Annotated in this window: 51 protein-coding genes and 2 tRNA genes; 17 read left to right on the top strand and 36 right to left on the bottom strand. The window is 58.4% G+C overall.

Going from position 1 to position 57,671, the window contains the following annotated elements; translation table 11 throughout:
• Positions 1-18: 18 nt before the first annotated feature.
• The 4 genes from GOB93_RS15010 to GOB93_RS14995 all read right to left on the bottom strand — a co-directional run bounded on the left by GOB93_RS15010 (position 19) and on the right by GOB93_RS14995 (position 4,672).
• Entirely contained in the window at positions 19-369 is a 351-nt protein-coding gene (locus tag GOB93_RS15010; protein ID WP_173584333.1) for a hypothetical protein, read from the bottom strand.
• A gap of 275 nt (positions 370-644) precedes the next feature.
• Positions 645-1,544: a lysophospholipid acyltransferase family protein gene (locus GOB93_RS15005; RefSeq protein ID WP_173584332.1), complete on the bottom strand. Its 900-nt coding sequence runs from the start codon at positions 1,542-1,544 to the stop codon at positions 645-647.
• Positions 1,545-1,579: 35 nt separating this feature from the next.
• Positions 1,580-2,593 (bottom strand): tetraacyldisaccharide 4'-kinase, encoded by a 1,014-nt coding sequence (lpxK, locus tag GOB93_RS15000; RefSeq protein WP_173584318.1) that lies wholly within the window; start codon positions 2,591-2,593, stop codon positions 1,580-1,582.
• A 12-nt stretch (positions 2,594-2,605) separates the two neighbouring features.
• Complete coding sequence (locus tag GOB93_RS14995) at positions 2,606-4,672, bottom strand: glycosyltransferase N-terminal domain-containing protein (protein WP_173584317.1); 2,067 nt, start codon at positions 4,670-4,672, stop codon at positions 2,606-2,608.
• A gap of 374 nt (positions 4,673-5,046) precedes the next feature.
• On the opposite strand from GOB93_RS14995, the gene GOB93_RS14990 reads away from it, so the two are divergent.
• On the top strand, positions 5,047-5,262 hold the full coding sequence (locus GOB93_RS14990; RefSeq protein ID WP_173584316.1) for a hypothetical protein: 216 nt from the start codon (positions 5,047-5,049) through the stop codon (positions 5,260-5,262).
• A gap of 77 nt (positions 5,263-5,339) precedes the next feature.
• Here the strand turns inward: GOB93_RS14990 and GOB93_RS14985 are convergent, their stop codons facing one another.
• Together GOB93_RS14985 and GOB93_RS14980 are read right to left on the bottom strand one after the other, a co-directional pair.
• Positions 5,340-7,784: a TonB-dependent receptor gene (locus GOB93_RS14985; RefSeq protein WP_173584315.1), complete on the bottom strand. Its 2,445-nt coding sequence runs from the start codon at positions 7,782-7,784 to the stop codon at positions 5,340-5,342.
• Positions 7,785-8,106: 322 nt separating this feature from the next.
• Positions 8,107-9,483: a penicillin-binding protein activator gene (locus GOB93_RS14980; protein WP_338422391.1), complete on the bottom strand. Its 1,377-nt coding sequence runs from the start codon at positions 9,481-9,483 to the stop codon at positions 8,107-8,109.
• Positions 9,484-9,560: 77 nt separating this feature from the next.
• Here GOB93_RS14980 and rsmI point away from each other — a divergent pair, with 77 nt between their 5' ends.
• Both rsmI and GOB93_RS14970 read left to right on the top strand, forming a co-directional pair.
• Positions 9,561-10,598: a 16S rRNA (cytidine(1402)-2'-O)-methyltransferase gene (gene rsmI / locus GOB93_RS14975; RefSeq protein ID WP_173584313.1), complete on the top strand. Its 1,038-nt coding sequence runs from the start codon at positions 9,561-9,563 to the stop codon at positions 10,596-10,598.
• Positions 10,595-11,521, top strand: coding sequence for a S1/P1 nuclease (locus tag GOB93_RS14970; RefSeq protein ID WP_173584312.1), 927 nt, complete (start codon positions 10,595-10,597; stop codon positions 11,519-11,521). Before rsmI ends, GOB93_RS14970 begins: the two co-directional genes overlap by 4 nt.
• Before the next feature lie 413 nt (positions 11,522-11,934).
• Here GOB93_RS14970 and GOB93_RS14965 read toward each other — a convergent pair whose 3' ends face one another.
• Complete coding sequence (locus tag GOB93_RS14965) at positions 11,935-14,208, bottom strand: TonB-dependent receptor (protein WP_242010816.1); 2,274 nt, start codon at positions 14,206-14,208, stop codon at positions 11,935-11,937.
• 989 nt (positions 14,209-15,197) lie between these two features.
• Here GOB93_RS14965 and GOB93_RS14960 point away from each other — a divergent pair.
• The 6 genes from GOB93_RS14960 to GOB93_RS14935 all read left to right on the top strand — a co-directional run bounded on the left by GOB93_RS14960 (position 15,198) and on the right by GOB93_RS14935 (position 23,222).
• Positions 15,198-17,336, top strand: a complete 2,139-nt coding sequence (locus GOB93_RS14960; protein WP_173584310.1) for an AsmA family protein — start codon at positions 15,198-15,200, stop codon at positions 17,334-17,336.
• Between the two features lie 102 nt (positions 17,337-17,438).
• Complete coding sequence (locus GOB93_RS14955; protein ID WP_173584309.1) at positions 17,439-18,824, top strand: replication-associated recombination protein A; 1,386 nt, start codon at positions 17,439-17,441, stop codon at positions 18,822-18,824.
• Positions 18,825-18,834: 10 nt separating this feature from the next.
• Complete coding sequence (locus GOB93_RS14950; protein ID WP_173584308.1) at positions 18,835-19,809, top strand: RluA family pseudouridine synthase; 975 nt, start codon at positions 18,835-18,837, stop codon at positions 19,807-19,809.
• Position 19,810: 1 nt separating this feature from the next.
• Entirely contained in the window at positions 19,811-21,976 is a 2,166-nt protein-coding gene (locus tag GOB93_RS14945) for an AsmA family protein (protein ID WP_173584307.1), read from the top strand.
• A complete protein-coding gene (locus tag GOB93_RS14940; RefSeq protein WP_173584306.1) occupies positions 21,973-22,734 on the top strand; it encodes an ATP12 family protein in 762 nt (253 codons plus the stop codon). The genes GOB93_RS14945 and GOB93_RS14940 overlap by 4 nt, the downstream gene beginning before the upstream one ends.
• 311 nt (positions 22,735-23,045) lie before the next feature.
• Entirely contained in the window at positions 23,046-23,222 is a 177-nt protein-coding gene (locus GOB93_RS14935) for a hypothetical protein (protein ID WP_173584305.1), read from the top strand.
• Between the two features lie 46 nt (positions 23,223-23,268).
• On the opposite strand, the gene uvrB is transcribed toward GOB93_RS14935, so the two are convergent.
• Both uvrB and GOB93_RS14925 read right to left on the bottom strand, forming a co-directional pair.
• Complete coding sequence (gene uvrB / locus GOB93_RS14930) at positions 23,269-25,503, bottom strand: excinuclease ABC subunit UvrB (RefSeq protein ID WP_173584331.1); 2,235 nt, start codon at positions 25,501-25,503, stop codon at positions 23,269-23,271.
• A 189-nt stretch (positions 25,504-25,692) separates the two neighbouring features.
• Positions 25,693-28,494 (bottom strand): Rne/Rng family ribonuclease, encoded by a 2,802-nt coding sequence (locus GOB93_RS14925; protein WP_173584304.1) that lies wholly within the window; start codon positions 28,492-28,494, stop codon positions 25,693-25,695.
• A gap of 539 nt (positions 28,495-29,033) precedes the next feature.
• On the opposite strand from GOB93_RS14925, the gene GOB93_RS14920 reads away from it, so the two are divergent.
• From GOB93_RS14920 to GOB93_RS14910, 3 genes are all read left to right on the top strand, one after another.
• The gene (locus tag GOB93_RS14920; RefSeq protein WP_173584303.1) at positions 29,034-30,020 is read left to right on the top strand and encodes an N-acetylmuramoyl-L-alanine amidase family protein; all 987 of its coding nucleotides are present in this window, start codon (positions 29,034-29,036) and stop codon (positions 30,018-30,020) included.
• A gap of 253 nt (positions 30,021-30,273) precedes the next feature.
• Positions 30,274-30,696 carry a hypothetical protein gene (locus GOB93_RS14915; protein ID WP_242010813.1) on the top strand — a complete coding sequence of 141 codons (423 nt, stop codon included), beginning with the start codon at positions 30,274-30,276 and terminating at the stop codon, positions 30,694-30,696.
• 152 nt (positions 30,697-30,848) lie between these two features.
• Positions 30,849-31,037 carry a hypothetical protein gene (locus GOB93_RS14910; protein ID WP_173584301.1) on the top strand — a complete coding sequence of 63 codons (189 nt, stop codon included), beginning with the start codon at positions 30,849-30,851 and terminating at the stop codon, positions 31,035-31,037.
• A 15-nt stretch (positions 31,038-31,052) separates the two neighbouring features.
• Here GOB93_RS14910 and GOB93_RS14905 read toward each other — a convergent pair whose 3' ends face one another.
• The 12 genes from GOB93_RS14905 to GOB93_RS14850 all read right to left on the bottom strand — a co-directional run bounded on the left by GOB93_RS14905 (position 31,053) and on the right by GOB93_RS14850 (position 43,776).
• Positions 31,053-31,550, bottom strand: coding sequence for a DUF2721 domain-containing protein (locus GOB93_RS14905; protein WP_173584300.1), 498 nt, complete (start codon positions 31,548-31,550; stop codon positions 31,053-31,055).
• 341 nt (positions 31,551-31,891) lie between these two features.
• Positions 31,892-31,983: transfer RNA gene (locus GOB93_RS14900), tRNA-Ser, on the bottom strand.
• A 418-nt stretch (positions 31,984-32,401) separates the two neighbouring features.
• Positions 32,402-32,752: a hypothetical protein gene (locus GOB93_RS14895; protein ID WP_173584299.1), complete on the bottom strand. Its 351-nt coding sequence runs from the start codon at positions 32,750-32,752 to the stop codon at positions 32,402-32,404.
• Between the two features lie 121 nt (positions 32,753-32,873).
• Complete coding sequence (locus tag GOB93_RS14890) at positions 32,874-33,869, bottom strand: ribonucleotide-diphosphate reductase subunit beta (protein ID WP_173584298.1); 996 nt, start codon at positions 33,867-33,869, stop codon at positions 32,874-32,876.
• 187 nt (positions 33,870-34,056) lie between these two features.
• On the bottom strand, positions 34,057-35,955 hold the full coding sequence (locus tag GOB93_RS14885) for a ribonucleoside-diphosphate reductase subunit alpha (RefSeq protein ID WP_242010812.1): 1,899 nt from the start codon (positions 35,953-35,955) through the stop codon (positions 34,057-34,059).
• Positions 35,956-36,140: 185 nt separating this feature from the next.
• A complete protein-coding gene (locus tag GOB93_RS14880; protein WP_173584296.1) occupies positions 36,141-37,175 on the bottom strand; it encodes a Gfo/Idh/MocA family protein in 1,035 nt (344 codons plus the stop codon).
• A gap of 145 nt (positions 37,176-37,320) precedes the next feature.
• Entirely contained in the window at positions 37,321-38,232 is a 912-nt protein-coding gene (locus tag GOB93_RS14875; RefSeq protein WP_173584295.1) for an aromatic ring-hydroxylating dioxygenase subunit alpha, read from the bottom strand.
• Positions 38,233-38,257: 25 nt separating this feature from the next.
• Positions 38,258-39,196, bottom strand: a complete 939-nt coding sequence (locus tag GOB93_RS14870; protein ID WP_173584294.1) for an ABC transporter permease — start codon at positions 39,194-39,196, stop codon at positions 38,258-38,260.
• On the bottom strand, positions 39,193-40,275 hold the full coding sequence (locus GOB93_RS14865; protein ID WP_173584293.1) for an ABC transporter permease: 1,083 nt from the start codon (positions 40,273-40,275) through the stop codon (positions 39,193-39,195). The genes GOB93_RS14870 and GOB93_RS14865 overlap by 4 nt, the downstream gene beginning before the upstream one ends.
• Positions 40,276-40,291: 16 nt before the next feature.
• Positions 40,292-41,866, bottom strand: a complete 1,575-nt coding sequence (locus GOB93_RS14860) for an ABC transporter ATP-binding protein (protein ID WP_173584292.1) — start codon at positions 41,864-41,866, stop codon at positions 40,292-40,294.
• A gap of 19 nt (positions 41,867-41,885) precedes the next feature.
• Positions 41,886-43,058 (bottom strand): BMP family ABC transporter substrate-binding protein, encoded by a 1,173-nt coding sequence (locus tag GOB93_RS14855; RefSeq protein WP_173584330.1) that lies wholly within the window; start codon positions 43,056-43,058, stop codon positions 41,886-41,888.
• Positions 43,059-43,200: 142 nt separating this feature from the next.
• A complete protein-coding gene (locus GOB93_RS14850; protein WP_173584291.1) occupies positions 43,201-43,776 on the bottom strand; it encodes a nicotinamidase in 576 nt (191 codons plus the stop codon).
• A gap of 86 nt (positions 43,777-43,862) precedes the next feature.
• Between GOB93_RS14850 and GOB93_RS14845 the strand changes: the two genes are divergently transcribed.
• From GOB93_RS14845 to GOB93_RS14830, 4 genes are read left to right on the top strand one after another with little or no spacing between them, the layout of a single operon-like run.
• Positions 43,863-44,561 carry a Rieske (2Fe-2S) protein gene (locus GOB93_RS14845; protein ID WP_173584329.1) on the top strand — a complete coding sequence of 233 codons (699 nt, stop codon included), beginning with the start codon at positions 43,863-43,865 and terminating at the stop codon, positions 44,559-44,561.
• Entirely contained in the window at positions 44,554-45,201 is a 648-nt protein-coding gene (locus GOB93_RS14840; RefSeq protein ID WP_173584290.1) for a glutathione S-transferase family protein, read from the top strand. Before GOB93_RS14845 ends, GOB93_RS14840 begins: the two co-directional genes overlap by 8 nt.
• Positions 45,202-45,243: 42 nt before the next feature.
• Entirely contained in the window at positions 45,244-46,035 is a 792-nt protein-coding gene (locus GOB93_RS14835; protein WP_173584289.1) for a YdcF family protein, read from the top strand.
• Between the two features lie 17 nt (positions 46,036-46,052).
• Positions 46,053-47,294 (top strand): DUF2075 domain-containing protein, encoded by a 1,242-nt coding sequence (locus GOB93_RS14830; protein ID WP_173584288.1) that lies wholly within the window; start codon positions 46,053-46,055, stop codon positions 47,292-47,294.
• Between the two features lie 21 nt (positions 47,295-47,315).
• Here the strand turns inward: GOB93_RS14830 and GOB93_RS14825 are convergent, their stop codons facing one another.
• Positions 47,316-48,350, bottom strand: coding sequence for an ABC transporter substrate-binding protein (locus tag GOB93_RS14825; protein WP_173584287.1), 1,035 nt, complete (start codon positions 48,348-48,350; stop codon positions 47,316-47,318).
• A 134-nt stretch (positions 48,351-48,484) separates the two neighbouring features.
• Between GOB93_RS14825 and GOB93_RS14820 the strand changes: the two genes are divergently transcribed.
• Positions 48,485-48,560, top strand: a tRNA-Asn gene (locus GOB93_RS14820).
• Positions 48,561-48,690: 130 nt separating this feature from the next.
• On the opposite strand, the gene GOB93_RS14815 is transcribed toward GOB93_RS14820, so the two are convergent.
• From GOB93_RS14815 to GOB93_RS14750, 14 genes are all read right to left on the bottom strand, one after another.
• Entirely contained in the window at positions 48,691-50,859 is a 2,169-nt protein-coding gene (locus GOB93_RS14815; protein WP_173584286.1) for a hypothetical protein, read from the bottom strand.
• Positions 50,849-50,995 carry a hypothetical protein gene (locus GOB93_RS14810; RefSeq protein WP_173584285.1) on the bottom strand — a complete coding sequence of 49 codons (147 nt, stop codon included), beginning with the start codon at positions 50,993-50,995 and terminating at the stop codon, positions 50,849-50,851. The genes GOB93_RS14815 and GOB93_RS14810 overlap by 11 nt, the downstream gene beginning before the upstream one ends.
• A 29-nt stretch (positions 50,996-51,024) precedes the next feature.
• Positions 51,025-51,342, bottom strand: coding sequence for a hypothetical protein (locus tag GOB93_RS14805; protein ID WP_173584284.1), 318 nt, complete (start codon positions 51,340-51,342; stop codon positions 51,025-51,027).
• Positions 51,343-51,365: 23 nt separating this feature from the next.
• Positions 51,366-51,782, bottom strand: a complete 417-nt coding sequence (locus GOB93_RS14800) for a hypothetical protein (RefSeq protein ID WP_173584283.1) — start codon at positions 51,780-51,782, stop codon at positions 51,366-51,368.
• Positions 51,783-51,793: 11 nt separating this feature from the next.
• Entirely contained in the window at positions 51,794-51,946 is a 153-nt protein-coding gene (locus GOB93_RS14795; protein ID WP_173584282.1) for a hypothetical protein, read from the bottom strand.
• Positions 51,936-52,439: a RuvC family protein gene (locus GOB93_RS14790; RefSeq protein ID WP_173584281.1), complete on the bottom strand. Its 504-nt coding sequence runs from the start codon at positions 52,437-52,439 to the stop codon at positions 51,936-51,938. The genes GOB93_RS14795 and GOB93_RS14790 overlap by 11 nt, the downstream gene beginning before the upstream one ends.
• On the bottom strand, positions 52,436-53,155 hold the full coding sequence (locus GOB93_RS14785) for a hypothetical protein (RefSeq protein WP_173584328.1): 720 nt from the start codon (positions 53,153-53,155) through the stop codon (positions 52,436-52,438). Before GOB93_RS14785 ends, GOB93_RS14790 begins: the two co-directional genes overlap by 4 nt.
• The gene (locus GOB93_RS14780) at positions 53,152-53,568 is read right to left on the bottom strand and encodes a hypothetical protein (RefSeq protein WP_173584280.1); all 417 of its coding nucleotides are present in this window, start codon (positions 53,566-53,568) and stop codon (positions 53,152-53,154) included. The genes GOB93_RS14785 and GOB93_RS14780 overlap by 4 nt, the downstream gene beginning before the upstream one ends.
• Positions 53,569-53,576: 8 nt before the next feature.
• Positions 53,577-54,350, bottom strand: coding sequence for a terminase large subunit domain-containing protein (locus GOB93_RS14775; RefSeq protein WP_173584279.1), 774 nt, complete (start codon positions 54,348-54,350; stop codon positions 53,577-53,579).
• Positions 54,343-54,951, bottom strand: coding sequence for a hypothetical protein (locus tag GOB93_RS14770; RefSeq protein ID WP_338422390.1), 609 nt, complete (start codon positions 54,949-54,951; stop codon positions 54,343-54,345). The genes GOB93_RS14775 and GOB93_RS14770 overlap by 8 nt, the downstream gene beginning before the upstream one ends.
• Entirely contained in the window at positions 54,936-55,457 is a 522-nt protein-coding gene (locus GOB93_RS14765) for a hypothetical protein (RefSeq protein WP_173584278.1), read from the bottom strand. Before GOB93_RS14765 ends, GOB93_RS14770 begins: the two co-directional genes overlap by 16 nt.
• Entirely contained in the window at positions 55,457-55,678 is a 222-nt protein-coding gene (locus tag GOB93_RS14760; protein ID WP_173584277.1) for a hypothetical protein, read from the bottom strand. Before GOB93_RS14760 ends, GOB93_RS14765 begins: the two co-directional genes overlap by 1 nt.
• Positions 55,665-55,883, bottom strand: coding sequence for a helix-turn-helix transcriptional regulator (locus GOB93_RS14755; RefSeq protein WP_173584276.1), 219 nt, complete (start codon positions 55,881-55,883; stop codon positions 55,665-55,667). The genes GOB93_RS14760 and GOB93_RS14755 overlap by 14 nt, the downstream gene beginning before the upstream one ends.
• A gap of 809 nt (positions 55,884-56,692) precedes the next feature.
• The gene (locus tag GOB93_RS14750; RefSeq protein ID WP_198912706.1) at positions 56,693-57,544 is read right to left on the bottom strand and encodes a virulence-associated E family protein; all 852 of its coding nucleotides are present in this window, start codon (positions 57,542-57,544) and stop codon (positions 56,693-56,695) included.
• Positions 57,545-57,671 lie beyond the last annotated feature (127 nt).

Below are 57,671 nucleotides of genomic sequence, written 5' to 3'. Positions count from 1 at the left end.
AGGACTTCCATATAATCATCAGGCAGCGACGACATTTCCCCGGAGAGGCAGAACCGGACGGATAAAGTGCAGCGCCAGTTCAAACGAAGCCTGCTGACTGAGGATATTGCTCCGGAGCGCATCCACAACGACCCAGCGGGAGCCCATCGGACGGATAATGTAGGCCGGATCGGCACTTTCGCGTACCCAGATCAGAATCTGTTCGGCATTACAGTAACCAGCCTCGTCATCCACACAAACATCTGCGTCACACAGCCCCATACAGAGGCCGGCATTAAGCCAGCGCGCAAGATGTTCGCGATGACGCTGGAGAACGCTCATACGAAACGGCACAACGTTTGAAGTGGCGCCTGTGATATCGGCCTGCATCAATCCCTGTCTCCTGCTGCACCTGACAGGCAGACGGTATTGTCATCACGTTTTACATGCCAACGGAATTATAGCCCGTTGACCTTACGGGAAAGGTCCCGCTGACAAGCTGTGACGAAAAAACAACAGAGGATTGTATCTGCGCCAGAAAAATAAGCATATCAGGCATGACCTGCACAAAATATATGCCCAATTGTTAATCACACCTTACTGCGCTCGTGAGAAAACGTCTCAAACCGCTACCGAAATGAGCAGTTTACACCGATTCTTCTCCATCACTTACGCTGCCTGGCTTCACGTGTGACTTCTTTAGGCCAGCGCCGGTGCAGCCACAGCCAGCTGTCAGGACGCTCCCGGATCCAGTCTTCCAGACGGTCATTAATCATCTGTGTCAGTGTCACTACATCTGCCTGACGGTCCCCGCTGTCAGGCAGATCCAGAGGAGCTTCCACCACAATCCTCAGCCGCGCCGGCCCCAGCCGCTGCACGTAACCAGGGATGACAGGGCAACGAAACCGCAGCGCCATCGCCGCAAGGGCGGGTGCCGTCATGGCCGGATGCCCGAAAAACCGCACCCCGATCCCGTCATTCATCTTCTGATCAACCAGCATGCCCAGCCGGTTCCCTTTCGCGACCCAGGCCAGGGCTTCCCGTGCCCCTCGCGCCCCTTTCGCGAACAGAGGCAGAGGTTCACCCATCGCCGCATCGCGAAGGTCGCGAATCAACCCGTCGATCAGCGGGTTCCCCGCCGCCCGATAAAAAGATGCAAAACCAACGCCATATTTTGCCACGCCCGGCGGGAGCATCTCCCAGTTCCCAATATGTCCGGAAACAAACAGCACCGGACCACCACGTCCGGCCTGCGCAATGAGATGTTCCGCGCCGATAACGTCAAAGCCAGGTCCGGAGGGTGTGTTCTCACGCAGTGCGGCAATATGGGGGAACTCACCTACTGTCCGTCCGAGATTCTCCCATACGCCTCTCACAATCCGCCTGCGGGCCGACGCATCCAGTTCAGGCATCGCCACACGCAGATTCGCGTCTGCCACTTTCGATACGGGCAGAAGCGGGCCGATTGCCCGGCATATACCGCCTCCGAGGTCAGACGCACGCGCAGGTCCCAGCCGCCGCAGCAGGACCAGAGCGGCCCGCGCCAGCATCGCTTCAATACGCATCGCCAGCTTAACCGGGTTTTTCTTTTTCCCGGAAGTCACGATGCAACACCGCTCGTCATGTTGCTTATCATGGACAACAGATGCTCCGGCGCCCGGGGATCAGTCCAGTCCACGCTGACACCCACAACTTTGACATGCTGAACGAAATCGTCCGGCAACCTGACCGCATCTTTGGGAGTCGTGACCAGTTCGGCAGACATCTCTGCGGCCATTCGTTTCAGCCGCTCAAGTTCTGCACGTCGGAACATATGATGATCCGGGAATGGTTCACAATGAACAGGCGTCACGCCACGGGCACGAAGAGCATCGAAAAACTTCGATGGCCGCGCCAGCCCGGCAAACGCAATGACCCGCTGTCCCGAAAGCCCGTCCGCAGCCGCCTCCATCACCAGCCCCGCCCGCAGCAGCGGCACGTCTGGCCGCAGTGCACCGGCGATCACGGCGGTCAAGCCCGGACCGGCCTTATCACCCGTCACAATGACCGCATCCGCCGCCCGCAGACCCGCCCGCAGATCCTCACGCAATGGACCGGCAGGCAGCACACATCCGTTCCCGAAACCCGTCGCACCATCAACAAGAAGAAGGGAAATATCCTTATGCAGACCGGGATTCTGAAAACCGTCATCCATCAGCAGACAGTCCGCTCCGGCCGCCACAGCCGCCCTCGCCGATGCCGCGCGATCAGCTCCGACCCAGCATGGCGCAGTCCGCGCCAGCAGCAGAGGCTCATCCCCCACATCCGCCGCCGTATGCACTCCCGCATCGACCCGGACCGGCACGCCGTTCCGCCCGGCACGCCCCCCGTAGCCCCGCGTCAGAATATGCACGGCCAGTCCCCGCCCCCGCAGCCGCTGCGCGAGATCGGACACCATCGTGGTCTTGCCCGTGCCGCCGACCGTCAGATTCCCGCAGCAGATGACCGGAACAGGAGCCTTCCATCCCGGTTGCGCGCGCCGGCGCGCGGCGACACGCGCAACACCCCATGACAGCGACCCGAGCAGGCCGGACAGAACGCCCGGTTTCCGGAACCAGAAAGCAGGCGGCTTCACGACCCGTCCCGCTCAGCCATTGCTCACCAAGTCCCCGATCCTGTCCGCCAGCCGACGCGGCAGAGCCGTATCCCGCGTCGCCGCCGCCATTCCCGCCGCAGCCCTCTCTTCCGCCACCACCGGATCGCCAAGCATTTCGCCAGCCCAGGCCGCAAGCTCAGCCGGTGTCCGCACCACCGTCACACTTCCGGCCAGAGCCTCAAACGCCTCCTCGAAATTTCCGGTCGCGGGACCCGTCGCAATCACACAGCCACACCGCGCCGGCTCGAACGGGTTATGGCCGCCTCCTTTCGAAGGACCGTTCGCAGGCAACAGACTGTTGCCCATAAAGACAACCCGGCTGAGCCGGAACAGCGTCCCCAGTTCGCCCAGCGTATCCACAACCCAGACCGCATCCGACGTCCGCGGCCACAGACCGGCGGCGCGGCGCGGCGCGATATCCGCCGTCAGCCCCGTCCGGCATGCCAGACGCGCAATATCCTGTCCCCGGTCAGGATGACGCGGCGCAACAATGGTCAGAAGATCCGGAATCCGGGCTCTGAGCAGTTTCGCCGCGGCAAAAACAGCCTCTTCCTCGCCCGCATGGGTCGCCGCCGCAATCCAGACCGGACGACCGCCGATCGCCTCCTTCGCCCGGCGCAGAAAGACCGGATCACAGACAGGCGGCAGCGCCGACATCTTCAGATCTCCCGCGCAGAAGACCGGCGCCGCACCAAGCACACGAAAACGCGCTGCATCCTCCGGAGAACGCGCCGCGACCCAGGTCAGACCGGACATCACCCACCTCGCCAGACCCGGCACACGACGCCACCCTGCCAGCGCCCGCGGCGACAGACGCCCGTTGACGACAACAGCCGGAATCCCCGCGCTCCCGCAGACCGAAAGCATATTCGGCCAGAGTTCGCTCTCGGTCAGAACAAGACAGGCCGGACGCCAGTGCGCCAGAAACCGCCGGACCCATCGCGGCACGTCGAGCGGTACGAACTGATGCACCACCCGGCCGGACACCATCTCACGCGGAAACTCCCGCATCAGCGTGTGGGCCGCCGTCACGGTGCCGGTCGTCATAAGAATCCGCAGAGAAGGCCGGCCTTCCAGAAGCGCACGCACAACCGGCAGCAATGAAACAGTCTCCCCTACACTCGCAGCATGAAGCCAGACGAGCACACCTGCCGGCCGCACCGCCCGCGAAAGACCCATCCGCTCCCGCAGACGTTCCCTGACTTCTTTCCCGCGGCGCACCCGCACACGCAACATGGCCGTCAGCCCCGGCGCGAGCAGCGTCGCGAGCCCCGCCCATAAAAAGCTCCCGCAGGCAGTCCCGCCTTTTTCTGCGGTTCCATCGCCGACCGGCATCGGGAACAGGCGTTCCCCGCGCCCCCCAGCAGGTGCTGAGGCCGCCTCAGACGCGGCGTTAAGCCCCGCCGTAAGCCTCTGCCGGGCCTCGTCGCGCTCTCCCTTCCTGATGCTGACAGGCGCGCCACAGACAATCTTTCCCACTCCGAACGGAAGCGGCAGAACCATCCGGTCCCAGGAGCCGGCCCGGATGTTACGACACATGATGCCCACCGGGATAATGGGCGCGCCAACCTGCTCGGCAAGCGCCAGAACCCCCTGCTGCACCTGCCGCCGCGGCCCTTTCGGCCCGTCCGGCATCACCGCGACCACATGACCCTCACGCAGCACCGCCCGGATACGTCGCAGCGCCGCAGCACCGCCCTTGTTTTTCCCCTTGCTGTCCGACGAGCCGTGAATCGCCGGTATCCGCCAGGGCGCCACCACATCCGCGATCAGTCGCCCGTCCCGGTTCCGGCTGATCAGCACATGCAGGCGCATCGACGGATTGCGCGGCTCCGTCCACCACCAGAGCGCCGGAGAAAGGGCCAGTTCCTCATGCCAGAATGCAACCAGAAGGCCGGTCTTCCCGCCGCCCTCCCGCTCATTCAGCAGCAGAGTCCGCGCCTCCGGCGTCGCCTCAAGCCGCCACCGCGTCGTCTGAAGCGAAAACCCGAGCCATCCCCGCAGCACGCCCCGTATAACCACCTGCACCGGAGACCGGATCATATCCCTGATCGTCATCGCCGCAACGACTCAGAATGCGAGAAAAAGAAGGACACACGCGCAGACATAGGGCGCGGTTAGCACGCGCAGCGCCATCCGGAAAAGCTCCCGCCTCCCTGCCCCGCCATGACCGCGACAGACATCTCCGGAACAACCCCACCCGGCCGCACCGAAAATCTGCTCTCTCCGTCCTTCCGGCGCGGCCATGCGCGCGGATCATGCCCGACAGCCTCTCGTGCCCGGACCGCATCGCCGCGCCACTCCCATCAATCCGGAAACACCCATGAGCGTTATCGCCCGGCACCCGAACTGAAGGATAATCTGCAAATGAAACCGGTCCGTTTCAACACTAAAAACGGCGTCAGGGTGGAAAAAAGCCTCCTGATAAAAGAGTGAATACTCTGTCGCGTCGTCACAGGTGGCGGAGAAACAGTCCTGCCTTCCTGCTGACCCTGCTCCTGTCCGCCTGCGCGCCTCCGGCCGGACGGAGCCTGTGGCACGGCGCAGCGCCCCCACCCCACCACGACACACCGTCGCTCGATGTAGCCCCTGACGGCACCATCATCGCCGGGCACAAAAAGACCGGAAAACCGGGCAGCAGCACCTGACCCCGATAAAAGGAAGCCCGTCCGGCCTCAGGGGACCGGACGGGCTTTCACATCACGGATAAACCGGGAAATCCCTTTCAGTAACTGGCTGAAATATTAAACAGGAACGAACGGCCGACGGATGGTGTCACACGATCGCTGAACAGGCTGCCGTAATTGAGGCGGTTGGCAAGGTTGTAGCCGTTCATAGCCACTTTCCAGTGCTTCAGGAAGCTGTGAGAAATCATCGCATCCCATTCAACCGTCGACGGAACGCGCTGCGTATTGGCGGCATCAAGCCACACACCATTCCGCCAGGTCAGGCCACCACCAAAAGTCAGATTCCATGGCTTTGATGGCGCAATTGTATAGGTCGTCCAGAACGTGGCGGAATTCTTAGGGGCATACTGAATTCGCTTGCCCACATCAGCAGCCGTCAGCGAAGCAACAGTCTTCGCATCATAATAGGCGTAAGTCGCGATGACATTCCAGTTCCTCAGGATTTCACCCGAGGCGCTGAGCTCAAAACCCTGATTTCGCTGACGATCGCTTGATGATGATACATCACCATTAGAATCTGTTTGCATGGCATTGCCTTTTTCAAGACGAAAGGCCGAAACAGTGAATCCCATGCGTCCATGAAAAGCATTGTACTTGGCGCCGATCTCGTAAAGGCTGCTACGTTCCGGCTTAAAGCCCTGTGTCCCCGCCTTCAGCGGCTCGGAGCTGTTCGTGACATAAAGCCCCAGCGGGGTCGTGGACTGCGCCCAGTTGAAATAAATCATTGTGTCGTCATTGGGCGTGTACATCAGTTTCACAGTCGGGTTGAACATCGTCTGGTTCTGCCCGTAGGAAACACCCGACCCGGCCGTTCCGCCATTCGCGGAATAATGACTGTTCCAGTTATCCCAGCGGAAGCCTGCCGTCGCCGAGAACCACGGCGTGAACCAGACCTGATCGGACAGGAACGCTCCCGCGTCCGTGGCGCTGCCCGTTTTGTAAAGCGCGTGACCTACACCACTGATATTGACAAGATTACCGCTGTACTGACCAAGCGATCCAAGCAGCAGACCAGGCTGATAGGCCGACGGATTCAACAGACTGGTCGTATCAGCCTGCGTCCCGTTCTGTCCGTTGAAATTATAGGCGTAATTCGTACGCCGGTCATAAATATGCGACACATCCCAGCCAGCTATGACCTGATGTTTAATGGAACCGGTATTAAACTTCGCCACCATCGAAAAGACGTTCTGCACCGACCAGTCATCCTGCTGATACGGCTCTGGTCCGCCGAGATGCCCGCGACGATTGATCTGCGCCGCCTCAGGGTCGGTAAAGAAGTCGGTCACGCACGAGCCGGTGCAGCCAGGCTGTGACGCCGAGAAATAACGGTCATACTTCCCACCTCTCAGATCATCAAAAAACGAGATATGACTGTTCATTTCATGTTTCAGATGCGCCGTGAGCATATCGACATTTGATGCATCCTGGTCGTAATTCGTGCCGTACCAGTTGTTCCGGTTCAGACCAAACTGCGTCGCCGGACGCCCGATTGTCGTGCCAGGCTTCGTAATAACGGGAATACCGTAATCCGGAATCCGGTTATCCGTCTGGTGGAAATATTCAATTGTCAGAGTAGTCGGCCGGCCAAGACCAAATGCAATGGACGGATCAATGCCCCAGCGATGAGAATAAACGGAATCCCGGCCAACAACGTTGTTTTCGTTCCCCATACCGGTGAAGCGAATGGCCGTGGTCTCGCCGATCTGCTGGTTCACATCCACCGTGCCGCGATAATACTGACCCGACCCGCCGGAAAACCCGTCACTGTAGCTGTTGCCGAGATGCGGCATCTTGGTAACGATGTTGATGGCACCGCCGGTTGTCCCGTTTCCGAACACTTCCGAGGACGGCCCTTTGATCACCGTCACATGGTCATAGTAAAAACTGTCACGCGTATAAACACCGAAGTCACGCAGACCGTTTTCGTAAATATCATTCTGCGCCTGAAAGCCACGGATCAGGAACTGATCGCCGGACATGCCGCCCTCGCCCTCACCGACCGAAGCGGTAATGCCTGGCACGTTGCGCAGCGCCTCATCAAGAGATTTTACGTTCTGCTGCTCCATCAGCAGCTTCGGCACGACGTTGACGGTCTGGGCCGTGTGCATGACATCCTGCGGCATGCGGCTGAAGCCCATGTCTTCATGCAGAATATTCATCCCCTGCCCATGGACGGTGAGATATTCCTCATTCGATTTCGGGCTGATGAACGTCGTGTTTTTACTTGTGTTCAGCGGCTGCGCCACAGTCGTCCCGGCGGCGGAAACAGCAGGCGCCACAGCGGCAGGCTGAGAAGCCGGGCGCACAGAAGAATGTTTTTTAATCCGGTGGTGCGCCTTAACGCCATGATGATCCGGAGAGGCACCAGACTCAGCGGCAGCAGCCGATGCACCCTGCGTGTTCAGAGCGGTGCAGGCGATCGTCAATCCGGCTGTCAGCGATGTCCGCTTCAGGCTGTAGCGGATGAAACGCTTTGTCATTGGAACCTCATCAGGCTGTCACATTTCACTCCATTCCTATATGCAATTGCGACTTTTTCGCAATATCATCTCATGAAAAAGAAATGGTCCGTTACACAAATGCCACATGTAAAATCCGGACAGGCACCATCCCCGGACACCCGGAAAACGGCCGAAAATTACCATTTTTGAAAGAACTGATCTGTCCGGGGATCTGTTACAGCAGAGCAGCCATTCCCACGAAGCCGGGCGCACAGAACGCCGTGATCACCTGCTGCGTCCCGGTTCTGATATTCGGTGTCCTGATGTCCGTCCGGACATCAGGACACATTACGACCCGTTTTCAGATCGAACCGGGCACGGATGCCGGATGAGAAGATGACGTGTTCACAATCCGCACCCCTCCCGCAGGCTGCACCTCGAAGATGGCCAGATCACGGGACGTGCTGCCATCGGGACGCAGTGTGAACAGCCCGTCAACACCGGAAAAACCTTCCGGACGAGTCAGAATATCTGTCGGATACCCTCTCCCGCCAACACTGGCATAAACGGAATTCGCAAGAGCACCGGCGTCATAGGCCAGATCCGCCAGCGGTTTGGGCGCGCGATGCATCTGTGTCGCAAAAGCCTGGACGAAAGCCTTCCGGTTCGCCGGGTCCGGCGCCGCGTACCACGCCCCGGCCAGCCGGCCCAGCTTGCCGGCAAAAGCGCTCCACAGACCCGGCCCCATGATTCTGACATGGGAACGGTCGACCTGATCGGCGTTCAGAGCGTCAATCACATTTTTCAGCGACAGACCCAGATCGCCCAGCAGAAGCGCGTCAAAGGGCGGAGAAGAAAGGCTCTGAGTCCCCGCGGCAGGCGTCCCGGACTTTGTCGCATCCGGCGCCGCGGCGCCGTTCTGCCCGGCATCACCCTGGGACTGAGAGCCTCCAGCAGCCGGAGACGTCGTATCCGCTTTCGGAGCGGAAGAAAGCGCCGCCGCAAGATCGGCCGGCAGATCGCCTGCCGGACCGGCAGCCTGTCCATTCGCAGCCGCAACCCGGCTGTCATAGGCCGACAGAGACGCCAGACCACTGCTGATCGCTTCCGGCGTGTTCATATGGTAAGCCACCTGCGGCGCGGCGAGCCCCATTCTCTGACAGGACTGGATCAGCGCATCCCCGAGAGCATGGCCAAGAGGATTATCCGGCAGGAACGCCGCAAACTGATGCCGCCCCTCGGCTCTGGCGGCGGCGACCAGACGATCAACCTGCTGCTGCGGTGTAATGCCGAACACCCAGACGCCCGGACGCGCCTGATTCGTATCGCTCGTAAACGCCACCACGGGCACGCCTGCCTGCGTCGTCAGCGGCGCGATCTGCGCTGTATCCACACTCGTCAGTGGCCCCAGCACCATCCCGTCACCCGCCGCCAGAGCAGCCTGCGCCGCCGCCGCCGCGCCCGCCGGCCCGGCCGTGTCATGCGCATCGACCTGTGGCAGCGCCATCGTCGCCGGCTGACCGTTATTCAGCGGCCGGGACAGCGCCAGCCGCGCCGCCGTCAGCATTTCATTGCCCAGCCCGGCATTCGGACCGCTCAGCGGCAGAAGAACACCGACATTGCGCGGCGCCGTCGCGCCACCGCCGGCAGGACCCGACGTCGTGCCGCACGCCGCCAGAGCCAGCAGACTCACACCGGAAAGACATTTAAGAACAACCGGGCCGAACGCCCGTTTCACCGGATTTCCCGGACCGGGGTTGTCTCCTCTTCCGGATGGAGAGACACCCTGAACTGTTTTTCGCGACTGGAACCAGTATGTCCGATCCATTATCCGCCTCTGCTTCTGATCATCCATCTTCCGGGTCAAAGGCGGCACGCCATCCCGGTGCGTCGCCTTCCCATAGCGAAGGAATGACGCCGCGTCATGCCCGCGAAGAGGAACCGGCCCCGGAAGACACCCCGACGCCCGGCGCTCCGATGCACGGAAAAAGCCGGACCGGACTGCTCACGCTCGTCGCCACGCCCATCGGCAATCTGGGCGATATGTCGCCCCGCGCCGCAGACGCCATGCGCACCGCCGATCTCGTACTCTGTGAGGATACGCGCGTCACGGCCCGCCTGTTTTCCGAATACAATATCGGCACACGCGCCGAACCTCTTCATGACCACAACGAACGACAACGCGTACCAGGGCTGATCGGTCGCCTGCTGGACGGACAACATATCGCCCTCGTCTCCGATGCCGGCATGCCGCTCCTCTCAGATCCGGGTTACCGCCTGGCGCGCGCGGCCATGGAAGCCGGCATCCCGGTCACGGCGGTCCCCGGCCCCAACGCCGCACTGACCGGCCTCGTGCTCTCCGGCCTGCCGCCCCATCCCTTCCTGTTCGTGGGTTTCCCCCCGCCCCGCAGCGCGGCACGACGTGAAAGTTTTGCGACATTACGTGCCGCAGAGCTTGCCGGACTGCACGCCACCCTCATATGGCACGAAGCCCCTCACCGCCTGGGAGAAATGCTCGCCGACATCGTCGCGGTCTTCGGCAGCGACCGGCCCGCCGCCGTGGCCAGAGAACTGACCAAGCGTTTCGAAGAAGTCCGCCGCGACACCACAGGCGCACTGGCGGCCTTCTATGCGGAGACGCCCCCGCGCGGTGAAATCACTGTGCTGTTAGGACCGCCTGAAGATGCAGAAACCGACGCCGGTGATCTGGACAGACAGCTCACGGAGGCGCTTGACTCCCATTCCGTCAAGGACGCCGCAGCACTCATCGCCGCAGCGTCAGGACTACCACGAAAAGTTGTGTATGCGCGGGCGCTGGAACTTTCAGCCGCACGCAGGGAGAATAAAGAATGAACAAACGGTTTCCCCGACGGACAGGCCGGTCCACGCTCATTGCCTTTACGATATTTTCCGCCGCCGCCGGCGCGACACCCGCCTGCGCCTGGGGACCCAACGGTCATGCCATCGTTGCGGATATCGCGCAGGCCCATCTCACACTGTCCACTCTCGCTGCCGCGAAAACGCTGCTCGCCGCAGAAGGACATGACTCGCTCGATCAGGTCGCCTCCTGGCCGGACACCATCGGCCATATCCCCAAAAACAAAGGCGGCGCACCGGAAACACTCGCATGGCACTATGTCGATATCGACGCAGCCGACCCCGCCTATGACCAGTCCAGAGACTGCCCCGACACCAACTGCGTCACAGAGAAACTTCCCGAACAGGAACGCATTCTCGCCGATCGCTCAGCACCGGTCGCGCAGCGCCTCGCAGCGCTGAAATGGGTCGTCCACCTCGTGGGAGATGTGCATCAGCCTCTCCACGCCGCCGAACGCGATCACGACAAGGGCGGCAACACCGTGAAGCTGACCTATTTCGGGAACAGTCTGAACGGTCATATGAATCTTCATTCCCTGTGGGATGAGGGCATCATCGATCACGCAACCGGCCTGACAGTCGGCCCGCATTACACCATCGACTTCGGCGCTGCGCAGAACGAGGCAAAAAAGCTCGATAAGGACATCACAGATGATGAAATAGCGTACTGGACCGCCGACCTCACCACCGGAGACGACAGAAAAGCCGCCATAGACTGGGTGGATGAAAGCCACTCCCTGGCACGCACGGTCGCATACGGCGCCTTACCGCATCTGCGTGGTTCTGAACTCGGAGATGATTACGCAACACTGGCATGGCCGGTCGCCCGGCTGCGTCTCGAGCAGGCCGGCATCAGGCTCGCCGCTGTCCTGAATGCTTCACTGGGTGACAACAAATAAAAGCGGACGGGTGTCTTACAGGCAGGGCTCTGCCCTGCACCGGAAGGGGGCGCGGCCCCTTCCACCCTTTCCCATTAGAGACTGCTTCAAAATCCTGTTCGTCGATAGCACGGTCAGTTATAAAGAAGTTTTTGGTGAAGCTTTTTTCAAAGGCTTATCGCCAAACGCTTTCTGAGTCCGGCTGAAGCGGACAGATGTGCAGGACGCAACAAACATCACATCATCCGTTTGTTATGAACAGTTTGTCCTGTCGAAGTTTTGAAATAGTCCCTTAAAAAATCGGATCAAAAGGACCGCATCCCTTTGCGAGGCCTGAGACAAAACCAGGAAAACTTCACGCAAAACATTCTGAAACAAAAAAAACACCGGAGAATATCTCCGGCGTTTTCCTTCTGCACAACCGAACAGAACGGTCAGAAATCGACGCTGGCCGACCCCGTCACACTGAAGGGCGCTGCAATAGAGTAGGTCGCGCTGCCACCCTTGATTGAGGTGCCATACATGCCGGTTGTCGCAAGTGCATTGGCCGCCGTCGCATTGACAAAACCGAGATAGTGCCGGTCTGTAATATTACGAAGGTTGAGCTTCAAAGTTGGCGACTTCATCGGCCCCCAGTCTTTGAAACGGTAACCAAGGTCAATGTTCATCGTGATGTAGCTCGGAATATGCTGGTCGTTCGTGAACGTTGCATACTGCCGCGCGACATATTTCAGGCTGTAGCCACCGAACAGATGACCGTCATCGTAGTCGAGATTGAGTCCGAACTGATATCGCGGCGTCTGCGGCGCGAACTTGCCTTTACTGAAGACATAATCACCGTTGCCGGCCGCAACGTTACTGTCGGTGCGACGATTGATATACTCCGCCGAGAAATACGGACGGAAATGATAGAAGATCGGACGGGTACCGATTTCGAAATCCACGCCATCCGCGTGGGAGTTACCGCCGTTGATGCTGCGGGTATAGCTCTGCCCGTTTCCGGTATTGACGGTCTGGCTGTAGAGGCTGTTGGTGAAGTTATAATGGAAATAGGTGACGGAGCTCATCACCGTAGGACCCTGATAACGCCAGCCAAACTCTTCCGAGATCGAATATTCCGCCTTCAGATTCGGATTGGCCTGGTTAGAGTAACCGCCGCGCGCCACACTGTAAGCGCCTGAATCATACAGCGAGGTATTCATCGGAATACGGAAATTGGTCGTCGAGGACGCGAAAAGCTGGTTTTCGTTGTTGATTTTGTAGCGGATGCCCACTGCCGGGAGCGGTTCCTGCCACGCTCCTGAAATATACTTACCGGTCGAGGTGTCCGGCAGGTTATTCTGCCCGTCTCGGTTGACAACGGAGTATTTCAGGCCAGCTTCGATATTCAGCCTGTTGTTCAGCAGCGACAGACTGTCGGCGATGAACATTGTATGGATGCGCGTCTGGGTCAGCGTGTCACGATACTGAGCCGTCTCGCCGTTCGCCAGGACCATGTTCGGCCCACCACCCAGAAGATCAAGCGGTTTTCCTGTTGCATAATCAACCAGACTGTAAGGACCTGTCTGGATCTGCTTCGAATATTCGAACCAGTAGCCCACTGTCAGACGGTTGATACCGGTATGAAGCGTCAGCTTCGTCACCGACCCCGGCCGGTAGGTCTCGGTGTTGGATGGGTTGTAGACGATCAGAGACTGTGTGTTTGACGCATTATGATCGCCGATCGACGCGGTCATGGTCTGCGCGCCCCACTGCTGACTGGTCAGACTTTCGCTGTAGGCGCCGCCGCCATTACCGTCTCCATACCAGAAATATGGTGTTTCAGTCAGCGTCAGATGGTCTGTCAGCGTAAAGGTTGACGGAGCGCTGGCATAGATATTCGTGAACGGGTTACGATGCAGCTCGTAATAGTTCGCGCTTGGACTTTTCGGATTCCACGTCGCCTGATAGGCGTTGTGAATTCCCTGAGCCTGCCATGTGTCCATATAGGTGGTCGGGAAAAGACTGCTGGTTCCCTGGTTGCCAAGCAGAGAGAAGCTGATCTTGTTGCCCTGCCCCCAGGCGCTGACCCATTTGGTCTCGCCATGCAGCTTGTTCTGACCACCAGGACCGCGCCAGGAATCTTCTGCCGCATCCGAGAAAGAGATGTAACCTTTTATATTTGTGTTTCCAACATAACCGGTATCGAGACGACCAAAGACACGACGCTGATTATAATTGCCGTAGGAACCGACGATCTTGCCACCCAGCTTTTCCTTCGGGTCAAGCAGATACATATCGACCGCACCGCCGGTCGCGCTGATATGCGGGCTGTCGAGATCGGCCGAGCCCTGCTCGACATTGATGGAACGCAGGTTTTCCGGATCGACGATTTCCTGCGGATAAACGGCATAATTTCCGATATCGTTGATCGGGAAACCTTCCAGGGTAAAGCCGATCTGGCTTTCGTTCAGGCCGCGCATCGTCATGTGACCGCCGGACAGACCCATGGGATCAGTCGAGGTGGTGTTCACACCAGGCAGCATTTCAATCAGCTGCATCGGGTTTAGGCCGGCGGCCTGCTTGTCGATATATTCCGAAGTAACGGTCGAGCGCGATTTCGGCGCATCTTCCTTAATCATCAGCCCGCCCGCGACCTGACTGTGCCGCGCGCTGCGCACCTCAATGAGCTCAGCCTTCTGATCGGTCGGCGCCGTCGCGCCCATCATGGACGGGGCATTCTCATCGGCTGCCGCCGGACCGGGACGGGACGCGGCTTTCTTCCCTTTCGCAGCATCACCCGCCGTTGTGGACTGAGATGCCGCCGGCGCGGCCAGAACAGCAGCAGAAGGCACAGCAAGGGTTATCAGGGCTGATGTTGCTAGAAGATGTCGCATAAAAAAGTGCATAGCGGCTCTGTTCTGGTCATGGACAGGACGCAATCCGGTCGCGCTTCGCAGGGAGACAACCTCAAAAACCTGACCGGATGGTCGGCTTTCTGGGCCATACAGAGCCTCCCCGGACTCAGCTTCCAGGCTGCATGGCCGTTCCTTACGACCAAATAATCAGTTTGTTTATTACAGATTCATGTCAGACATGCAGTTTGCGCAGGACTGTATCAAATTAGCAACAGATTGCCCATGCCTGACCAGTACTCCGTCTCCGGCCTCCGGAACCGAATCTCGTCTGTCTGACCAGATTACAGAATAACTACAGAACGCTACATTATTGAATTTTTAACAGACCTATTATTCCTTTCACTTCCATCCTGCCATCACTCCCGGACAACACAGCGGCCTCATTCCGGCTGCGGAAGTATTTTTCAGGACAATTAAAAAACTAATCGAATTAGGATACTCATGCCTGGATAACAAAAATCCGAAACAGTCATGCAACAATATGACACAGAAAGTCCATACTGCCCATAACATTCCATACAAATAACATTTTCATGCTCATCCTTCTGATCATCTCCGGACCGCAAACCGGACACCTTTCCCGACACAACTCTGGAAAAACCCCGCACTCGCGGACGCGACAGTCAGGTCGTGCAACCGCCCCTAACACACGGCGTTTAGCCTTCCGGGAATGAACAAAGACCATCCGGCAGCACCAGCCGCAGGCATTCAGTGCGTCCGGTGAGCGTGTATGGTCCCGACCGGACACAAAAGAAGGGGACGATCCGGCCCGACAGTCCGGATCGTACATCAGAGACTGTATGAACCAGAACTCGTTTTTCTATCGACACAGATTCTCCACCGGGGGCGCCGGCCTGTTCATCCTCGCTCTCATCCTGCTGATTATCTTCTGGTCGTGGGACTGGTTCGTTCCCCTGCTGAACCGCAAGGCCACCGACGCGCTCGGCCGCCCGACCAGCGTCGCCCATCTGCATGTCCATCCCGGTTTCGTCACCCGCGTCACGGTCGATGACGTGAAAAGTGATCAGCCGAAAGAGTTTGAAAGCGAAGACACCCCGTTCTTCACGGCGAAACACATCACGGCCTCGTTCGACCTCCTGAACTACGTTCTGCACCGGTCGCTTCGCGTGCCCCTCCTCGCCCTGGATACCCCCTACATCGATATCCGCCGCCGCAGGTATGGTCAGAACAACTATACCTTCGCTTCATCCGGAAGCAGCAGCAGCTCCTCCTCAGACTCCGGCTTTTCGCTGTCCATACTGAAGGAACTCAGGATCACGGACGGCCATATCCGGTTCCGCGACGATAAGCTGCGTGCCGATACCGGCATCGACGTCCACACCACCCTGCCAGCCGGCCCCTCCGACCGCGGAACAGTCGTCGCGGACGCTACCGGGCGCTACGCCGGACAGCCCGTCAGCGGCCATTTCGTCGGCGGAGCCCTCCTGTCGCTGAGCGACGCGAAGACTCCCTACCCGGTGGATCTGAGCGTCAAAAACGGCCCGACCCACGCGACTCTCAAAGGAACGGTCGACGATCCGCTGGCCTTCAGAGGCACGAAGCTGAAGCTGCACTTCTCCGGACCGGATATGTCGCTGCTATATCCGCTGACGGGGATTCCGATCCCGCAGACCCCGGCTTACGACATCACGGGCAACCTGGATTACAGCCAGAAACTGATCCGCTTCGACAATTTCGCCGGCAAGATGGGCTCCAGCGATATCGGCGGCACCATCACCGTCGATCCGCATCAGTCCGTTCCGTTCGTCGAGGCCGGCCTGCATTCGCACCGCGTCGATATCGAGGACCTGAGCGGCTTCATCGGCGGCAAACCGGGACCGGATACAGCCGCGCAGAAAAAAGCAGACGCGAAAGATCCGAACATCCTGCCCGACACACCGATCAACGTGCCCAAGCTGGAAGCCATCAACGCCCACGTGACCTACAAGGGCGACCGCATCCAGAACAAACGCCTGCCGCTGGATAATATCGACGCGGAATTCTCCATCCGCGACGGCGCGATCGATCTGACCAGACTGAACTTCGCCGTCGGCAAAGGAACGCTGGCCAGCTCGGCGACGCTGACACCCGCGAAAAACGGCTTTGCTACCAAAGCAAAGTTTGATTTCAGACAGATCGACCTCGCCCACATCATGAGCACGACGACCGGCACGGCCGCACAGGGCGGAATCGTCGGCGGCAACTTCACGCTGACCTCGACCGGAAATTCCATCGCCTCCCTCGTCGCGAACGGCAATGGCGGCCTGACCCTGGTGCTGAGCGAAGGCGGTGATATTTCAGCCCTGCTTCCCGAAATTCTCGGCCTCCAGTTCGGTAACGCCATCCTCTCCGCCCTCGGTCTCCCGAGCCACACGCAGCTGGACTGCTTCATCGCGGACATGCCGCTGAACGGCGGCATCGTGAAGACGAAAACACTGCTCCTCGAAACGCGGGAAACAAGAACGCTTGGTGAGGGAACCGTAAACTTCCGGACCAATACGATCGATTACTCCCTGACCACCCGCGCCATTCACCCGACAATTCTCTCGCTGCCGGGCGCGTTCAACGTCACCGGCCCGCTAAAATCCCCCACCGTTCTGCCCGGCGCCGAAATAATCGGCCGCGCAGCCGCCTCGGCCGGGCTGGGCTTCGTCTTCCCGCCCCTCGCCATCCTGCCGATGATCCAGATCGGCGTCGGTAAGGGATCACGCTGCGAAAAAGCCGTGCAGGCAGTCAACGCCAACCCCGCCGCAGGCATCGCGCCGGGTGGCATGACACAGGCACGGAGGGCGGATACCGGCGGCAAAACGCCAGCAGCCCATCCATCCGGAAACCGCAGCCACAGCAGCACCCGCAAGATACACGGCAAAAACGAACCGCTGGATCCTGCCGCCGTCCGGGCCGCCTGGGAGAAAAAGCTCCACAAAGCCTCAAAATAAAACCGACAGGGTGCGGGCCAGAACCCCGCCACCTGCAGCTTCGCCTTAACGAGAAGACGACGACGCTGTATGAACGAAGGATGAACATCAGCGAGCACGGTCATGGTCACGCGGCGTGAACGCCCTTCACAACCGGGCGGCGATCTGTTCGGCACGGAAGACACCGGGGCCACCGCCCCGTCCCATGGCCACAACGCCACGCCCGCACCTACCCAGCCGCTGGCAGACCGGCTGAGACCCACCCGGCTTGAGGACGTCGTTGGCCAGGATCATCTCCTGGGTCCAGATGGCGCCCTGACCCGGATGCTGGAACGCGGCACGCTGGCAAGCCTCATCCTCTGGGGCGGCCCCGGTGTCGGCAAAACGACCATCGCCCGCCTGCTCGCCGCCGCCGCCCATCTCCGCTTCGTGCAGCTCTCCGCCGTCTTCTCCGGTGTCGCAGATCTGAAACGCGCGTTCGAGGACGCACGACGCTTTGCTGAAAGCAGGCGCGGCACGCTGCTGTTCGTCGACGAAATCCACCGGTTCAACAGAGCCCAGCAGGACGGATTTCTCCCCGTTGTCGAGAACGGGACCGTCGTTCTCGTCGGCGCCACAACGGAAAACCCCTCTTTCGCCCTTAATTCCGCCCTGCTCTCCCGCTGTCAGGTCATGGTGCTCCGAAGACTGGACGACCCGGCGCTGGACGCGCTGCTCGTCCGGGCTGAGGAACTGACAGGAAAGCCCCTGCCGCTGACCGAATCCGCCCGCACGGCACTGAGAGCCATGGCAGATGGCGACGGCCGCTACCTGCTGAATATGGTCGAGCAGATTCTCAGCCTGAAAACGGACAAACCTCTCGACCCGCAGGCGCTGACCTCCCTGCTCGCCAGACGCGCCGTGCTGTACGACCGGGACCGGGAAGAACACTACAACCTGATCTCCGCCCTGCATAAATCCCTGCGCGGCTCCGATCCCGACGCCGCGCTCTACTGGTTCGCCCGCATGCTGGAAGGCGGCGAAGACCCCCGCTACATCGCCCGGCGCCTGACACGCTTCGCGGCGGAGGATGTCGGCATGGCCGATCCGTCCGCCCTGCCGCTCGCCCTCGCCGCGTGGGAGACATACGAGCGGATGGGATCGCCCGAAGGCGAACTGGCCCTCGCCCAGTTGGTCGTGCATCTCGGCACCGCCCCCAAATCCAACGCCATCTACAAAGCCTACGGCGCCGCGCGACGGGCCGCGAAAACGACAGGCAGCCTGATGCCGCCCGCCCATATCCTCAATGCTCCGACAAAGCTGATGAAAGACATCGGCTACGGCGCCGGCTATGAATATGACCACGACACCGAGGAGGGTTTCTCCGGCCAGAACTACTTCCCCGACGGGATGCCCCGGCAGCGCTTCTACACTCCGACCGGTCGCGGGTTTGAACACGAAATTCGCCGGAGACTGGACACATGGACCCGAAAGAGGGCAAGCCGCGCGACATCAGGTGACGGATCGTGAGGCGCGGATTATGAGTGTGGCCATGTTGACGGTAAGCGAGGACGAAGCGGAGATCCGTCTCGACCGCTGGTTCCGGCGTCACTATCCGCAGCTCACGCAGGGAATGGTGCAGAAACTGTGCCGGACCGGACAGATCCGCGTGGACGGCAAACGCGTGGACGCCGGCACCCGCCTGGCGCCGGGCCAGTCCGTCCGCGTACCGCCAATACCCGCATCAACAAAACCGCGTCATGACGCACCCCGCCCGCTGGACGAACGGCTGGCGCGGGAAATCCGGAAAATGGTCATCTACTCCGACCCACAGCTGATCGTGCTGAACAAGCCATCCGGCCTCGCCACGCAGGGCGGCCCGGGCATCACGCAGCATGTAGACATGATGCTGGATGGCCTGCGCGAGGGTGATGACCCGCGCCCGCGCCTGGTGCATCGCATCGACAAGGACACGTCCGGACTGCTCCTGCTCGCCAGGACGCCCGGCGTGGCAGCCAGGCTGGCGGCCGCCTTCCGCGGACGCGATGTCAGAAAAACATACTGGGCCGTCGTCGTCGGCCGCCCCGATCCCCTGTCGGGGGAAATCGATCAGCCACTGGCCCGTCTCGGCGCAGGACCAGGCTCCATCACCGTCGCCGCCGACCGCAGGGATGAAGACGCACAGATGGCCCGCACGGAATATGAGGTCCTCGATTCCGCCGGCCGTAAATTTTCATGGCTGGGCCTTTCGCCCCTGACCGGACGCACCCATCAGTTAAGGGTACATTGCGAATCCCTCGGAACGCCCATCCTCGGCGACCCGAAATACGGCGCCGAAAAAGCCCATGTCGACGGTTTTACCGAGCGCCTCCACCTTCACGCGCGCAGCCTGGTGCTGCCGCACCCGGCCGGCGGGTGGCTGGAAGTCAGCGCCGAACTCCCGCCCCATATGCGTGAGACATTCCGTGCGCTCGGCTTTACTGCCGGATCTGTCCCGGTGCCGCGCAGGAGATAATATGAAGTTCAGAACAAAAGCGGGTCTCACCATTGGCGGGATTGCCTTACTGCTCGGAGGTGCTGTCACCGCATCATCGCTGATGGACGCAACCTGGCTGCGCACGCGGCTTGTGGAGGCGATCGACCAGCAGACCGGACGTCAGTTACGCATCGAATCTCTGCATGTATGGCTGCTCCCCTATCCATGGGTGGAAGCAAAAGGCGTCCGCCTGTCCAACCGGCAGGGCGGAACACGTCCGGACATGTTCACCGCAAAAGAACTCCGTGCGAGACTTTCTCTCAGCGCGTTGTTCTCGCACAGGGTCGTGCTGGATGATGTCAGCCTCATGCAGCCGGCGTTGCTGCTGGAGCGCACGCCTGACGGTAAGCCGAACTGGCTGTTCGAACCAACTGATACCGGCCATGACGATTCCGGCACATCATCCGGATCACACCGGCATTGGAATCTTTCGCTTTCTTCCGTGCATGTCCGGGATGGCGCGCTCGTATGGTCTGACATCCGGCGCCGTCTCACAGGTCAGGTGGACGTCGATCAGGCGGACGTGACCGGTCTGACCGGCGGTTCAGTCGCGATCAGTCTGCGCGGCCATCATGATTCAGGTGCCTTCACGCTTGCAGGGACAACCGGCCCGATGCCACCTGTCGCGGGAGAAACATGGCCGGTGCATCTCACTGCGACACTGGCAGTGAACAAACGACCGTCCGGAAAACTTCATATTGATGGCACCATCACTGATCCGCAGCACGATGCCGGATACGATCTGCAGATCGGCGGTGAACTTGGACAACTGGCTGATATCGAGGCGTTGTTCCCCAACGCTGACGTGCCTGATGCCAGCGATGTGACTCTTCAGGCTGGCGTGACCGGCAGCGGTGCCAGCCCGGGACTGCGTATGCTGCATCTCCGTACGGGTTCAGTGGATCTGGATCAGATGCTCGAAGGTCTGCACGCTGATACTTTTACGCTGGACGCCGCGCAACCAGCTGACCGACTGGCTGTTTCCCTGAATGGAAAACTGAACGGGCAGGCGCTTACTCTTCACGGCATGCTTGGAACACTGGAAGAAACGGTCAGCGCTGTCCGGGTCCCCGGGAGCAGCACACTTCCTTTACAGCTTTCCCTGGAGGACGGTGGTTCTTCCGTCATGCTGGATGGGACGGCGGGAGGCGGAAAAACATCACTAAATGTACATGGTTCTCTTCCGGCACTCACATTTGGTCCGGGAAAGCCCTCTTTACAGGCCCTTAAAGTCGACGGACACCTCGCCAGCGACGCTCCGTTGTCGATTCTGCATGAACAGGATTCCCAGACATGGCTGCGTGCCGTGCAGGCAACTCTGGATGTCACGATACAGCGCGTTACATGGCAGTCTGTGGCGTGGGACGCTGTTTCGGCGCATGTCACCGCCGACAGCGGTCGCCTGACAGCAGATCCCGTCAGGGCTGGCGGAACCGGCGTGGTGCAGGGCATGCCTCAGTCTGGCCGTTTCGGATACGATGTCTCCGGTAATATTCCGCATATGACCATTACAGCATCTCCACTGGTCCTGCCGGCGGAGATTGTCGAAAGCTGGGCCGGCGTGCCGGCACTGGTCAATGGTTCACTGCAACTTGTGGGAAGCATCGCGGCCGACGGTGCAGATATGGACGCGTGGAAGAAAAGCGCAGCCGGGCATCTCGGTGTATCAATGGTGGGCGGACGCGTCAGCGGACAGGCTCTGGCAGCAATCATCGGTCGCGGCATCCCTGTTCGCGGCACCATGGGGCTCCGGTGCTTTGGCGTCCATATGAACATCGCTGATAATCGCGCGACGATGGAACGAATCGGTCTTGAGGCGGATATGCTGTCTCTTACTGGAAACGGCAGCGTCAGCCTCTCCGACGGCGCGCTTGATCTCCATCTGACGCCGCGCATCGGAATCGGCGGGACCGGCGCGTCATCGCCGGTCGGCGTCGGTGGTACAGTCAGCTCACCACAACCTCATCTGGAACCGGGAAGTGACGGCCGGTTTGCGATCGCCATCGGCGGCAATCAGACCAGCAGTGATCAGTGTCCCGATCTGCTCGCGGCCGCTCGTGAAGGCGGTAACGGTCCGTCAGCAGCCCCTGCGCCAGCGGGCAAAGCGAACGGTCTGATGAACATGCTCAAAGGGCTGCTCCGGTGACGGACGAGATCCGATCTCCCCGCGAAAGTGATTCCCGGCGAAAGCGGTTCTGGACGAACGCGGAAGTCATCGCCGGTCCACATGGGTTTGGCGTCGCACTGGACGGAAAGCCGGTAATTCTGCCAGGCCGCACCCCGCTGCACGTATCCTCGAAGCCTCTGGCGGAGGCTCTTGCCGCCGAGTGGCAGATGGCGGGTGCCGACGATCCGCAAAAACGGTTCGGACCGGATGCACTGCCTCTGACACGTATTGCAGGCACGATGATTGAACGTGTGGCGCCTGATCGCACTCATTTTATTGCAACACTGGCCGCTTACGGGAAGCACGATCTTCTCTGCTATCGCGCAGATGATGCCGAGCCTGCTGCTGCCTTGCAGAATTACGCCTGGCAACCGTGGCTCGACTGGCTCAGAGAGCGCCATGGTATTACCCTGCGTGTCACCGCAGGGATGATCCCCATAGAGCAGTCTGCAGAAGCATTGGTCCGTCTTACCGATCTTCTGAACAGCCAGTCTGACGCCACACTGGCCGGACTCGGAGTCGCTGTTCCCGCATCAGGAAGTATCGTCCTCGGACTGGCCGTTGCTGAAAATGCTCTGGATGCAACTCAGGCTGCCAATATCGCCTCGGTCGACGAACGGGCTCAGATGCAGCGCTGGGGCGAAGATCCGGCGTTGCTGGACCGGATTGCGATGATGGCTGCTGATATTACTGACGCGACGCGTTTTATGAAGCTCGCGAATAACGAATTCTGTTAGCCACTTAAAAACTTAAGCGCATTGCCTCTGTCCGACCCGGGAAAATGAAAAATACCGTGTCTTAATCACACACATTGTAACCAGCGCCGCATAAATGGCAGAGAGCACCTGACCCGCAGAAAGATTTTCTTTTCCAATCTCACTCCTCGCCACGATTTTGCCCCAGACGTCGGTTCTTATCATTTCCGGACTGAAAAACAGCAGTGATATGACGAGACAGTTGGTAACTTGGATATTTTCCAGCCGGAAGGCAGTGTCTCAGCCATAAATAAGACTCGGATAACCGATCAGAAGACTGAAAAGGAGGTCTCATGAATAAGACTGACATTCAGACTCAGAACGTAGCAGCCTCCGGCACCATAAGGACACCATCCGGAGCGGTGAAACGAAAGGCTGCGCAGGTTTTTGCAACCTGCGCCATGGGAGCGTGGGTTGTTCTGGCAGTCACGCCTTTTCTTGTCGTCCTTGTCGAGCTTGGCCATCTGTGACAATGCTCTGCTGATCCCTGCTCAACTGATACTGACCCCGTTCTTTCTATCCGGAGCCGGGAGAGCCAGGCTTACGACGTGAACCGGATGAGCGACCTTTCCGTTTAGCAGGGTCATAGCCTCCTCCACCGGGACCCAGAGGAACCGGAGTTTTGTCTTTCCTGCGTCCCGGACCTCCCTGTCTGTTTTGCGAAAGAGGAGGAGGCGGTTCAAGACCTAACTGCAAAGCTTCTAGACGCTTCACTTCATCACGCAGGCGCGCTGCCGTCTCAAATTCCAGATCCGCTGCCGCGGCACGCATCCGGTGTTCCAGTTCCGCAATCGTTGCATCAAGATTTTTACCGACAAACTCATCCGCCTCTGCGCCCTCGGCAGGTGTAACAGTGACATAATCCTGCTCAAAAACCGAGCTGACGATATTACCAATCTGCTTGCGAACGCTTTGTGGCGTAATGCCATGTTCCAGATTCCAGGCCGTCTGCTTCTCGCGCCGCCTGGTTGTTTCCTCAATCGCATAACGCAGACTGTCCGTCATACGGTCAGCATAAAGCACGACCCGACCATCCACATTACGCGCGGCCCGACCAATCGTCTGAACCAGCGAGGTCCGTGAGCGCAGGAAGCCTTCCTTGTCAGCATCCAGGATCGCCACCAGCGAACATTCCGGAATATCCAGACCCTCGCGAAGAAGATTAATGCCGACAAGCACATCAAACGCGCCCAGCCTCAGGTCACGGATGATTTCAATACGCTCAAGAGTATCAATGTCAGAATGCAGATAGCGGACTTTAATACCCGCCTCGTCCAGATATTCCGTCAGATCCTCCGCCATACGTTTGGTCAGCACTGTAACGAGAATACGGCCCCCTTTACGGATCGTATCCCGACATTCGGCAAGCAGATCATCGACCTGATGCTCGACAGGCCGCACCTCCGTGACAGGATCGACAAGACCGGTCGGCCGGATCACCTGCTCACTGAAAGCGCCCTGTGTACGCTCCATCTCCCACGGTCCGGGCGTCGCGCTGACAAACAGGGTCTGCGGACGATAAGCGTCCCATTCACCGAATTTCAGCGGCCGGTTATCAAGACAGGAAGGAAGCCTGAAACCGAACTCCGCGAGGACAGATTTGCGTGCGAAATCCCCTCGCTCCATACCACCGATCTGCGGCACGGTGACGTGACTTTCATCAACAATCAGTAATGCGTCCTCGGGCAGATATTCAAAAAGCGTCGGTGGTGGTTCGCCAGCCTTTCGCCCGGACAGATAACGTGAGTAATTCTCGATGCCTTTACAGACACCGGTCGTTTCCATCATTTCAAGATCGAACGTTGTACGCTGCTGAAGACGTTCAGCCTCCAGCAACCTGCCCTGTTTCGTAAACAGATCAAGCTGCTCACGCAGTTCCTGTTTTATACTGACAATAGCCTGATTGAGCGTCGGACGTGGCGTCACATAGTGACTATTGGCGTAAAGACTGACCTCCTGCAGATCAGCCGTCTTTTCGCCGGTCAGCGGATCGAATTCGATAATCTGGTCGATCTCGTCACCAAAAAGAGTGACGCGCCAGGCGCGGTCCTCGTTCTGTGACGGATAAATATCAATGCTTTCGCCACGCACACGGAAAGCACCACGCGCGAATGCTGCGTCGTTACGTCTGTACTGGAGTTCAACAAGCCCTTTGATGAGCTTGTCGCGGTCAATCTCACCACCAATCTCAAGCCGGACGACCATTCTGGAATACGTCTCGACCGAGCCAATACCATAGATACACGAAACAGACGCGACAATGATCACATCATTACGCTCCAGAAGCGCCTGCGTCGCTGCGTGACGCATACGATCAATCCGCTCGTTAATCTGGCTGTCTTTTTCGATATAAGTATCAGAACGGGGAACATAGGCCTCAGGCTGATAATAATCGTAATAACTTACAAAGTATTCAACCGCATTGTTCGGAAAGAACTGCTTCATCTCACCATAAAGCTGAGCGGCAAGTGTTTTATTGGGCGCAAGAATGAGTGTCGGCTTCTGAGTGGCCTCGATTACCTTGGCCATCGTAAATGTTTTTCCTGAACCTGTTACGCCCAGAAGAACCTGATCACGCTCACCGATCCCGATTCCCTGTGTCAGTTCTCCAATCGCCTGAGGCTGATCACCAGCCGGTTCGTATTCCGATACCACTTCCATACGGAAGCGCTTTTCTTTTGGTGGCAGGCGCTCCGGCTGGAACACAAGTCCGGGATTAGCTTCGAGCGAGGATCGGTTACGTGCAGCCATGAAATCAACATGGCTACTCCTCAGGACGACCGCAAGAGATGTCCACCATGGAAGCTGAGATGAGAGCACCGGCTTATTCATCCGGCAAACTTCCAGCCCAGGCAAGTACTCCCGGAACGAACAGCCCCCGTGCTTCAGACAAAGACACGGGGGCGGGTCATACAGGCATTCAGAAGAACAGAGGCGACTTCAGCGACGCCACCATCCTGTGCGCGGTTTAGCTGCCGGCGTCCCGTCTTCAATCACGACGGGTTCCACGAAGATAACCGGTTCACGGGAGGTTTTCTTCTTTTCCGTAGCAGCTTTCTGCTCCGAAGCCACAGTTGCGGTTTCCGGGATTACCGGTTCGACTTCCGTCTTACGGCGGCTTCGCGTGCGGCGACGAGGCTTTGCCTCCTGTTCTGCGACTTCCGATGGTGACGGAGCAACCTCGGCGGTCGCCGTCATATTCCCTGCTACTGCCGTGTCAGCAGGCGGTGCCTCCGACACTTTCGGTTTGCGACGGGACCGGGTACGACCGCGAGGTTTCTCCGTCTCATCCGCAATCTGCGCCAGAGCGGCATCTGCTTCAGGCACAAGAAGAGGCAGCGTCCCATTTTCCTCTGCAGTCTCTGCCACAGTGGCCGGCGGTTCCGGGATCACTGGCTCCGGACTGTGGTCAGGTTTTCTGACCGGCGCCGCCTGCGTCTCTTCCTGCTCCGCCTGCTCCATCATATCGAAGATATCAAAGCTGCCACCAAACGGATCGGCAGGCGTGGGCCCCTGCCACCCTTTCACCACCGGTACTGACGCAGCAGGCTGGCGTGGCCGGGACTGAGCGTTGTCAGTGGCCACCTTACGAGAGTGTCGGGTACGCGTGCGACCCGGCACCAGATTTTCTTCCGAAGCTGATGGCTGTGTCGTCCGGGCGCGCTGCGGCTCACCGTCTGCCGGACCCGTCGGCTGCTCATCCGGAACTGGGTTTTTCTGATCGTCCGACAACATCGCGCTGTTGCCGTTTTCATCTCTTTGTCCACCGCGACGGCGGCGGCGGCGGCGGCGGCGGCGAGGCTGCCCCTCCTCCGTTTCCTCTGCCTCGTCTTCACGACGCGCGTCAGAGCCGGCGGCTGTCTCAGGGGCCTTGTCAGTAATGGGGATTGTCCTTGCGGGAGCGACGGCGACTTCGTCATCCTTACTTTCCGCATCCGACCGGGACTCCGCTTCCGGCGCCGTCAGCTCTCCGGCTGCATTCCCGGCCTCCGGGGCGTCAAAGCGTGCGGTCTGAGGCCGATGACGTTCAATACGTACTTCCGGAGGTGGCAGCGTTGCGTCGGCACCGAAGAAAACGCGCATCTTGTGGCGTGCTTCGATTGAACTCAGCCAGTCGCGCTTATTATTGAGGATATACAGCGCGATTTCCCCGGCGACATACACGGTGATCTCAGCTGCCCGACGCAGACCGCCTTCTTCCTCAATCGCACGCAGCACATGCAGTGCCGAGCTTTCGATTCCACGCACAATGCCTGTACCCTGACAATGCGGACAGGGTGTAAAAGCAGCTTCCGCGACTGACGGACGCAGTCGCTGGCGCGACATTTCAAGCAGACCGAAATGAGAAATTCCGCCAACCTGAATGCGCGCGCGATCATGGCGCAGCGCATCCTTGAGGCGCCGTTCAACCTGTGCGTTATGCCTGCGGGACTCCATATCGATGAAGTCGATGACGATCAGGCCAGCGAGGTCGCGAAGGCGAAGCTGCCGGGCAACCTCATCAGCTGCCTCCAGATTGGTCTTGACCGCCGTCTCTTCGATATTACGTTCGCGCGTGGCGCGACCCGAATTTACGTCGATGGAAACCAGCGCCTCGGTCTGATTGATTACGAGATATCCGCCTGACCGAAGCTGCACCGTTGGGGACAGCATCGCATCAAGAAGACCCTCGACGTGGAAATGACTGAAGAGGGGCTGACTTTCCTTCCGCCACAGCTTCACCTTATGAGCGCTCTGCGGCATGAGCATCCGCATGAAATCCCGGGCTGACCGCCAGCCGGCCTCCCCGTCAACAACAATATCGTCAATATCGCGGGTATAAACGTCCCGGATAGCCCGCTTTACGAGGCTGGCCTCCTCATAAATCAGCGCCGGCGCGACAGATTCCAGCGTGTGCTCACGGATCTCATCCCAGAGATGCAGAAGATATTCGCAATCCTTCATGACTTCCGGACGCGGCCGCTGTGCACCTGCCGTACGAACGATCATGGCCATACCACGTGGCAACTGAAGATCAGCGATAATATCCTTGAGACGCCGTCGGTCCGCCACGGCGGTGATCTTCCTTGAGACGCCACCGCCACGCAGAGCATTGGGCATCAGCACGCAATACCGTCCGGCCAGCGAAATATACGTCGTCAGGGCAGCGCCCTTGTTGCCGCGTTCCTCTTTCACGACCTGAACGAGCAGAATCTGGCGCCGGCGAATGACTTCCTGAATTTTATAGCTGCGCAGGAAGCGGGCCATACGCTTCTGCACCAGATCTTCTTCACCTGTATCGGTCTCACCGCCGACATAATCCGGAAGATTCCCGGACGCCGAAACCTGCGAGGCGTCACTGCTGCTGTCCGCAACCTGCACATCATCGGTAAGGCCGTCGTCGGCAAGAACCTCTTCAGCATTGTCCGCAGTCTGCGTTGCCTCGGCCTCTTCCTCAGCCTCGATAGCAGTTGCTTCCTCTTCCTGAAGCGCGAGCAGCTTTTCGCGGTCAGCTACGGGAATCTGATAATAGTCCGGATGAATCTCACTGAAGGCGAGGAAACCATGCCGATTACCGCCGTATTCAACAAACGCAGCCTGCAGGCTGGGCTCAACGCGGATAACTTTGGCAAGATAGATATTGCCTTTCAGCTGCTTTCTGTTCGCAGCCTCGACATCATAATCTTCGAGACGGCTTCCATCCATCACAACGACGCGGGTTTCTTCCGCGTGCGTCGCGTCTATCAGCATACGCTTGGTCATAAAAAGGGAAACTCCGGTGTCCCTGCATTCTTCCAGGCGGGCGCAGCCGGTTGCAGATGAACCGGGCGCCGCGCGGGAACGCATAGGGAAAATCGACTGAACAGTCTGAAATGGCGAGCGTGAACGACGTCCGGGAAACGCAGAGTGTGCCTGAGCAGCTGAACAGCAACGGCTTACCAGAGGCGTATCCGGTAAAATATTTACCCGCGCCCTCGCTCCGCTCCTTCACCGTGTCCAGCCCTGCTCTCATCCGTCCTTATCGTTCAGCGTAGTTAAGTAACACCTGCCCTGAAACTCCGCCGCAGTCCCGCCGTTCGGGGTGCCGCGTATTCTGGTCCAGGTCACATAACCAGTCATTGACAGCGCCATGCAATCACAACCATGGCTGAAATGCACGCCTCACGCAAGCTGTCGTATATTCCGCCAGGCAATCAGACGAGTGGAAGACAGACAACCTCCTGAATCACCACATGTTTATTAATGACTCCATAATATGACCATGGCAGAATTGTTTCGAGCTTTCTGATATGGAACAACAGATGACGCAGGATCGGAACGCACCTCCTGGTCTACAAGGCACAGATGCCCCCGGAACAAAGGTATTCCGGCAGGGCATCACTTCATCTGAGGCCGGCCCGCTTCCTGACAACACAGCGTCCGGGCTTATTGGTGGCCTTACGACGCGACGCGCCACTCTGGTCGCAGGTCTGGCTCCGTTGCTGCCATCCATCGGGCTGGCCCGCTCAAAGACACACAGTCCTGCACTAACACAGCATTCTGCAACCACAGTGTCTTCACTGCATACTCCTGCGGTGCTCCGAAATGCGCCCCCACCACGTCCTCTGGTCATGCTTGATCCCGGTCACGGCGGCAAAGATCCGGGGGCTATTGGCTATTCGGGAACATATGAGAAACACGTCGCCGAAGCCGCAGCCGCGGAACTCGAGCGACAGCTTCTGGCTTCCGGACGCTACCGCGTCGCGCTTACCAGAACGTCGGATCGATTTATCCCGCTGGAAGGTCGCGTAGAGATGGCGCAGACCCACCGGGCGGAATTATTCATCTCCATGCATGCCGATGCACTGCATGATGCGTCCGTCCGGGGCGCAAGCGTTTATACATTGTCGGGCGCGGCTTCCGACAGTCAGACGGCACTGATCGCACAAAGTGAAAATAGCGCGGATCTGTTCGGAGGTCCGCACGTGCATGCAACCTCGCCTGAAATCCAGCAAATCCTCGCCAGTCTGGTATCAGAAGAAACCAGACGCGGTTCAGCACATATCGCCAGTTCAGTTGTGACATCTTTTCAGTCAAGACTGACGCTTCTGAACCACCCGCACCGTCACGCGGCCTTTGTCGTTCTGAAATCTGCCGATATTCCTTCAGTTCTGATTGAGATGGGCTTCATGTCGAACCGTCGCGATGAAGAATCACTTCGGCAGGCAGGCCATCGGGCGATGGTCGCCGGAGCTATGCGCGACGCAATAGACCGGTATTTTTCCTCAATGCGGACAGGAATGGGCTGACACGTTTTTCAGGAGAGGCGAAAAGCCACCATCCTGCGTCGTCAGCCATTTCCGATCTTTTCTCCGCGTTCGCTGTATAATGAGCGCCCGAGTAATCTGCGATATATGGCCGACCGCCAGAAAGTTGACATGCCGGAGAAGGCTGCCCATTCCGTAATACAGAGTCCGCAAATACCGCGGGACATTACCGAAAGGGGATATCTGTATGCGTCAGTCGACTGCCTGGCTTATACGTGGACTGGCTGTTGCGATAATGAGTACACTGCTGAACAGCGGCTGTGCACAGGCGCAGACAGTTTCCTCCGTCTGTGATGACAGCGCATTTCTGGCGGCGCAACGTACGTTCGAAAATGGTGGCGGACGGGAAGACTTACCGGTGCACGTCTGCGGAAGAGTTGTTGCCGTTTCATCCAGAGCAAAACACACGCGCAGCGGCTGGCATGGTTATTTTTACGTTGATGTCGGCAGCGGAGTTTCCATCCGTATCGTCTCGGACCTCGACGAGATGAACGCTCCCGAATGGCCCTGGGTCGCAAAAGGTGACCAGGCCGAAATCGTCGGACGCTATTACTACGATGCTCCCCGTCGCCAGGGGATTGACTGGACACATCATGGAACAGGGCGGCACTGGGGGATGCCTGGATATGTTGTCGTTAATGGAACAAAATATCAGTAAGCTAAATCATTAGCTGAGCACGCTCACAACCAATCTCATACAGACCGCCATCATTTTGAATTACTCATGCTCAGCCAGGATTGGGTGATTATATATTATATGCGACCAGATATTTATGAACGATCTGCCCGAACCAGGAGGTGTGGGATACAATGAAATATAGCTTAATTTTCTCAGCGCTGATCGTCTGGATTCTTGCGCTTGCCTGCATTGCCGGCTCATTCCTGATGCCCGACACAGACAGCACCGGCCTCTGGCTTGTCGCAGGTTTCGGTTTTGGCTTTGCAGGCCTTGTGATCGCTCTTGTAAACCTGTGGCTGCAACGCCGTGGACACTCCTGACCGCAACTTTTCGGGTCAGCTTTCTTTCGCGCTCTGCTTTACGCTTTTGGGCAGAGGCCCATCAGTTCTCAGACTGCTCCAGGACAAGAAACAATCCCCAATAAAAACAGCCAGCGCTGCCACCGTGGAAAGCAAAGCAGCACCAAACAGACCAACAAGCCACAGAGCGATTGAGGCATCCCTCACACTACCCAGAAAAAGAACGAAAGCCGCGCCGCAGGTGGTGGCTCCGCCGATTCCGCCGAACATGATAGCCACGTCCAGAACCATGATCCGGTGACGAAGGCGTCTGATATGCCTGTTGAGATTTTTGCGGCCAGCCTTGTTGAGTTCATCGTCAAGCAGATCCGCCGCTTTCTCGATCTGGTCTGACACACGAGCAGATCTCGTATTGAACAGATTAAGAAGTGTCCCGACACCGGAAAGAAGAAATACAGGCGTCAGAGCCGTTTCGATGAGATGCGCAACATCACCGGCAGAATCAGTCGCGAGTGCGGAGAGAGGAAGCGCCATTTATCCTGACCAGATCCCAAGGAGAAAGCGCTCTCTGTATCGACTGTTCTCACACACATCAATCGACAGGCAATCAGACCCTCATCAGAATTTTAGCCTTGTTCTCAGATCGACAGCGTCAGCATGAATTCTGCTTACTATGGCTGACTGTTGCCCGGGCATCTGGATGGCAGAAAAATTCCTATGATACTATGCTCACATAATTAACGGTAATCGTCGGTGAACATTCTCTCCACGCGAAACGAAATGAGAAAATCGTACAGGCAACAGTCTGGGCTACCAGGACCTCTGAGGGTTCTGTCATAAGCAGTTGCTAATTTAATTTTAGAGAAAACAAAAACTGGCGGAGGGGAAGGGATTCGAACCCTCGATACGGGGTTACCCGTATAACGGTTTAGCAAACCGCCGCCTTCAGCCACTCGGCCACCCCTCCGCCGGAGCGTGCATTTTCTACACGGCGTCTGCGACGGCAGATTTAGATGTTTATGCCCTGGCCGTCAAATGCTTATTACCATTCACATCAAACAGCGCCAAAAATGCATCCCGCATGAAAAAATAAATATGAAAAAGTAACAAACTTATGAAAATAAGTTTTTTACAATAATTAAATTTAAATCATCGTTTATTTAAATAATAATACAATGTATTTTACGATGTTATTGATCATAATTTCTAAATATTTTATCTTTGAATTCCTAGCATTAACCAGATTTTACAAAAAATTCCCAATCCATTTCCTCTATTACCTTCAGGACAAGAATAAAAAAATACCAGAAATTTCCGACCATCAGGACCAAAAAGACGCCTCTGACCACATTTTCACCGCGTTAATATGGCAGATATGAAAGGGATCATAATTCGCTGGAACTTCTTCCCAGCATATCTTTAATACTGCTGAAAGATTCTACGGCAGGCAGTGCGCATGGCCCATCCTGTCTAAGCCTCCATAACCGCTCATAGGCTGACATAATATCCTCAACGACACGGCGCTTATTAAAACTCTGAAACTCACTCCTGCGGAGAATGGCTTCTTCTGCCAGAGCAAGAAGCGTTCCTGCCATATCCAGTTCTCCAAGATCACAGGCATAATGCGCTGCCGCGACGAGACGCTGAGACAGCTTTCGGATATTGCCCTTTCGGGACACATCAGGTCCTGACTGACCTGCGCTCGCAAGATCATCACATCTGCGATCATAATCCATTATCAGATCCACAGGTACAATCAGACTGTGACCGGGGCTGGAAAACAGAAAGCCCCCAGAGGCAATCCATTCTTTCCGTCAGTATTTCGCTATCAGAATTAACAGTCAGAGCCTGATCACTCTAACCGAAAACGTGGCCCTCAAATGCCTCTTCCCACGTCCCGGTTGTCGATGCCCTACTATATTCCGTTGCCCGGTTTTCGAAAAAATTGGTGTGTTCAACAGCATTCAGCATGTCATCCACCCACGGCAGCGGATTGCGCTCCACGCCGCCATAGATCGGATCGAGACCAATCTGTCCAAGACGACGATCTGCGATAAACCGGATATACGATTTGACCTGCGCCGCATCGAGACCTTCTACCGGACCCGCCTCGAACGCCAGATCAATGAACGCATCCTCATGCTCGACAATCGTCGCGCAAATCTCCGAAATCTCCGTCCTCAGCTCCTCCGTCCAGATCTCCGGATTCTCCTGAACAAAGGTGCGGAACAGCCGCGCGATCGACAGACAGTGCAGCGTCTCATCGCGGACCGACCAGGACACGATCTGCCCCATGCCCTTCAGCTTATTGAAGCGCGGGAAATTCAGCAGAATGGCGAAAGAGGCAAAAAGCTGCAGCCCTTCAGTGAACGCTCCGAACGCAGCCAGCGTCTTGGCGATCTCATACTTATTCTCTACCGAAAACTGCTGCATGTAGTCATATTTGTCCTTCATCTCCTTATATTTCAGGAACATGGAATATTCCGTTTCCGGCATCCCGATCGTATCCAGGAGATGGCTGTACGCCGCGATATGAATGGTCTCGATATTCGAGAACGCGGATAGCATCATCAGCACTTCCGTCGGTTTAAAAACCTGACTGTAGTGCTTCATGTAACAGTTATTCACTTCCACGTCGGACTGCGTGAAGAAGCGAAAGATCTGGGTCACAAGGTGCCGTTCACCCTCGCTCAGAACCCTATGCCAGTCCTTCACATCATCGGCCAGAGGAACTTCCTCCGGCAGCCAGTGCACACGCTGCTGCGTCAGCCAGGCGTCATACGCCCACGGATAGCGGAAAGGCTTATAAACCGGATTGGCGGTGAGCAGGTCAAACTTTTCGGACGTCGGCATGATCACCCCTGTAAGCTGTGTACGTAAGCAGTCTGACGACAGGGAATAATGCCCTGAACGGAAGATTGAAACAGGGAAAGAACCCCGCCCCGCGGACAAATCGGAGCAGCACGCACATCACCCTGCAAAATCAGGATATTATAGAGAAAAAATCTGCATTTTTCTCAAAACATCCCAATCAGAAACATTACTGACAGGCCAGACATTCCTCATAATTGGTGCTGTTGTCGCCCGCCGCCGGCGCAGCCTCAGGCGCCCCCTGTCCGGAGAACATATCGTCCTTGGTAGCCACATTACTGACCGTATCGGCTCTCTGAATCGACAGAGACCGGCAGTAATACAAAGACTTGAGACCCTTTTTCCACGCCATATAGTGAATCTGATGCAGATCCCGCTTATGGACATTAGCGGGCAGAAAAAGATTCACGGACTGCGCCTGACAGATAAACGGCGCCCGGTCCGCCGCATGCTCCACAACCCAGCGCTGATCCAGCTCAAAGGCCGTCCTGAACACGTCCTTCTCATCCTGCGTCAGGAAATCAAGATGCTGGACGCTGCCCTTACTCAGCGTGATCGACGACCAGACATCGTCCGTATCCTGCCCCTTCTCTTTCAGCAGCTTATGCAGATGTCGGTTGCGGACAGCAAACGATCCGGAAAGCGTCTTCTGCAGAAAGACATTCGCCGCGATCGGCTCAATGCCAGGACTGGCGTTCCCGGCGATAATGGAGATCGAGGCCGTCGGCGCAATCGCCAGCTTGTTGGAGAACCGCTCCTCAAACCCGTATTCCGCAGCATCCGGACACGCCCCGCGCGTTTTCGCAAGCAGCCTGGACGCCTTATCCGCCTCAGCGCGGATCTGCCTGAAAATCTTCCGGTTCCATGCTTTTGCGATGGCGCTTTCAAATGGCACCTTTCTCGCCTGGAGAAAGGAATGAAAACCCATCACGCCCAGCCCGACCGAACGTTCCCGGGACGCCGCATACGCGGCCCGCTTCATCTCAGGCGGCGCCCGGTCAATAAAGTCCTGAAGGACATTATCCAGAAACAGCATGACATCCGGAATGAACTGCTCATTCTCATGCCAGTCATCCCACGTCTCAAGATTGAGCGAGGACAGGCAGCAGACAGCCGTACGTTGTTTTCCGTGATGATCTATGCCGGTCGGCAGCGTGATCTCGGAGCAGAGATTGGACGTCTTCACTTCCAGACCGGCCAGCTTATGGTGCTCAGGCCGAGCGTTGTTCACATGATCCGAGTAAACAACATACGGCTCACCCTGCTCCATTCGGGCCGTCAGGATACGGATCCAGAGCGACCGCGCCGACACCTTGCGGATGACCGAATGATCCTTGGGCGACATCAGCGCCCATTCAGCATCCGCCTCCACGGCCCTCATGAAATCATCCGAAACCAGAACGCCGTGATGCAGGTTCAGCGCCTTGCGATTCGGATCGCCACCGGTCGGGCGGCGCATCTCGATAAATTCCTCAATCTCCGGATGCCAGACCGGCAGATAGACAGCAGCGGACCCGCGCCGCAGCGACCCCTGGCTGATCGCAAGCGTCAGACTGTCCATCACACGGATAAAGGGAATCACACCGGACGTCTTGCCGTTCCGGCCAACATTCTCGCCGATGGAACGCAGGTTGCCCCAGTAGGAGCCGATCCCCCCGCCCTTGGAGGCCAGCCACACATTCTCGTTCCACAGCCCGACAATCCCTTCCAGACTGTCGGAGGCCTCGTTCAGGAAGCAGGAAATCGGCAGCCCGCGGCTGGTGCCCCCATTCGACAGAATCGGCGTCGCCGGCATGAACCAGTGCTGCGAAATATAGTCGTAAATCCGCTGCGCATGCGCCGCGTCCGCACCGTAATAGGATGCCACCCGGGCAAAAAGATCCTGATATCCCTCCTCCGGGAGAAGATAGCGGTTATCGAGTGTCGCCTTCCCAAAATCGGTGAGCAGCGCATCCCGCGAGCGATTCACCCGGACCGCATGATGCCCCGGAAGCTGCACGACATCCTCAAGCATGTCAGGCTCGAACAGACTGCCCTCGTCCGCGCCATGGCCGCCGGAAGTCTCCATCAATACTTCAGACATGTCGGTTAAACTCACCCTGGCTGCTCCGGATTCCTGAAAAACTGGCCGATCGCAGACGCTGGTGCATCCACCCTGCCGAGCCGGAGGACACAATATGCGGTAACGATCCGCCAGACCAGCACAAGATATAGGGTCAAAGGAAAAAAAAGTATTGACGAACCAGTACAGCATCAGACCGCGGAAGCTGGCTCCGGCATCTGCCCGATCAGCCCCGACAGCTCCATCCGCCGGCGCGATTCGGAGATTCCTTCCCCGACCGCCAGCGCCGCCTCAAGCGCGCGCCGACCAGCCTGAGCATCCACCAGCACCGGTTTTCCATACAGGCAGGACGCCGCAAACGCCGCATGCTCGGCCGCCAGCGAATCATGCTCTTTCCAGGACGCCGCCTCGCGCCGGAACCCTCCGGTCCCCGGCAGCGGCATCCCCCGCTCACGCCCGATCATCACCAGTTCCCGTTTCCCGAAATCCGCGGAGAGATATCCCTCCTCGGAAAACAGCCGCATCTTCCGCTCTGTCTTAAGCGAGATCCGGCTTGCCGTGATCGTCGCAACACATCCGTTCGCAAAGCGCACCCTGGCGTTGGCGATGTCCTCATGCTCCGAACTCACCGCAGCGCCAACCGCATCCACCTGGGCGACCGGGCTGTCGACAATCGCCAGAATCAGATCAAGATCGTGAATCATCAGATCAAGAATCACGGAGACATCCGTCCCGCGCGGCTTGAACGGCGCAATTCGGGTCGCCTCTATATAAAGCGGCCGACTGATCCGTCGCGTGATGGCTTCGTATTCGGCAGAGTATCGCAGCAGATGCCCCACCTGCAGGACACGGCCGGCATTGCTGGCCAGCGTCGTGAGTTCATCCGCTTCCTGCAAAGTCGCGGCCATGGGCTTCTCAACGAGCACATGTTTTCCCGCTCTCAATGCAGTCGCGGCCAGTGAAAAATGCATTTCGGCCGGAGCGGCTATAATGACTGCATCAACAGCGGCGATGAGATCGTCGATGTCATCGAAAGCACGGGTTCTCGCTTCCGCAGCCAGTGCAGCCGCCTTTTTCCGATCGGGGTCGAACACGCCGATCAGACTCTCGGAAGCCGATGCCGCAGATTTCAGCGCATGAAAACGACCGAAGTGACCACACCCTGCCAGGCCGACGCGAAGTGTTTTAACCTCGTCCGCTCCGGCCGGATCATCGTTTCGGGACATAGATTCGTCTCCACTGGCTTCTGCCGCAAATTATGTGCTGACCGCAGTCCGGAGGTTTCTGCTCTCTGACTTCAGGCCATCACGGACCCGACCGGATGTGTCTGTATGTCATCGCTCATGAAACGATATATCAGGCAAACAGCAATTACTGACCGGCGGGAACATCATTTCCCGCATAAGGCCTATTCGGAACAGCGCCATATCGAAGGTTGCTGGCTCTCAGCCACCGGCGATACGCCACGGACAAAGAGTCCGCCCGTGTCGGAATCTCTGTCCGGCCGGAAAGCGGCAGAAGGGGCGGATACTGATTTTCAAGGATAATCCGGTCCTGGACGAAGATACGTTGCTGAAACTGGGCCAGTTCAGCCAGGGGCGTCACATCGTCGATAAGAAACATCACCGGAAAGGCAATCGAATACGCCGGACCGACAGGCTGAACAAACAGACAGATCACATCCGGTCGAACCGGATCGTTGGGGCAGGTTTTATAGAGCAGTGTCAGGAACGGAGCAGCAACACGATAGCTGTATTCCGTGGCCATGGCACTATTTGCTGATCTGGCGGCCTGCGGCTGCTCGAACCGGCACTCCGTGCCCCATATCTCATTAACGTCCTCACGGTGCTCGGTCCGGTACCGCACAACTTCTGTAACCGGCTCAGCGCCAAGGATATTGGTATGGACAAAAGGGAAATGCGCCATATCCAGAAAATTCTCGACCACGCGCAGCCCCGATGTCCGGACGTGAACTGCACCGCATGGCACGACCCGGCGATCCGGCTCGTATGCCTCCGGTATCGAAACCACATCGCGGGCAGGGAAGCCAAATGTTGTCCACAGACAGGTATGCGCCTCGCGCACCGGCAGATTATATCCCTCCCGCGTAACAACAGTGATCGCATCGTCCGGTTCGCGGGTAATGATGACATCACTGCCGAGCAGACAGGTACGGGTTTTCCCCGGCCTGAGAGTTTCGAGAAAGGCTATCGGGTACCACTGATCCAGAGTAGCACGGTCGTCACTCTCAGGCCGGGCTGAAACAGCGGAAGGATCATGCATATCTGTTCTCCTTCCTCTGCTCCGGCTATCGCACCGACCGGTAATAAGGCGTTCCGAGAGCTGCCGGCGCAGCCATGACCTGACGCATCCGTTTCCAGAACAGAACAGGCAGAATAATGAAAGCCAGCGTTCCCAGGTAAGGCAGCATATTCAGAACAGGCGCCGCGATGGGCCAGCCACGCGCCTGTCCGAGAAAACCAATGGCCGTGATCAGTCCGAACAGTAGCCCCGCACCAGCGGCGTTGAATGGACGGTACCCGGCAAAAATCACCAGGGCAACGGCGATCCATCCCCGGCCGGACACCATCCCCTCAGACCAGCTCGGGATGACAGCCAGACTGAGATAGGCTCCCGCGCCTCCGGCAAGAGCGGCGCCGAGCACAACATACCAGAACCGTATGGCGACAACGGGGATGCCGGCCGCATCCGCTGCAGCCGGATTCTCCCCGACCGCGCGCATATTAAGGCCATGACGCGTGTGAAACAGCAGCCAGTGAAAGAAGGCTGGCAACAGCAGATAGATCGGCACCACCAGAAGATTTTGCGCAAAGAAAGCTGGCCCGATAACCGGAAGAGACGCCAGACCGGGAATGCGCGTAGGTGCGAATGTGACCGGCGCCGGCATGCCTGCCACGGAATGACCAATAGTGGCGGAGAGACCAAGACCAAGAAAAGTGATGGCCAGCCCGCAAAGCACCTGGTTCGCTCTCATGATCACAGCGGCAAACGCAAATACACCGCCACCAACTGCTCCGACGGCGATCGCCGCCAGCAGACCAAGCCAGGGATCCGGAACAGCGATGACTGTCATGATCGCGGTCGCCGCCCCGAGCGACATCAGCCCCTCCACGCCAAGATCGGTCACACCGACACGCTCAGCGAGAACCTCCCCGAGCGCCGCCAGCGAAAGAACGCCGCCAGCAAGAACGGCTGTCGAGAGAAGACCGGTGAGCAGCGCGATCATATCGTTGTCTTCGATGCCGGAGGTAACCTGGGAGATGCGGGCCTGACCACCGGAGCGACGGGGCGATAATGAGCCAGTTCGTCTCCGATCGCGATCAGAAGCAACACAAGCCCGGTAATGGCCAGAACCACCGTAGCCGCGAGTTGCTGTGTCTGAAGTACAATTCCGGCATCGAGAATCAGAGCCATCAGCAGCGCTGCCGGAATGACCGCAAGACAGGATTTTCTGGCCAGAACAGCCACGACAATGCCCAGATAACCAAAGTTATCGGCCATCCCGCCCTGCAGCCGATGCACGGTGCCCGCCACCTCGAACATGCCAGCCAGAGCCGCAAGGGCGCCCGACAGCAACATCACGGCAATGACGCGGGCACGCATCGGCATTCCGGCATAACGCGCGGCTCCGGGATTGGCACCACTGATCCGCACCTCATAGCCCCAGCTTGTCCTCGTCATAATCACTGCCAGCCCGCAGGCAATCAGCAGCGCCACCGGAAACCCCCAGTGAACCACGCCCCATATTTCCGGGATCGCCACCGGGATACGTCCTGTCGAAGCCAGAGCACCTGTCACGCGATCCCGCCAGGGGCCGGTGGCAAGCCAGTAAGTCAGCAGACCGGCGACAAAATTGAGCAGCAGCGTGGTGATAATTTCGTTCACACCCGCATATGCGCGGGCAAAAGTAGGCACTGCGATCCAGGCCACACCACAAAGCATCGCCGCGGCGGCCATGGCTGGCAGGACGAGTATCGGTGGTCCGGGCATATACAGCCCGACACCGGCGGCACCAATGGCGCCAAGATAGAACTGTCCTTCTCCGCCGATATTCCACAGACCAATCCGGCTTGTGACAGTAACCGCACTGCCCGTAAGAATCAGCGGAATCATGAACAGAGCGAGATCTTCCAGCCCGAAACGGGACCCGACAGTAGATTTCAGTACCAGAGCGAGCAGTTCGAAGACATCCCGACCGGACAATGCCAGCAAAACGCCGGTGATCAGCGCCGCAGCAAAAAGAGCCGCCGCACGCCAGGCAAGAACCAGCCGTGCCGGCGCCGTGGGGAAACGCTGGAACCGCATTACGTACGTCCTGTCGTCATATTTTGGTCTCCGCACCTGTCTCCGGCAGGTCTGTGCGGCCGCCCATCAGCAGACCGATGCGCTCAATATCAGCCTCCGCGGAATCAAGAACCGCCATCAGGCGGCCGTGACACAGAACTCCGATCCGGTCGGAAAGATTCAGAAGCTCTTCAAGATCCTCAGAAACAATGACAATCCCCACTCCCCGGTCTCTCAGTTCCGCGAAGTATCGATGCATCGTGGCAATCGCACCGATATCAAGACCACGGCTGGGATAGGCCGCAACGAGCACCCGGCTCGCGATCCGGATTTCCCGCCGGGCCACGAGACGCTGCTGATTTCCACCGGACAGATTGCGAACCGGCATGGCAAAATCGGGGATGGTCACCTCAGCGATATCTGCTATTTCGCGGGCAAGTGAGAGAGCCGCATCGGCATGATACAGTCCGTTGCCGCCAATCGGCGGCATACCATATTCTCTCAGCGCCATATTATCCGAAATGCCAAGAGACGGAGCGAGGGCACTGTGCAGACGGTCCTGGGGAATATGGCCGACACCATGTCGCGCGAATGCCGCCGCACCGGGTTCCGCAGACCTGCCACCGAGCAGAACCTGACCTCGGGTCGGGATTGTAAGGCCGGTGAGAACCTCCGTCAGTTCGCGCTGACCGTTTCCAGCCACCCCGGCAACACCGAGTATTTCACCTCCGAATATATCCAGGGTGATATCGGCCAGTGTTTCCACGCCACGCTCGTCACGCACGCTGACGCCCCGCAGGCTGAGTTCAGCCTCAGTCCCGCGCGGAGCAGCCCCGTCCGCACGGAGCAGCAGATTCTGCCGGACGATTTCGCGGCCAACCATGGTTGCCGCCAGCATCCGCGGCGAGCAGTCGGCCGTGTCCCAGGTGCCGATCTTTTGGCCGCCACGCAGGATCGTGACGCGATCGGAGATCTCCATCACTTCATCAAGCTTGTGGCTGATAATGATAACGGCGTTGCCTTCGGCGCGGAACGCCCGCAACGCACGAAACAGATCGCGGGCCTCCGCCGGTGTAAGCACAGCTGTCGGCTCATCGAGAATGAGCAGTCGCGCCTTGCGGGCGAGCACACGGAGGATTTCGACGCGCTGCTGTTCGCCGGCCGAGAGATCTTCCACCCGCGCAGCCGGATTGACAGGAAAACCGAATCGTTCCGACAGCTCTCTTGTCCGGGCTTCAAGAATCGCCGGTGACGCGTTTCGCGGCGTGTCAGCCCAGCCCAGATGAATATTCTCCGCAACCGTGAACGCCGGCACCAGCTTGAAATGCTGATGCACCATTCCGATTCGGGCACGAATAGCCTCCTGCGGTGAAGAAAACCGGGCTCCGTAGCCATCGAGAATCATTTCACCTGCGTCAGCCTGATAAATGCCGGTCACGACATTCATCAGGGTAGACTTGCCGGCGCCGTTTTCGCCCAGCAGCGCAAGAATTTCACCGGAACGGACATCCAGACTGACGTCCTCGTTGGCGATCACTCCGGGAAAATATTTCGAAATGCCAACAAGCTGCAGAACCGGCGGCGTCCCGGGAGCAACCGGCGGCGGTGTCATTCCCACAGAATTTCCACGCTCAGCCAAGGCCGGTCATCCCCTGCACGCCCCAGTCCCACTGATAGATCGTGTCGTCATCCATCACGACACCCGCAGGCACACGGACGGTTCCGCTATTATCCCGTATCGGCCCGCGAAACGGGTTGTAGCCCCCGAGAATACGTGACCGCATCTCGTCAGCCCGCGCGGCAATTTCCAGAGGAACCGTCGCGCCCCAGGCATCACGGTCGACGCCGTCCGACAGGGTAAGAAAATGCGGCGCGGCACGCCATGTGCCATTCAGCCTTTGCCTGACCTGCTCAATATAAAAATGGGAGAAATCAAGCACAACAGAACTGACATAAGCCGTCGGTCCGAACTGCCTCATACCGAGATTCCACATCGCCGCCTTGATCCCCCGGCTTTCGGCCACGCGGAGATAGGCAGGCTCATCCGTAATGCCACAAAGGAAATCACAGCCGCTGTCAGCCAGCGCACTCGCGGCCTGGGTCGCCGCCTGCGGATCAAACCATGAGTTAATAGCGATGGCATTCATCGTGCAGGCAGGATTTACAGACTGCGCCCCGAGCAGCGTGGCATTTGCGCTCGCATAGACTGACGGAATAGGAAATGTGCCGACGTAACCGAGTTTGCCGGTCTTCGTCATCAGGCCAGCCGCGATGCCGATAATGTAGCTTGCATACCAGTGAGTGATATAAAACCAGCCCAGATTCCGGCTGACACTGTGTCCGTCACATTCAAGAAAGGCGACATCAGGAGCACGGTCGGCGACATCCCTGATGAAATCACCGTAATTAGACGTGGAAATCACCATCTGCGCGCCTTCGGCCACGAACTGCCGGAAAATACGCGTGGCATCAGCCGAATAAGGAACGCTTTCCACGTAGACAGAGCGGAGCCTCGGAAACGCCTTCCGAACCGCCTGAACACCGAGGTCATGAGCGGTCGTCCACCCGCCATCCGTGATCGGCCCCGTATGCCCGAATGCGATGAGCGCATCTTCCTCCGCTATCGGCGAGAAGAGCCGGGACGGCGCAGCCTCCGCAGCACCCGCACCTTTCGGGCGCCAGAACCCTGCCGACGCTGCGGCACCGAGCCCGCCAATTACACTGCGACGCCCCAGAAGCTCCGATCCGTGTTTTTGTCCACGCGCGGCGCTTTCAGCGTCCGTATTCCTCCCGTATCCCGTCATGAAGGTTCCCCCCGGACCCTTCATGCGCGGAATTTCCTGTCACCGCTCATACGTCCCCCATCGCAGTATGACGATCGCCAGCTTACGGGCTGCGGCATCGTTTTGCGACCGTTGTAAATTCTTTTTCGAACAATCGGCATAATCAGGCAAGCCTGTCGCTTGTCGTCAATGTCACGCCCGCCCTCCGCAGATCCGCCAGAGCAGGTTCGGCAGGACCGGTTCCCCGACAGGCATCGGCGATAACCACCGCTTCAAATCCGGCTTTTACCGCGTCATCTGCCGTAGCGGAGACGCATACATCAAGCGCCAGACCGGTAACGAAGACACTCGTGATTCCAAGCTCCTTCAGCAGCGAAACCAGACCGGAAGGCCTTTTTCCTTCATTGTCAAAAAACGCGGAATAACTGTCCACGTCCCGCGACCGCCCCTTGCGGAAAATGGCGCCCACAGGCTCGTCATCCAGCAGCGCCGCCAGCGTGGCGCCATCCGTCCCTGCGACACAATGCACCGGCCAGGGACCACCCTGCGTCACAAAGGACATATGATCTGCCGGATGCCAGTCCTGCGTTGCGATTACGACGCCGAACGGTAATCGGGCGAGATGGTTGATAACCGGGATGATCTCATCCCCTCCGGGCACGGCAAGCGTTCCTCCGGGCAGAAAATCCTTCTGCACATCCACAACCAGCAATGCACTCTGAGGCGTTACAGTAATCATTATCCGATAATAGCGCGCCCGGGTTTCCTTCGATACCGAAATGATGGCACCGTCCGGCACGACTGGAAAGAAGCAGGGTGTTTGAAATGCAGGAGACAGACATCGGGACAATCCCAGGCTGGCAACCGCTGATGCTCTCACTGGATCTGCCATCCGCCACAGTGAGCGGAGCACAGATCGGGGAGCAGAAACTGGCTGTCTGGCGCGATTCGAAAGGACAGGTTCATGTCTCGGACGATCGCTGCCCTCACCGTGGAATGCGGCTCAGTCTGGGGTTCGTCCGCGAGGATATGCTGGCATGCCTGTATCATGGCTGGCGATTTGATGAAGGCGGCCATTGCCGTGTCATTCCGGCTCATCCCGATATCAGACCCGCCAGCACGATCTGCGTTCCTGTATTTCCAGCCAGGGAACATGCCGGCCTCATCTGGACCCGCGTGGACGGCGCCGACACCGGAGACCCCCCCGAAACCGAGTGGAATCTGCCAGAAACGGAGCATGTGACCCCTGTGCGGACGATCATGATCAATGTCCCGCTGGCCACAGTCATGACGCAACTCGGCGGCGCCTCCGGCACATGCGTCCGGATATCCGCCGCTGCCAGAAAAGGGCCGCCCCTCTCACTGCTGATCGTAGCACGGCCAGCAGGTCACGCCAGGACACAACTCCACCTCCTGCTTGAAGGTAAGGCCCCGCAGACACTTTGCAAACAGGCGGCCTTCTGGGCGATGGATTTTCGCGACGCGACCGAGCGTGAATATGCAGGAGACGGCTCTGATGCCTGATCTGATCCTGTTCGATGATGAACTGGACGAGAACTGCTATCGCGCGCGACTGGCTGCGGCGCTTCTGAATATCCCGGTCCGCCTGCATGCCGTGAATGTCGTGCCGGGAAGCGAGCAGAACTCCCCATGGTTTCGCGCCCTCAGCCCGACGGGACGTCTGCCGGCACTCACCGGCGTGACCGGTCCGGCAGACAGCCTGCCCGCCATCTGCGGCGCTAATGCTATAATGCGAACATTTTCTGCGCTGACGCCAGATCCCGCATGGCGGCCCGAGACTCCGCCTCTGGTCGCCAGTATTGCTCACTGGATGGATTTCACCGCCAGCAGTCTGGCCCCCGCGATTCAACTCAGGCGGATCGCGATGTTTGGCGGCAAAGCCGATACACGGACACTTCTGGAGGCCTCGCACGACGCGTTCAGGATTATGGAAGACCATATGATCCTGCGACGGATTTCAGGCCAGCAGTGGTTTGCCGGAGAGTCCGTCACACTGGCCGACATCGCGCTCTTTCCAACTTTTGCCCTCAGTCGTGACGCCGGGATCGGGCATGATCCTTATCCGGCCTTACGGCGCTGGATGCGCAATATGAAAACTCTGCCGGGTTTCATTGCGATGCCAGGCATCCCGGATTATGGCTGAGCCGGTCACACTCAATCCACGTCTTTCTGCGGATCCGTCATCATGTTTCTGATCGGTAAATTTCTGACGATAGCTATGCTGCCGGCAGCATTTCTCGTTGAAATGATGCTGATCGGTCTGATCCTCCATCGGATGCGCTTCGGTCGCATCCTCGTCGTCACGGCTGCACTGGGGATGGCGACCTGCCTGATATTCCCCGTGGATCAATGGGCTGTCCGGCCACTGGATGACCGTTTTCCACGGGTTACAATTCCGCCCGCACATGTCGACGGCATTATTGTGCTGGGCGGATCAATAGACGACCTGACAAGCGAGGATCGGCAGATGCCCGTTACCGGCACGGCCGGGGATCGCCTTACAACCTTCGTCGCGCTGGCACGTCGTTATCCTGAAGCAAAACTGGTCTTTACTGGCGGTTCGGGAGACATCGCGCAGGGCGTAACGAACGAAGCGAAATGGGTGCAGATTTTATTTGAAGAACTCGGTCTTCCGGCAGGAAGAGTGATTTACGAAAATCATTCTCGTACAACACGAGAAAATGCCACGGACAGTTTCAGTCTTGTCCACCCCGCGCCGAATGAAACATGGATTCTGATAACGTCCGCAAGCCATATGCCGCGCTCGGTGGGAGTGTTTCGCCGTGCCGGCTGGCATGTTCTGCCCTGGCCTGTTGGTTATATGTCGCGCGACCGGTTACATGGGTATTCTTTATCTCTGGGTGCACGCATGGCCGTGCTCGACTGGGCTGCGCATGAATGGATCGGCATGGCTGCCTATCGCGCGCGAGGCTGGACAGATGCCCTGTTTCCAGGACCACTCTCCCCCGGGGAATAGCAAGAAAGGCTCAGGAGATGGTCAGCGATGGTGAGATCGTCATAAACGATCCTCAGGAGACCAACAGCTCCATCGGAAAACTTTCTCCCCTGCAGAGTCTGACTGAAAAACAGACCGCACTGGTCACAGAGATTATCCGGTTCTGCGAGACCCACAGACATGACGATCATGCAGTTTTTGTGATTGAGGGTGACGCAGGAACGGGAAAAAGCCTTGTCCTGAATACAGCCTTTAACCGCATTCAGACAGAATCACGACAGAACCGGACATCCCCTCTTTACGGAATGCAGAATGTTCTGCTCGTCAATCATCCCGAGATGATAAAGCTCTACCGAAACATTTCCGCAACCGTTTCCTCGCTTCGGCGAAAGGATTATGAACGACCGACAACCTTCATCAACACAATGCAGAAATCCGATACCCGCGCGGATATCGTGTTTATCGATGAGGCCCACCTTCTTCTGACGCGAAGCGATCCTTACAACCGGTTTCGCCAGACCAACCAGCTTGAAGAAATCCTCAGACTGGCACGGATCGTGATCCTCGTCTTCGATCCACGCCAGACACTCAAATTCAAAAGCTACTGGAATCAGACCAGACTGAACGGATTTCTTCATTCCATACCGGGAAAAGTCGTCGAACTGACCGATCAGTTTCGTGTATGTGCAAAGCCGGACGTTATGACCTGGATCCGCAATTTCTGCGACGGAGCACTCACAGATCTTCCCGTCAGACAGGAATTCGATTTCCGGATCTATGATGACGCTGAAAAGATGTATCAAAGCATCCGTGAGAAGAATCGCAAATACGGGCTTTGCCGCATCCTCTCGACGTATGACTATCCCTATACGCTGAACGGGAAAGACCACTTTGTTACAGCCGGCAAGTTTCACCTCCGATGGGACAGAAATCAGCCCGGCCACCCGCTTCCCTGGGCGGAGCGGGCAGATTCAGTCGATGAGGTAGGCTCTGTCTACACTGTTCAGGGCTTCGATCTTAATTACGCCGGCGTCATTATGGGACCATCAGTCAGATATGATCCGGAAACGGATCGTATTATACTGAACCCATCCAGATATGAGGACAAAGCGGCGTTTGCCGGGCGCGACGGAATACAGGATGTGGAAGCCGCCAGAAAACAGGTGATGTGCAACGCAATCTTCGTTCTGCTGACTCGCGGAATTCGTGGTCTTTACATTTACGCTGCAGATTCCGCCCTCAGAGCGCGCCTGCACGAACTGAGCCTCATAAGGAAGTAAGCCAGACGCGAGCAGTCAGCATCACGGCCGGAGCACATTGCGGCAGACCGATTGTGCAAAAGATCCGGAATCGAGTGAATCCGGTAATATATCAATAAGCTTCAGTTCATCTGCATACTGCGCCATCTGGTCACGCAGCCAGTGTCCGATCAGATGAATTGGTTTCGGCTCGTGGGCGAGCATATCAGAAACGGTGTCCTCATCCATCTGCGGCAGATAGGGCGCCAGCAGAGTGACTGCTTCGTCCCTGTGCTTTTCGATCCACCGCCCGGCGTCACGAAAAGCGAGCGCCAGGGCAACACCGCCCCCCGGGTCATCAGCAAGGTAATTCTCATCAAGACCAAAAACCCGGTTGATCCGCTCTGAATAATGACCGGTCGTTGAGCCCGCGAGTTCAGTCAGGCCACCACCACTCCCGGAAAGCAGGTGCCATGCGAGAAAATCATGAGCGACCACACCATCCAGTTCACCGGAAGCGATCCGACCGGAAATCTGATCTGCCGGCACCGCTTTCCAGTGCACGTCTCCCGGACTAATTCCTTTGCGACGCAGCAGAACTGAAAAAAAACGGCGATCGGCTGCGTCTTCATCCACAACGGCAATCGTCTTGCCAACGAGATTTTCCAGCCTGACAATTCCCGTGTGTGACCGCACCAGGAGACGGTATGTACCCGCCGACAATCCGGCGATAAGTTTCGCCTTTTTTCCTCCGTAAAGCGCAGGCAACCAGGACAATGCCGGCGCCGCCGCGCCGACAACGGAATCCTTACCAAGAGCAGCGATGGCCTGATTTCCCGTGGTGACCGCTCTCGTTGTCACATCAAGACTGTAATTCGTGAAGAAACCTCTTTCCCGGGCCACAATCATCACAAGGTCGGTTTCCGGCGCGGGCCAGGCGAGAACGAGACTCCGGTATCGTCCGTCTGGTTCGCTGTGCGACCGTTTCGGCCTGTACCATTGCCAGACAGCCGCACCCCCTGCCACGATACCAGCACCCGCACCTGTCATGGCGAGAAACCGCCTGCGTCCTCCGCCTGCTGTTCTGTCTGGCCGCAAGCTCTCTGATCCCCCTCATACTGCCAGCCCCTAGCTGCCTTCAGGGATGCCGGATGTCAAAATCGTACTCTGGAAAAATTTCTTCCTCAGGGGCTTTACGGAACGAAGAGCCTTTCGTATAGAGGCGCCGCTGGTCCCGAATAGCTCAGTTGGTAGAGCAAGCGACTGTTAATCGCTGGGTCGTAGGTTCGAGTCCTACTTCGGGAGCCAGATCATGCAAAAATTCCTAATAAAATCAGTGCTTTACATCTGATAGCGGAAACTCCGCCCATCATGTTGTCCCTCTTAAAAACTGACGTTCAGGGCCACATCCTGAGCCAGTAAGAGACAGTTTTACACCTTAATGCCCCGTCGCCATCCCCGGATACTGCGGATAGGCCAGCGGGTCATTCCACGATCCCTGTGACCGCATGTCCTGCCGCGCGCGCTGCACCTCAACATCGAACATCGCGTCGGCAACCTTTTTGCCGTCCAGGTAAACTGGCGCGGGATTGATGCGGACCTCAAGCTGTCTTTGCTCTGCATAACTGCGCCCGAGTCCGATACGCGAGGCCTGATTGTCCAGCCAGGATGCGCCGGGGATATTGCGGTCGATCCACGCCCCCGTCCGGTCATCCGGGTCCAGCCAGCTCAGACCTTCATGCGCCATGTATCCGGCAAATCCACGGCGCAGGCCTCCGGCGATAAACCCACCGCCGACCCTCGCAGCTCCGGCTGCTGCGCCCTGACCGCCTTTCGGGAAGGCGTAATTCGCGAGACCTTTCAGCGCCAGAAGCGGGCCGATCGCAACCAGCGCAGCTCCGGCCGCCACACCGACCGCACCAATGCCTATGGCGAGATCGGTCAGCATCCTGGCCATGTTCGGATGCTTTTTCTCGGCGTCACCGAGTGCGTTAAGCCCGTTCGTCAGGGCTGTGACAGCTGTGATGGCGTCCTTCGTGTTCGAGTTCCCCGCCACCGTCAGCATCTGGTCCCATGCAGCCGACAGGCTATTCACCGCTGCGGCTGCATTACGATCCATCCCGGAGATGTCCGTATGACGGATACGCTCCCGGTCTCTCAGAATCGCCGGCATGTCTTTCAGCAGGTCTGCCAGAAGGCCGGCAATCGTGCTCCGCTGAGATGCATTCGACAGAGCAGTCATTTGTGCCGTCGTGCCATGGATGCCCGCAGCGTTCATCCGGCGCTGAGCATGCTGCATCCATTCCAGAGGATCGCTGCCGAGCAGATTCAGATCGTAAACCCGTCCCTGCCTCTTTCCTCGCCTGCGCGGTGCCAGTCCGATGGCAGCCAGAGCATCATAGCTCTTGTCTGTCATCCGGCCGCCCTCAAACACCTGAGACAGCGACACGAGCGCCGTGCCAGCCCGCTGGCCACCGATATTCTGGATAATCGCCGGCAGCTCTTCGTAGGTGAACTGATCTGACAGCATCATCCCGGCCGAGCGGGCCTGTTTGGCAAATCCCAGATACTGGCGGGGATCAACACGGTCATTTGTCGCCACGGCGACGCGGGTCATCAGATCCAGCCGGTGCTGCATCAGCGCCGGGTTCACCTGCCCGTCGTCAATCATCCCGCCCATGATGTCCATGGCTTTAGCCGCGGCATAAGCGGCATCGCCATCTCCGCCGTGCTGGCGGCTGATTGCCTGCAGCCGTGACGTCATCTTCGCAAAGGCCGGCAGAGCCCCCATTGCCTCCGTCACATTGCCGGTGACGTTGGTCAGATCGATCAGGGCTTCGAGATTGGTGTTGAGCCGTGTTCCCGGTGCGCTGTTCGTCGCGTTGTAAGCGGCATTGTAGGCGGATCGAAGCTGCGAGGGCGTGATGCGATTATCAGAGCCCAGAACACTCAGGAGCGTGTCGGTCGTAAACCCTCGTGCATCCGCAGAGCCAACGAGGCGGCCTGCCCCGATGCCGGCTGCGCCGATTCCGAAGCCGAGTTCCTGCAGGTCATGACGGGGGAATGATCCGCGCTGGCGGCCGCCAGCCTGTGACGTGCCCTGATCACCGTCGCCTCCCAGCCAGCTCCAGTCGTACTGATAGCCGGACGGGCGAGGTGGTGGCAGGAGGCCTCCGCCAGAATGACTCTCAGCGGACGAAGGGAGGTAAAGATCGCGGGAGCCGTAAGGAATCAGATCCCGGCCGGGCGACAGCGGCACGAGCTGGCCGCCGGAAGAGGACGAGGATCGCCGGGGGCGTCCCGGACGTTCGGTCCCTTCATCGTCGTCAGACGCAAATCCACCTCCGCCCTGAGGAGCGCGAACACGGGATGATGCCCGGGCAGCACGCTGGCAGGCCTGCGCCACTCTGTCATAGGCATCAGCAAGACTGAGCGCGGATCTCGTTGCCCCCCGAAGACCGCTGACAATCTCACGAGTTCCGATGTTCGTCTCGTTCTGAGCCTTATTGATGCGCTCGAACGCTTTCAGCATCTGGCCCAGCGCTGACAGGACACCGTCCGCGTCCGCCTTCAGGGAAATGCCGATCTGATAAGCCTCAACCGGCATCAGGCCTGCTCCACATCATCGTATCCCAGTCGAAGCGGCCACCGGACTGCTCTCCGAACATAACGCACCAGGCAAGGCGCTGAGTCGCGCCCATTTCCATCGCGACCGACCATGGCACCCCATTCTGAACCAGCATCGCGACTTCGTTCAGAGCGGGGTGCCTGCTCAGTTTTTTGCGGCATCAGTCTCATTGCCGGCTTCTTCATCGGGTGTGCCCGGGTAAAAATGCTCGCTGAGAGCAACAATCCCGGCATTGCCGAGTTTATCTGCCAGATGCTCGATAGCCGCCTTACTCGTCGGTTTCGGCACGGGAATGTCGTCAATGGACTGAACCGAACAGGCCAGCATCGCATACCGCATCCAGCCTTCGGACGGCACGAAACGGCCGCAGGCTTCCATGATCGACATCAGGCCGCTCGGCGTGACTTCCTTTACCGCCAGTTTGCGCCCGTCCGGAACGTCTACGACAGATACCTCAGACATAAGAAATCTCTTTCAGATTGTGTTTATAATTTCCGGCGCCTGGATGCTGTAAAACCCAGAGTCTGCCGGACAACTCCGGAAGCCTGATAGGCTCCTGTATTTTCGGCCCGAAATGTCAGGCCAGCGAACTCGAAGGTGGACTGACTTCCGTCCGGTTCCCTGATGTACTGAAAAAGTGCCCCGGTATTTACGACGCATCCATCAAGGAAATTCGCTTCAATCGATGCAGTCAGAGCATCGAAAGAACCGGCATCCCGGATAAACGTCACCTGGCCGCGCCAGCCCGCGGGAAGATCAGCAGCACACGGATCATTGTTGAACGGATGCTGTCGGATCTCATCTACGATCTGGCTGGCGGAAAAAGCCTGCACGCCCGGGAGATCAACACGAAAGCCGCCCCAAAGAATGACGATATCCGTATTCCGCCCGATAGTAGGCACTCGTGATCCCATTATCGGGGACGGCCGATCGCAGCAGGGATAATACGGCTCGCAACCACCAGTGACAGGCGGAACGTGTCTGCAGCGGGTGTGCTGGCTGTGACTGCCAGAACCGGGAACTCTGGCAGAGCATCGATCATTTTACGGACCTGTTCAGGTGTCATGATGGTGTGTCTCCCGTGCATGGTTTCTGGTTGCATAAAGCCCGATCAGAGCAGCCTCAGCGCGTCCGTCGTCCTTAACGCGTTTGAACTGGTCAGCAGCGGTCGGGAAAAGCTGCATGGCCCGCGCCCTGGCTGAATCCTTATTCGCCGGCGTCCGGGTAGCCCGTTTCCATTCGGCCGGCGTGACCAGCGACAGAGGCTTGCCAAGAGCTGCAGTAACGCCCTCGATCACTCCAACGCCCCGCCCGAAGGCAAAAGCCCCGACAGCACCCTCCGCCGGCCTCGCGCCGACACGCTCAAGCCAGACCTCCGCCGGGTCATGAGCCCGCAGCATTGTCGCCAGAAGCGGGGCGGAGACGATGTGACGGATCTTGCCCGAAACCGTGACCGGCGCGGTCGGCATGTCCAGAACCTCGATCAGATCCCCGCGATCGGACAGGATGGCGATGGCGCCGGTCTTGCCCGGATCGATGGCGGCTATGGTACGGGTCATCGGCCTATGCTCCATTTGACCGGCGGACATGGCCACGGTCTGTTTTCAGCACCCCAGATCGCCAGAGACACAGCCAGGACGAGATCGTCGTGGTGTCCTTCACGCCACGCTTCGAACTGTTCATTGCCCGCAGCGGTCTTTTTCACGCGGAAGTTCTGCAGCTCCAGTTTCAGCACCTCGGAAGCACTGGCCTGCGACGTCAGTTCGAGACGGTCCTCGGCAAACGCGATATCGAGCGTGGATGCCAGCACGGATTTCGGCACATTGGCTTCTCTGGCATTTGGCCGGCTGACTTTCGAACCGCCGGTGATCGATATGCCCGTCAGCCAGAGCCCCATTTCGCGCATTGCATCGACAACCGGCGCGCCAACGCCCGTACGGTCCACAAACAGAGCCGGGTTCATCGGCGCCGCGGGGAGCTGCCGGAGAATGCTTTGCACAGACCGGGTAATATCAGGATAACTGGTGCCGCGGGCATAACGATGTACATTCACCACCCGGTAACGGCGGGTCCGGCGCCGCTCTGTGATTCTTGCCAGCGCCTCGAACTTTGTCCTCTGCCAGCGCTGCCGCTCGCAGGACAGGACTTCCGCCACGCAAATGGCCGTAAAATCCTGAGACTTTCCGAGATCCAGACCGACCACGTAACTGTCAAGCTGGCCATCGGTGATGACCCGGCGATCTTCCGTAATCTCCGTATAGGGTCGAACAATCACAGGCAAACCGTAGCGGCCGGATGATCGGCGGGATCTTCAAAGCCAGCATAATGCAGAGTTCCCGGCACCACAGTAAAAGCGTCGCCCTGGTAAGTAACGCCTGTCGTCCCCGTGCAGTCGGTCAGCATGACGCGTGCTCCCGGTGCGATGGTGATATTACCACCATTTGCCCTTGCGCCGTCCGGAACGGATGGCGGTGCGCTCTGTCCGGGCACGTACCAGAGTGTTAGCAGGCGGCTGCCGTCATTACTGACCAGCAAGCCGGCGCCGGCCGCGCATTCGGGAAAAACGACACTTGCCAGACCATGATCCGGAGCGGCCGGAACGGTGATCGCGCCGCTCACACCACTGGGGCCGGTTTCAGATCCGGCCAGATTCATTTCGCCAGAAAGGAAAAGTCGTCGTATCTGCATCGTGCGCCTCAGAAGCTGAGTTCAAGCAGAGGCACATCTCGGGAGAATGCCCGTTCGATGACCTCATCGGAGAAAAACTGGTCGTCTGCCTCGACAAATTTGCAGAAGAATTCCTGCTGGAATTTCCATGGACCGTATTCGGAGCGCATATCCTCAAGGTATTCCGGGCTGATGCGGGAGACCTGTTCGGCCGTCACGCTTTCGCGCTGCCACTTCTGATCTCCGTTGGCCCAGGCTGAATAGAAATGTCCGCGTTTTCCGTTTGGTGTGCTCATCAGCACAAGCCGGCCATTACTCGTCGCCAGCATCGGCAGAAACGCTTCGTAGAGGCCATCCTCAACAAAGGCGGCCTCATCTTCAACAATCAGATTCGGCGCGGAATAGCCACGGATGGACTCACTCTCGCCCGGAAGACTGACGATACGCGAACCGTTGGCAAGTTTGATCTCGGTCACAGCCTCTTTCACAAGCTGAGGCGGCCCCTTCATCGTATTGATATAGCCATGCACCTTGGCCAGAAGTTCGGAACTCTGGCGGTGCGCCTTGGAGAACAGGAGAATCAGCGAGGACTGGCGATACATGGCGGTATGCAGCGCCAGCACGGATGTCGTGGTCGTCTTGCCGGCCTGCCGCGTACAGTTCAGCAGGATACGGTTTCTGGTCGAGCCAAGAACACTGGCCTGCCACGGGTCAGGATCGAAACCCAGCCGCTCACGCGCAAACAGCACCGGATCAAGGGCATGCCGGATATCGCGGGCCATGTCCTGCGCCAGATCAGCCATCGGTCATCTGCCCCAGCGCGGTCACGACAGCGGCGCGGGCTTCCGGGTAAGGTGCCAGCGCCGTGAGAATGCTGCCCTGCACGACGGTCCAGCCAGGGGCATTGACGATGTTGATCTGCACGCCCGCACGGGAGCCTTCACCCGTCACGCGGGCCTGAGAGTCCAGCACGCCACGGGCTTCACGGATGGCAGCAATGGCATCCTTCAGCTTGCCAGCCTTCTCGGCCCGGTCGAGGAGTGCCATTGCACGGCCGCGCAGATCTTCAAGCCGGGCAACGATGCCGAGCGTCGGCTCGATGTCGTCAGCCAGCAGACCCGTCGCCTTTTCCAGCCGGGGCAGGAGATGGTCCGCGTAGTGCCTCTGAAGGGCACGGGCCGTGACACCGGGGAACGCTTCCGCAACCGAGGCGCATGAGGTATCCGGATTGATCAGCGCCCGGTCGATCTCGCGCGCCAGAGGATGGGTGCAGATGCTGCACGGACGCCCTCTTCTGGTCGCTGGTCTTTTCGTCGCCCCCGACGCTGAAACGGCAATTTCGCCGGTCTTTTCGTCCGACGGTCCAGAGGCGTTTTCGACGGGTGTCGTCACTCGCAGATCCACACCTGATTCCGGTCCAGCCACGCCGCCGCAACAAGCTCACGCAGGGTCGTCAGCCGGGCCTTGTCGTGGTCTGTGAGCAGATGGGCAGGGCGTACGCTGATGCGGTTCTTCGACCCCACGTCAAGGCGGATGCCACGCTGGCTGAACTCGTCCAGCAGGGCGCTGGCCTGCAGCTCAGGAGTCTGGACGGGGGCAGGCGATACGGGCCTGGCATTGATCACCGCCACTTCACGAGCCATCCGCTCCTGCGGCATGTCCCGCCAGCGTATGAACTCTGCTGTCGTGTCCTCTATTGTCTTACGGATGCGGGCCTTGGCTTCCCGGTCAGCAACAGAGTTCAGATTGGCTCCCGTCCGCTCGTACTGCCCTGCGGCATACTGCGCCCGCAGGGCCATGGCATCGAGCTTCGCCCACGGCGCGCCGGAGCGGACACGGGCGGCAGCATGTGCCGCGCTCATCTCACGGACAACATCAGAAATTGGTCTTTCTGCTGTCGTAGTCTGCATCACATCATACTCCGGCGAAGGCGAACACCCATCTGCTTCAGACGTGCTTCAACGTCTGCTTTCGAAGCTGTGCGGGCATCAAACGCCGGGGCAAATGCCTGCGGATACCGGGATTTCAGATCAGCAACCTGACCAGCCGGCGGCAGATCCTTCCGGACGCACTCAAGGAGGGACATGTCTTTGAGCCCGGCAGACCGGGCAGTATCTTCAAGCGTGCTCATCAGGCGCGCTCCTCTGTTTCTGGCTGCGCACCCACGCCCTCAGATCATCGTCTGGATACAGGCGGCGTTTCTTGCCAACCACGATCGATGGCGGTCCCGAACCTTCGTGCGTCAGACGGCGAAGCGTGGCCGAACTGATGCCGATCTTGCGGGCTGCATCATCGGTCGAAAGGCATATCGGGGCGGAAACGTCATGTGCGCTCATATGAATACGATAAATGATTGAGCGTGTATTTGATATGTATTCAATTCTTATTTGTTGTCAGCGATGATACACCGAGAAACAGGCTGAGATGACAAAATATTACGGGTTTTAATTACCGAATTAACCGGAAGATATTTCGCCACACTGACAGGAGTATGGTTCGGAGTTGCGCTTCCCGTGTCGTTAAGAGGGACAAAGAGAGGAGCAATCTCATTTATCCGATTAAAAACCGACAGAATACATAGCTTTTATGGCTTCATTCGGTGTCTCGGATAGAAACCGAACCTCACTCCGTGACAGCGTGGCGCAAGCTGTCAGCAAGTAATCAGCTGGCCATCGGTGGGTTTTCGCCCGAATTGGCGAAAGCCTCGAAGTCCTGACTTTTCTCAGAGGACCAGTTTTTCTCTGGCTCATTTCAGCCACCGTGGCAAGAATTCCGCCAATCACTCGGTGCGAACTATGCAAATCTGCATTCTGGCGGGGTCTGCTGACCATCAGGCGCCCTTCCGTCGCGTGTGCGCGGGCGCGGACTCAGTCGATTTTTAAGAGCGAAAGGGGAGCCCCGAGCATTGAGACACCAGTTTTACGACCGCTCCGTAAAACTGCCTCAAGAGTAGGAATTTCTGGCGGACCCGAAAGGATTCGAACCTTCAAAATCTGGGGCGCAGTAGCGCACTAGGGCGCACTTTCCTTATACAGTGCTTTTTACCGGAATACGGTCAAATATCGCCACTATAGAAATATGCGCCCCAGTGCGCCCCTATGGAGAAAAAACGGCAGATTTCTGCGGAAGTATAGGGGCGCACTTTTTATTCCCGACATGGCACCCACCATCTTACTCCGCTGATTTTCGTTCCGCGCTCCCACCCCGCCCGCTCCATGATCGCGGCAATCCGTCTCTGATCGGCCGTTCCGATCTTCGGCTTGTCGAGATGAATGGCCTCACGGGCCACTTCCATGATCGTCGTGCGTGAGACGTTCGCCAGATACGGCAGGATCGCTTCTTCCCAGGCGTCGGCCTCGTAACGGGCTTCCTGCTCCGCTCTGATATGGTCAGCCTCAAACTGCTGATCCGGCCACCATTTCACACCGGCCCGATAGAGATGCACGGCCTCGGCGAAGAGCTGATCGCGATCTCTGCCGAGCGCATCAGTATCGATCCGGCCGACTTTCACCGGCCAGAACCGCCGGCCGCCGGTTTCATCACGCAGATAGGCTGTCTTGTTGGTCGTGCCGATGAACACGCACTGGCGAGGCTGGATGACCTCCTTGCGGCCGAAGCTGGGCCGGTAGCGTTCAGTCGAGCGGGTGATGAAAGCCTTTAAGGCTGCGGCTTCACTTTTATCGAGCGCCGACATTTCTGCCACTTCGATCAGCCACTTGCCGGCGAGATGCTGGGCCACGTCCTTACCGCCTGTTCTGATGTCAGGAAGGTTATCGCTGAACCAGTCGCCACCAAGGATGCCGCAGGCTGTCGATTTCCGAAGTCCCTGCTGTCCTTCAAGGATCATCATATAATCAGCCTTGCATCCGGGTTGCATGATGCGGGCCACCATCGCGATCAGGAACATGCGTCCGATGCCGCGTGTATAGGGCGTGTCGTCAGCGCCGAGGTACGCAGCAAGCCAGTTGCCGAGCCGGTCCTGGCCATCCCACCGCAAAGCGTTCAGCCAGTTCCTGGGTTCTTCCGCACTTTTCGTGATGATGTTTTTTGATTATGCGGGCTGAAGGACACGCGCCCTGAGGAGTTCGAAGCCTGCTCTTCCGAACATGGTTCGCTTGATCATT

The organism is Acetobacter musti (assembly GCF_011516835.1).
GTDB lineage: Bacteria > Pseudomonadota > Alphaproteobacteria > Acetobacterales > Acetobacteraceae > Acetobacter > Acetobacter musti.
Note: the sequence above shows the minus strand (reverse complement) of the source record. Positions and strands in the feature narration are given on the sequence as shown.

What these genes read in the sequence shown, in the direction of transcription:
- GOB93_RS14760 (WP_173584277.1), bottom strand. Translation starts at nt 55,678, where the DNA reads ATGAGCACGCTTGAAGATACTGCCCGGTCTGCCGGGCTCAAAGACATG.
- GOB93_RS14805 (WP_173584284.1), bottom strand. Translation starts at nt 51,342, where the DNA reads ATGTCTGAGGTATCTGTCGTAGACGTTCCGGACGGGCGCAAACTGGCG.
- GOB93_RS14950 (WP_173584308.1), top strand. Translation starts at nt 18,835, where the DNA reads ATGAGTGTGGCCATGTTGACGGTAAGCGAGGACGAAGCGGAGATCCGT.
- GOB93_RS14850 (WP_173584291.1), bottom strand. Translation starts at nt 43,776, where the DNA reads ATGATTACTGTAACGCCTCAGAGTGCATTGCTGGTTGTGGATGTGCAG.
- GOB93_RS14915 (WP_242010813.1), top strand. Translation starts at nt 30,274, where the DNA reads ATGAGTACACTGCTGAACAGCGGCTGTGCACAGGCGCAGACAGTTTCC.
- GOB93_RS14890 (WP_173584298.1), bottom strand. Translation starts at nt 33,869, where the DNA reads ATGCCGACGTCCGAAAAGTTTGACCTGCTCACCGCCAATCCGGTTTAT.
- GOB93_RS14765 (WP_173584278.1), bottom strand. Translation starts at nt 55,457, where the DNA reads ATGCAGACTACGACAGCAGAAAGACCAATTTCTGATGTTGTCCGTGAG.
- GOB93_RS14955 (WP_173584309.1), top strand. Translation starts at nt 17,439, where the DNA reads ATGGTCACGCGGCGTGAACGCCCTTCACAACCGGGCGGCGATCTGTTC.
- GOB93_RS15010 (WP_173584333.1), bottom strand. Translation starts at nt 369, where the DNA reads ATGCAGGCCGATATCACAGGCGCCACTTCAAACGTTGTGCCGTTTCGT.
- GOB93_RS14905 (WP_173584300.1), bottom strand. Translation starts at nt 31,550, where the DNA reads ATGGCGCTTCCTCTCTCCGCACTCGCGACTGATTCTGCCGGTGATGTT.
- GOB93_RS14810 (WP_173584285.1), bottom strand. Translation starts at nt 50,995, where the DNA reads ATGCTGGTTCAGAATGGGGTGCCATGGTCGGTCGCGATGGAAATGGGC.
- GOB93_RS14755 (WP_173584276.1), bottom strand. Translation starts at nt 55,883, where the DNA reads ATGAGCGCACATGACGTTTCCGCCCCGATATGCCTTTCGACCGATGAT.
- GOB93_RS14910 (WP_173584301.1), top strand. Translation starts at nt 30,849, where the DNA reads ATGAAATATAGCTTAATTTTCTCAGCGCTGATCGTCTGGATTCTTGCG.
- GOB93_RS14985 (WP_173584315.1), bottom strand. Translation starts at nt 7,784, where the DNA reads ATGACAAAGCGTTTCATCCGCTACAGCCTGAAGCGGACATCGCTGACA.
- GOB93_RS14960 (WP_173584310.1), top strand. Translation starts at nt 15,198, where the DNA reads ATGAACCAGAACTCGTTTTTCTATCGACACAGATTCTCCACCGGGGGC.
- GOB93_RS14995 (WP_173584317.1), bottom strand. Translation starts at nt 4,672, where the DNA reads ATGACGATCAGGGATATGATCCGGTCTCCGGTGCAGGTGGTTATACGG.
- GOB93_RS14885 (WP_242010812.1), bottom strand. Translation starts at nt 35,955, where the DNA reads ATGGAGACTTCCGGCGGCCATGGCGCGGACGAGGGCAGTCTGTTCGAG.
- GOB93_RS14970 (WP_173584312.1), top strand. Translation starts at nt 10,595, where the DNA reads ATGAACAAACGGTTTCCCCGACGGACAGGCCGGTCCACGCTCATTGCC.
- GOB93_RS14840 (WP_173584290.1), top strand. Translation starts at nt 44,554, where the DNA reads ATGCCTGATCTGATCCTGTTCGATGATGAACTGGACGAGAACTGCTAT.
- GOB93_RS14920 (WP_173584303.1), top strand. Translation starts at nt 29,034, where the DNA reads ATGACGCAGGATCGGAACGCACCTCCTGGTCTACAAGGCACAGATGCC.
- GOB93_RS14780 (WP_173584280.1), bottom strand. Translation starts at nt 53,568, where the DNA reads ATGCAGATACGACGACTTTTCCTTTCTGGCGAAATGAATCTGGCCGGA.
- GOB93_RS14945 (WP_173584307.1), top strand. Translation starts at nt 19,811, where the DNA reads ATGAAGTTCAGAACAAAAGCGGGTCTCACCATTGGCGGGATTGCCTTA.
- GOB93_RS14775 (WP_173584279.1), bottom strand. Translation starts at nt 54,350, where the DNA reads ATGGCTGATCTGGCGCAGGACATGGCCCGCGATATCCGGCATGCCCTT.
- GOB93_RS14845 (WP_173584329.1), top strand. Translation starts at nt 43,863, where the DNA reads ATGCAGGAGACAGACATCGGGACAATCCCAGGCTGGCAACCGCTGATG.
- GOB93_RS14875 (WP_173584295.1), bottom strand. Translation starts at nt 38,232, where the DNA reads ATGCATGATCCTTCCGCTGTTTCAGCCCGGCCTGAGAGTGACGACCGT.
- GOB93_RS14860 (WP_173584292.1), bottom strand. Translation starts at nt 41,866, where the DNA reads ATGACACCGCCGCCGGTTGCTCCCGGGACGCCGCCGGTTCTGCAGCTT.
- GOB93_RS14790 (WP_173584281.1), bottom strand. Translation starts at nt 52,439, where the DNA reads ATGACCCGTACCATAGCCGCCATCGATCCGGGCAAGACCGGCGCCATC.
- GOB93_RS14855 (WP_173584330.1), bottom strand. Translation starts at nt 43,058, where the DNA reads ATGACGGGATACGGGAGGAATACGGACGCTGAAAGCGCCGCGCGTGGA.
- GOB93_RS14895 (WP_173584299.1), bottom strand. Translation starts at nt 32,752, where the DNA reads ATGGATTATGATCGCAGATGTGATGATCTTGCGAGCGCAGGTCAGTCA.
- GOB93_RS14815 (WP_173584286.1), bottom strand. Translation starts at nt 50,859, where the DNA reads ATGCCGGTTGAGGCTTATCAGATCGGCATTTCCCTGAAGGCGGACGCG.
- GOB93_RS14925 (WP_173584304.1), bottom strand. Translation starts at nt 28,494, where the DNA reads ATGACCAAGCGTATGCTGATAGACGCGACGCACGCGGAAGAAACCCGC.
- GOB93_RS14865 (WP_173584293.1), bottom strand. Translation starts at nt 40,275, where the DNA reads ATGCGGTTCCAGCGTTTCCCCACGGCGCCGGCACGGCTGGTTCTTGCC.
- rsmI (WP_173584313.1), top strand. Translation starts at nt 9,561, where the DNA reads ATGTCCGATCCATTATCCGCCTCTGCTTCTGATCATCCATCTTCCGGG.
- uvrB (WP_173584331.1), bottom strand. Translation starts at nt 25,503, where the DNA reads ATGGCTGCACGTAACCGATCCTCGCTCGAAGCTAATCCCGGACTTGTG.
- GOB93_RS15005 (WP_173584332.1), bottom strand. Translation starts at nt 1,544, where the DNA reads ATGCGTATTGAAGCGATGCTGGCGCGGGCCGCTCTGGTCCTGCTGCGG.
- GOB93_RS14965 (WP_242010816.1), bottom strand. Translation starts at nt 14,208, where the DNA reads ATGATGGGCGCGACGGCGCCGACCGATCAGAAGGCTGAGCTCATTGAG.
- GOB93_RS14880 (WP_173584296.1), bottom strand. Translation starts at nt 37,175, where the DNA reads ATGTCCCGAAACGATGATCCGGCCGGAGCGGACGAGGTTAAAACACTT.
- GOB93_RS14830 (WP_173584288.1), top strand. Translation starts at nt 46,053, where the DNA reads ATGGTCAGCGATGGTGAGATCGTCATAAACGATCCTCAGGAGACCAAC.
- GOB93_RS14835 (WP_173584289.1), top strand. Translation starts at nt 45,244, where the DNA reads ATGTTTCTGATCGGTAAATTTCTGACGATAGCTATGCTGCCGGCAGCA.
- GOB93_RS14870 (WP_173584294.1), bottom strand. Translation starts at nt 39,196, where the DNA reads ATGATCGCGCTGCTCACCGGTCTTCTCTCGACAGCCGTTCTTGCTGGC.
- GOB93_RS14795 (WP_173584282.1), bottom strand. Translation starts at nt 51,946, where the DNA reads ATGACACCTGAACAGGTCCGTAAAATGATCGATGCTCTGCCAGAGTTC.
- GOB93_RS14935 (WP_173584305.1), top strand. Translation starts at nt 23,046, where the DNA reads ATGAATAAGACTGACATTCAGACTCAGAACGTAGCAGCCTCCGGCACC.